This is a genomic window from Clostridium sp. NSJ-49 (genome assembly GCF_014287725.1).
In the GTDB taxonomy this organism is placed as follows: Bacteria; Bacillota; Clostridia; order Clostridiales; family Clostridiaceae; genus Clostridium; species Clostridium disporicum_B.
Genome location: NZ_JACOOP010000021.1, coordinates 1 through 57,671, shown reverse-complemented (window position 1 = coordinate 57,671; position 57,671 = coordinate 1). Strand labels below are relative to the sequence as shown.

The following is a 57,671-nucleotide window of genomic DNA, read 5'->3' as shown; positions in this document are numbered from 1 at the left end:
AGAGATTAGGAAATTAGGCTCTTTTTTAACACAAAAAAATAATAGATATAGAGCATGGAGTCTTAAGCCGTAAGCAGTAGCTGTATCTATTATTAAGTATTAAAGATGTGGATGATAGAGACACAAACCACATCTTCAGGTGTAGATGTAATTATAAATTACAATTAGTATAATGCACAAAAAAGTAAATATTATTCAAAAGCTAGATTTTTATAGTCTAGCTTATTTTAATACAAAAAAATAAAAGGAAGGTGTAAAAATGGAAAACATATTAAATTATTTTAAAGTAATTGTAGCAACAATAGGAACAGGATTAACGTGGTTATTTGGGAGTTGGGATACAGCTCTTATAGTTTTAATTGCATTTATGGTATTAGATTATATTACAGGGCTCTTAAGAGCTTGGATAAACAAAGAAGTTTCTAGTGATGTAGGACTTAAAGGAATAGCGAGGAAAACTGTAATATTTATAGTATTAATAGTTGCTGTGTTATTAGATAGATTATTAAATACAGGCACATGGGTATTTAGAACTTTAATTTGTTATTTCTACATAGCTAATGAGGGAATAAGTTTATTAGAGAATTGTGCTGGATTAGGATTACCTATACCAGATAAATTAAAAGATGCATTAGCACAGCTTAAAGATGGAGAAAAGAAGGAATTAAATAAAAATTAGTAATTAAGAGCCGAAAGGCTCTTTTAATATATCAAAAATTCCAAGCGTTTGGGAAAATTAAAAGAAAGAAGGAATGTAAAATGAGTAAAACATTAAGAATATTATTAATAGCAGGACATGGAGCTGGAGATCCAGGAGCTTGTAGCAATTATGGAACAGAAGCTATAGAAACAAGAAGAGTATTAAACGAAATAAAAGCTTTATTAGGTGGATATGATGCAGCTGTTGATATATATCCATTAGACAGAAATGCTTATGCTGATATAGGCGCTGGATGTTGCCAAGTTAATTTTGCTAACTATGATTATGTATTTGAAATACATTTTAATTCTGCAGCTAATCCTGAATCAACAGGAGTAGAAATTTGGGTAACTCCAGCAGAACAAGGAATTACAGTTGAGCAAGCTATAGTTAATAAAGTAGCTGCATTAGGTTATAGAAACAGGGGGGTAAAGAGAGAAGATTTTAGAGTAATAAGAACAGCTAAAAATAAGGGTACAAGTGCAGCATTAATAGAAACTTGCTTTATATCAAACAATGGAGATATGGCAAGATATAATAGTAATTTCTCAAAGGTGTGCAATGCAATGGTAGAAGGTATTGCGGAGGGATTCGGTATAAGTAAGAAAAATGGATATGTAAAACCAACTCCACAACCACCACAAGCTACAGAAAAGCCAAAGATAAATTACTATGTAAAAACATCAGCAGGTAAGCAATTAGGAGCATTTAATAATTTAGAATACGCTAAAGATATGGCAAGTAAGAATAAGGCTATTGTGTTTGATAAGAATGGGAAAATAGTTGTATCTTATGTACCTTCTAATAAGAAATATCTTAATTTGAATCCTCATATAGCAAGTTGGAGAGTATATCCTACTAATGTTGCTCCAGTTATAGCAAATGCTTGTGGAAGTTTAGCACCTAAACAATTTGGTGGTCTTTCTTACGAAATTTTAGGTAATCCACAAACTGATGTATATACTATTCAAACACAAAGCTTTGGAAGAGTTAATATATATGCTCCAAGAGATAATGACAGCAGTATAACAAGTAATCCATTATATTAATTTAAAGGCTAGAGTTCATAAGTGAACTCTAGCTATTTTATTTAAGAATAGAAGAAAGGAAGATTCATAATGAATAAATTAATTAACATAAATACAAAAGGTGAAAATATAACGTTAAGCGGAAGAGAGCTACACGAGTTTCTGGAAGTAAAAACAAGATATAATGATTGGTTTTCTAGAATGCTAGAGTATGGATTTGAAGAAAATATTGATTATGTAGCTATTACTCAAAAAAGAGTAACAGCTCAAAATAATGCAACTACATATATTGACCATGAAATAAAGCTCGATATGGCAAAAGAAATCGCAATGATCCAAAGAAATGAAAAAGGTAAACAAGCTAGAAAATATTTTTTAGAAGTTGAAAAAATGTGGAATAGTCCTGAAATGATAATGAAGAGGGCTTTAGAAATATCCAATAGAAAAGTAGAAGAACTGAAGCTTATAACTTCACAACAAAGTCAATTAATAGGAGAGCTTAAACCAAAGGCAGATTATACAGATACAATATTAAAGAATCCAGGATTAGTTACTATAACTCAAATAGCTAAAGACTATGGAATGAGTGGAAAGCAAATGAATAATATCCTACATGATTTACATATTCAATATAAACAAAGTGGACAATGGCTATTATATAGTGAACATCATGGAAAAGGATATACTCATTCAGAAACAGTAGATATTAAAAGAAGTAACGGAAGAGAAGATATAAAGATGAATACCAAGTGGACTCAAAAAGGTAGATTGTTCATATATGAATTATTAAAGAAAAATGAAATATTGCCACTTATAGAAAGATAGATTAATTAAAATCTATCTTTTTTATTTGAGAAAAGAAAAAAGCTTAGATACGGCTAATATCTAAGCTTTTAATATTACACCTTGAAAGGAGGTGCAAACCATGTTTGAATCAGTCGTAGAATTATTAAAACTGATTATACTATATAAAATCGTAACTAAACTATGTAAATAGTATAGCATATAAAATATATCAATACAATAATTAATTAAAATAAACCCTAGATAGTTATTACTTTAATTATCTAGGGTTATTTTTATGTAGAAATTAAAGTTTAATCACATACTCGTCTCTCCCAAGAGCTTTAACTTCTACATTATTAGATTTTAATAAGTCAATAAACTTATCAATAGTTTCTAAAGAGGAATAATCCACCTTTAAGATTAATTCATCTTTAGTACTTCCGTTCTCCCCCACAATATACCTCCCCCTAAAGATTAATTAAACAATAATAGTATACACAGATATAAGAAAAATATTCAAATGCAATTATTGGATATAAAAATTTAAAAGTATAAATTTTAGACTTTTAAAAGTATAAAAAACAACCATAATCTATATTTAGTTATCAAGACTTATTTATTATATTTATATATTAGCTAATAACCTTCGGTATTTGCTCAATGATAATTAAAAATAAATTAATTTTAGATAAAAGAAAAAAGCCTTAGATTTAACTAAGACTTTCTTTTTTCCCACTTGATATCATAACCAAGTATGTCGGCAATCTCTATAACATCACTATACTTTAAAGTTTCGTTAGATATTTTTTTACTTAAATTTTGAACACTATGATTAGTTTGATTTTTTTCATTAAGTATTTCTTGTAGTTTTGTTATAGTTAATCCTTCTTTTATGATATATGACTTTATATCATTTTTAATAGCCATTACATCACCTCAATTAAAGTGTAACACATTCATCTTTAAAGTTCAATATTTCAACTAAAAAGTTTAAAAATATATTGACAGTTGTATGGGGAAGTATTATAATTCAACTATAAAGTTAAAATGGAATACTTTAAAGTTGATAGGAGGTGAACTACAAATGCAATTCTTAAAATTATCACATGAAATAATAACAGATAAAAACATCACATCTAATGAATTTAGAATATATACATATCTATTAAGCCTATATAATGAAGAGAAGCAATGTAGTTTCCCTTCAATAGAAACAATATCAAAGAATATAAATATATCAGTTGCAACAGTTAAGAAAGGTATTAAAAGATTATCTGAATTAAAATACATATCAATAGAGAAGAGAAAGGGTGCATCTGGTAACTATAATATATACAAAAGATTAAAACATTTAATAGAAAATAAAGTAAAACAATCAAATAAAGAAGAAAATAAAAAGATAGGAGTTGATAGTAACGGAAATATGCCAGTAGCAGGTCAAATAGCAGTTGAAGATATACTTAAATATGAAGAGGAAAAGAGGGGAAGGAGTATAGAAGAAGAGAAGAAGCAAAGCAAAATAGATAATCATACAAATGTAAGATTAGCAAGAAGTGTTACCAATATAGATAATAGTAAGTTTGCTAAGAAAGTATTAAGTTTATCAGATGAATATTTAGTAAGAGAAGCTATTAAGAATTTCAGAAATAAGAAGGGAAAAAGTGCAACGTTTTTAATTCAATTATTAGTAGATGAATATTTTAGAAATGGGATAGAGCTATCAAAATGTTTAGTAAATTTATTAAGCAAAGGATTAAAAGGAAGTTTTATTGCTGATATATATTAGATAGCAATATACCTATAAAGTATATTGCTGTGTGTAATGATATAAGTTAATTACTATATATCATTATTTGATAGGAGATAGTCTAAACTTACATTATAAAACTTTGCTAACTTAATTAAAGTTTGCAAGTTAGGGTAGAGACTTCCCCTTTCATATTTGCTAATAAGAGATCTATCTATATGTAGTATAGCAGATACGTAAGATTGAGGGTAATTATTTCTCAGTCTTAATTTGGATAAATTTTTGCTTATATAGCACAAATTCATTTAAAAGTCAACTCCTCTTGGTATTAAATGGGAAAATGTGCAGAGTTTGCACATTTCGATACTTTTTAATTTAAATATGATATATTGAAATTGACCAACAAAAAGGAGTGAGAACATATGCTAAAACCACCGATTTGCAGAGTGGGGGGGAAATCTAAATTAAGAAATACGATAATAGAAATGATACCTAAACATACTTGTTATGTAGAACTATTTTTTGGTGCAGGTTGGGTATATTTCGGAAAGGAAGAAAGTAGGGTTGAGGTAATTAATGATATAGATAGAGAACTAGTAAATTTATTTAAAACAATAAAATATCACTCACCAGAGATTGAAAGACTACTAAAATATGAATTTTCGGGAAGAGATATTTTTGAAGAATATAAAAATTGCAGCATTGAATATTTAACTGAAATACATAGAGCTATAAGATTTTTATATTTAATAACTCAAAGTTTTGCAGGAAAAGGTAAGGTGTATGGATATGCGATAACTAAAAAGCCAAGTCAACATATATTTAAAGAAGTTCTAGGAGAAATAAGAGAAAGACTAAAAAATACATATGTAGAGAATTTAAGTTTTGAGAAGATAATAGATAAATATGATAAAGAACATAGTTTTTTCTTTTGTGATCCACCATATTTTGAAACGAGTGGATATGATAATAAGTTTGGAGAAGATGAACATATTATATTACTGGACAAGCTTAAGAATTTAAAAGGTAAGTTTTTATTAACTATAAATGACCATCCAAAGGTTAGGGAATGGTATAAAGATTTTAATATAAAAGAAGTAGAAGTTAACTACTCGGTTTCTAAAGATGAAAAGGGACGAGGAAAATACAAAGAACTTATAATAACTAATTATTAGATGAAAATATTTAAGGGGTAAAAAGTATGGATAATATTAAAGAAAAAAATATTTTAGATATAGTTGAACAATGTTCAGAATTGAGATTAGTGGGATGTATAAATGGTAAAGAAGAAATTGTTGAAGTTGATAGAATAGCTAAGGCTATGCTTATTGGATATCTAAGCAAGAAAAAATTACTACTTAAATAATATTTATATATAAAAGAGCTAATTGGCTCTTTTTTGTTTATGCTAAATTATGTAAAATTATAATTATATAATACATATGGAGGTTTGTTATTATGGGAATATTAAAAGAGATTGATGATAGAATCATATTATTAATGAAGTTTGGAGAATTAAAAAATTTAGAAATGTTACAAAAAGGACAAGTGTATTGCAAAAATTTGAAGTGGTATTCAGATAGAGAAAAAGAAACTGGTGATAAGGATATGGGAGATATATTAGAAGGTAAATATAAAATGACAGAAGTTACGGCTGAATTTTATAGTTATGAAACTAATGAATTGGTATGGAAATTAGATAATGTATCATCATTTTTGTCTGTCAAAAATATTGAACGTATGCCAGTATTTTGTATAACAGCACTTACTACTAATGATTTTGAATTTATTGATAAGGATGAGCAGACAGCTTTTACAGATATTAAACTATTAGATATATTAAGTGAAATGTGTGAAAAACCTTATTGGAATAATGCAATAATAATTACAAGCCCAAGAAAATTTATAGAGAGAGTGTTAAAATCATGTAATGATAATGGGATAGGTATAGATGGGAGAAAAGTTAAATATACAGATATGAATATAAATTATGTAGATAGAACTAGGGATATAGATAATGATTTTAGTAATATAGCATTTTGGAAAGATAATTATTTTGCTTATCAACATGAGTATAGATTAGCTTTTAAAGGTAAAGAAGTTGATGACAACTTTATTCTTAATATAGGAGATATTTCTGATATATCTAAGATTTACAATAGAGAAGAACTTCTTGAATTTATGAATCAGGAATTCAGATTAGAAATAAGAGGTAGAAAAAAATATATATAAAAATAATTATTTAATGTATAATATAAAATAATTTGCAATGAATGAGGTGGAATTATGGCTAAAGAAAAAATGATAAAAACAAATGCAATGAGAATACTAGATTCAAAGAAAGTAAATTATGAAGTGATTACTTATGAAAGTAATGATGGGAAAATAGATGGAGTATCTGTAGCATATAAAATTGGAATAGATGAGGATCATGTATTTAAAACTTTAGTAGCGCAAGGGACAAGTAAGGAATTATATGTTTTTGTTATCCCAGTAGCAGAGGAATTAAATCTAAAAGAAGCAGCTGTAATATCAGGAGAAAAGAAAGTTGAAATGATCCATGTTAATGACATAATGAAGTATACCGGATATATTCGTGGTGGATGTTCTCCAATCGGTCAAAAGAAGGAATATAAAACATTTATACATGAAAGTGCTAAGAAGTTAGATTTTATTATTGTTAGTGCTGGTAAGATTGGATATCAAATTAAAATAAATCCTAATGATCTAATAAATATAGTATCAGGAAATTATGAAAATTTAATAAAAAATTAGTATATAAATAGAGGGTGGTGGATGCTCACCAATTGGTATGAAGAAGTTATATAAAACATTTATTCATAAAGATGCTGAAAGTTTAGAGAGAGTATGTGTAAGTGGTGGTAAAAAGGGCTTACAAGTTAAGTTAGCACCACAAGATTTACAGAATGTTTCAAATGCAATATTTGAAGACTTACTTTAATTAATTATTTTCAAAGAGAAGTTAATAATTAATGTAGGTATAATTTATAAATATTTATTATCATTTAATATTAAGGAGAGAAAGAAATGGAACTAAATATGGATTTTTTACGTGAATATGAAAATTTAATGAATGAGGATGTGGAAAAGGCTTTAGAGTTTTGCATAAATACTTTAGAAGAAAGCAATAATCCTGAAATTTATATTTATATAGGTGAGTGCTATATGGCTTTAAATTTATTTGAAGAAGCTATAGAAGCTATAGATAAAGGATTAAAGGAAGGGTCAGTAAATATAAATTTTGCTAAGAGTTTAAAAGGAGAATCTTTATTCTATTTAGAGAAATATGAAGAAAGTAAAGAGATATTTTTAGAATTATTAAAAGAAAGACCAAATAGCTTTTTCTCAATAGCTTATCTTACTGATATAGATATTAAGCTAGGTAACTATAAAGAAGGAGTAGAAAGAGCAGAAGAAGCGTTAAAGAAAAATAAACTTGATAGCAAAGATTCTGCTTATATAGAAGTAAATATAGGTTGGATAAAACTTAAATATTTAAATAAAGAAGATGAAGCATTAAATCACTTTAATCATGCACTAGATTTAGATAATAATTTAGGAAATGCTTATATAGGATTTGCAGAATATTATTTAAGAAAAGAAGAGTATTTTAAAGCTATAGATAATTTTGAAAAGGCAATTGATCTTGGCGAAAATACTTTAGATGTATATTTTGGAATGGGATTAGCATATAAAGGGTTAGGACAATTAGAAGATGCTTTAGAATACTTTAAAGTTGTATATAATGCTGATGAAAGCTATGAAGAAGCTAAGAAAGAAATAGAACTAATTGAAAGTGTTCAATCTAACTAATAGTTAATTACTTTAAAAGTATATAGGAGAATTTATGAATAAAAGTATTAAGATAAAACATATTAGTGGAAGAATTATTGATGCAAAGATTAGAAGGTTGACAAATAGGGATTTAGATAAAATTTTATTACTTCAAGATTTCATATATGAGAGTATGGTAGATAAAAGCCTTTTTGCTAAGACAGAAAAAGAAGAGTTTGAAAACATGATAAACAATAACGGCGAGGTTATAGGAGTTGTTACTGAAGATGATGAACTTATAGCTTTTGGTGCTATGATAAAGCCAGAATTTGAAAAATTTAACTTAGGATATGATCTAAATTATGATGATAAAAAACTTATTTCAATAGCTCATATTGAATCCACAGTAGTACATTCAGATTATAGAGGAAATAGGTTACAAAGAACTTTGGTAGAAGAACTTGAAAAAGTTGCAAAAGGTAAAGGATGCTGTATTTTTTGTGCAACAGTAGCACCACAAAACGAATTTAGTTTAAATACATTCATTAAATTGGGATATAAAATAGCTATAGAAAAAGAGAAGTATGGTGGCTTAAAAAGATACATTGTTATTAAGGAATAAAAATATAAATAAGTTGATATTGCCTAAAATAATATTGTTGGAATTATATATATTATATGGTATAATTTTCATGAAACATATTTACATATTGGAGGGGCTAAGATGGAATTTAAAGACTATACATATGAAAGACCAAGTTATGAAGAATATAAAAGTGAATTTAATATTTTATTAGATAAATTCACAAATGCTTCAACATACGAAGAGTGTAAGAAAGCATTAGAAGATATAAATGCTTTAAGGGGTACACTTATGACTATGATGGAACTTGCTGGTATAAGATACACTATAAACACAAATGATGAGTTTTATAGTGAAGAAAAAGATTACTGGGATGAAAATTCTCCATTATATGAAGAACTAGATGATAGATACAACAAGGCAATGGTTGCTTCTAAGTTTAGAGAAGAGTTAGAAAGAGAATATGGTAAGCAATTATTTAAATTACTAGAATTAAAGCTTAAAGCTTTCTCTAAAGATATTATTGAAGATTTGCAACTTGAAAATAAATTAACTTCAGAGTATGTAAAACTTATTGCTTCAGCTAAGATACCATTTAACGGTGAAGTATTAAATCTACCAGGTTTAGGAAAATACAAAGAATCAACTGATAGAAAGATTAGAGAAGCAGCATGGGGAGCTTCATCAAAATTCTTTACAGAACATGAAGATGAGTTTGACTCAATTTATGATAAATTAGTAAAAGTAAGAACTAAGATAGCTAAAAAGTTAGGGTATAACAACTTTGTAGAGCTTGGTTATATAAGAATGAGTAGAACTGATTATAATGCAGAAATGGTTAGTGAGTTTAGAAAGCAAGTTAAAGAATATATAGTACCTGTTGCTTCTAAGCTATATGAAAGACAAAGAGAAAGATTGGGATTAGACGAATTAAAGTATTATGATATAGATATGGAATTCACTTCAGGAAATGCTACACCTAAAGGAGATAAAGATTGGATATTATCTAATGGAGAAAAAATGTACAGTGAACTTTCTCCTGAAACAAAAGAATTCTTTGACTTTATGGTAGAAAGAAAGTTACTTGATCTTGAAACTAAGGAAGGTAAAGCAGGTGGAGGATATTGTACTTATATAAATGATTATAAGTCACCTTTTATTTTCTCAAACTTTAATGGAACTTCAGGAGATATTGATGTATTAACACATGAAGCAGGACATGCATTCCAAGTTTATAATTCTACTTGGATTTCTGTACCTGAAATTGTTTGGCCTACTTATGAAAGTTGTGAAATACATTCTATGAGTATGGAATTCTTAACATGGCCTTGGATGAATAATTTCTTTTTAGAAGATACAGATAAGTATAAATTTACACATTTAGGGTCAGCTATTAAATTTATACCTTATGGTGTAACTGTAGATGAATTCCAACATTTTGTTTATGAGAATCCAGAAGCTACACCTATGGAAAGAAAAAATATGTGGAGACAATTAGAAAAGAAATATTTGCCACATAAAAATTATGAAGGTGATGATTTCTTAGAAAGAGGAGGATTCTGGTTTAAACAAAGTCATATTTTTGAAAATCCATTCTACTATATTGATTATACATTAGCTCAAATTTGTGCACTTCAATTCTGGAAGAAAGCTAATGAAAATAGAGAAGTTGCATGGAATGATTATTTAAGACTTTGTAAAGCTGGTGGAACTAAATCATTCTTAGAACTTGTTAAACTAGCAAATTTAAAATCTCCATTTAAAGATGGCTGTGTAAGCTCAATTATTGGTGATATCGAAAATTGGTTAGACAATGTAAATGATAAGAGCCTATAATAAATTAGTTCTATAAATAATTAAATATAGATAAAAGTACACCTCAACTATTATGAAGAAAATTAATTTTTAAGAAATAACTTATATATGAGTGTATGTATTGTTATTTAAATAAACGAAGTAGAGTTTTTTCTTTGCTTATAAATTTTAATTTACTTGTCAATAATAATGTTGAGGTGAATTTAATGTACGATAACATAGGAATTAATAAAGAAAAAAGATTAAATTATATGAAAAAAAGAATACGAATTCCCAAAATAACCAATAGAAATTATTATATTTATAGCTATGATTATGATAATAATTGTTGTGAAGACAATGATTTTGAAGATGCATACAAAGATTATTACGAAAATGAATATGATTATGAGAATGATGAATATAAAGAAAATTATCCATGTGATGCTTTCTGTGAAGATTATGAAGAGACTTGTAGGTGTACTATGAATACAGTGAAAAAGTTAGCTTTAGTTTCAGCAGGAGTTTTAGTTGGTGTATCTGCAATTTCATTATTATTATCTAAAAGAAGGTAAGCGTAATATAAAATAAAAGTAGTGGAATTTATAATATATAAGAAGTATAATATGAATAAAAATAAAAGACTCTTTTAAGAGTCTTTTTTAGTTTAGGTGATTAAATTGAATTATAAACGTTTAGAAGAAAATATTTTAAGAAGTTGTAGTGGATTAACTAGAAAAAAAGGAAACGAATTAATATTAAATAAAGCTGTTAAAAGTATTCAAGGGAAAAAAGTAGATGGTGTTTATCATATATACGGTAAACTAGAAAATGATAATAAAGTTATTAATACACACCTTAAATATGACTTAAATAAAGAGAGATTATGTGGCTATAAATGTACATGCAGTAAGTATAAAGATTACTTAGAGCAAGGGTACTCATATTATTGTGAACATATAGCAGCTACATCTTTAAGATTTTTAGAGTCGCTAAAGAGTAAGATTAAAGATAGTAAGGAAAACTCGCAAAGTTCACCAAATAAAGATGTGAGAGAGATACTACATATAGAAAGTAAGATTTACTATCATAAGATAAATAATTTAAATCAATTTTTTTTAGAACTAAAAGTAGGAAATAAATCAAAATATTTAATTAGTAATATAAAAGAGTTTATTTATTCAGTTTTTAATGATAAAGAGATAAAGCTGACTGATACTTTCAAGTATTCACCTTTAAAGCATAAAATCAATGAAAGTGATTTAAAATACTTAGATTATATTAAAGTAAATATTCTAAATAATAGTACTAGTAGTGCTAAAATTAAAATCGAGCAAAAGCAATTGCCACTACTATTAGGTAAAATACCTAATGAAGAAATACTATTTAAAGATATATACCTAGAGTATAAAACTAAAATTAATAAAGGTACTATTGATATAGCTTTTAATTTGAAAGAAGAAAATGGGCAATTTGTATTATGGTCTGAAAAAAATTTGCCTGTTCCTTTAGATAATGAGAAAAGAGTTTTTTTATTTAATAGAGAGATTTATTTATTGGAAAAAGAAATTTCTAAGGCTTTTATACCTATATATAATGAATTGAAGAAAAATAACTTCAAATATTTTCCAGGAAATAATCAGAATTTTATTAATATAATTTCCACACTTTCTAGTATTACTAAGAAGGTAAATGTAAGTGATGATCTAAGAAATTATATGAGAAAGTTTTTGAAGGGGAAATATTTTATATATAAAGAAAAAGACAATATATTTTGTGATATCAAGGTTATCTATGGTGATAAAGTAATAAACGTATTAAAGGATAATAAGGTTAAACTAGGATGGATTAGAGACTTAAAATATGAAGAAAGAGTAATAATGACCTTTGAAAGATATGGATTCATAAAAAATAATGCAAGAATGAAATTTGTTGGTGATGATGAAAAGCTCTATTCATTTTTACATTCTAGAGAAAATGAACTTTTAACTTCAGGGGAAATAATCATACCTAAGGACTTGAATGAATTTAATGTTTATACTTCTAAAGATTTATATGGAACAGTATATGAAGAGGATTGGGCAATAAAATTATCATATGGAATTAAGGATATCACGCAAGAGGAATTTAAAGAGGCTTATTTAGCATTTAAAAATAATAAGAGTTTTTATAAAACTAAGAAAAATAATTTTATTGATTTATTAGATGATAAGATTAAAGAACTATTTAATATGATAAACCTTTTGAATTTAGAGAAAGATTTAGATAAAGGTATATCATATATTAATAAATCTAAATCATCTTTAGTTCAAGGTATTATAAATAAATGTGATTTATCCTTTATATATAACAATGGAAGTTTAAAATCTGTAGAAGATAAGCTTGAAGCTTTAAAATCTAAAGAAATAAAAATTAGTAAAATGCTAATGTCAACTTTAAGGCCATATCAATATGAAGGTGTTAAGTGGATAGATAATTTATATGAATTAGATTTTGGTGGAATTTTAGCAGATGATATGGGGTTGGGTAAGACCTTACAAACAATAGCATTCTTATCAATGAAGAAGAAGGAGAAGTTTCTTATTATAGTACCAACTTCACTTATCTTTAATTGGAGAGATGAGTTTTTAAAGTTTGCTCCTAGTTTAAAAGTAGGAATTGTATATGGAGATAAGAGAGATGATGTACTAAAAGATTATAAAAAATTTAATGGTCTGATTACTACTTATGGAATATTAAAAAATGATTTAGATAAATTTATTGATAAAGAATTTGATATTTGCATTATTGATGAAGCTCAGAATATTAAAAATTATAAATCACAAAATGCAGAAGCTGTAAAAAAGATTAAATCAAGGTTTAAATTAGCTTTAACTGGTACTCCTATTGAAAACAGCTTAAAAGAACTTTGGAGTATATTTGATTTTGTAATGCCAGGATTTTTATATTCTACAAAAGAATTTGAAAGTAAATTTAGTAAGGATGATGAAAAGAGCATGATGTTGCTTAAGACCTTAATAAATCCTTTTATTTTGAGGAGAACAAAGGAAGAAGTAGCTAAAGATTTACCAGGTAAAAGTGAAAAGAGAATTATAGTAGAATTAGACGAAAATCAAAGATTTATGTATAAAAACTATCTTAATAACGTACGTGAGAAAATTAAAACAGATTCTAATATTCAAGTATTATCTCATTTAACTAGATTGAGACAGATTTGTCTCCATCCTGCATTGGTATTTCCAGAGTATATTGGGAATAGTGGCAAATTTATAATCGCTCATAAGTTAATTAAAAGTGCAATAAAAAATGATAGAAAGATTTTAATTTTTTCTCAATTTACATCTGTTTTAGATATGTTCGGAGCTGAATTAGAAGAGGATAATATTAAATTTTTCAAATTAAGTGGTGATACTTTATCTAAAGAGAGAATGAAATTGGTTAATGATTTTAACAATAGTGATGATGTGAAAGTGTTTTTAATATCTTTAAAAGCTGGAGGAACTGGATTGAATTTAACTTCAGCAAATTTAGTTATACATTTTGACCCTTGGTGGAATCCTGCTGTAGAATCTCAAGCAAGTGATAGAGCTCATAGGATAGGACAAGAAAAAGATGTAGAAGTAATTAAATTAATTGCTAAAGAAACTATAGAAGAAAGTATAGTTACTTTACAAGAAGATAAAAAAGAGTTGATTCAAGATATTTTATCAGGAAGTAATATTAAAAGTTCATCTATAAATAAAAAAATGATACAAGAATTAATTGAAACTTATATAGAAAAGTAATATATAAATGTATTGGTTAAGAAGTAATGGAAATTTAATATGGATATTATATTAATATTTTGTAAAATTATCCTATATCATTTGAATAATATATATGAAAGTGGTAATGTTAATTAAAAGATTAAGGAGGAGTAAAAATGGTTAAGGAAAACTATTTATCCATATTAAAAACTTTTTTTATAGCTCTTATATTTTTAGTTATCGGTGGTATAATAGGCGTGAAATTTATACCTGCTACATTTAGATATATGTTAAATATAGCTTTTTTTGTAGTAGTATTATTTTCAGCATTTTCTAAAAGAGGTGGACTTATAAGAAATAAAGCTAGCATGTACACATATGCATTTATTTTAGGAATTCTTACTGGTTCTACGTATGTTTATTATTTTGCAAGATTAGGGCCAGAGATTTTTATTTCATGTATTGTAGGAGTATTATTAGTATTTGCTTTTGCTTATTTTTTGGCATTAAGAACATCAGAAGAAAAGATTATGAAACTTTCACCAATAATTTGGGGTGGAATTCTTGCATTGATTATACTAGAGTTTATTAATATTTTCTTTTTTAGATTTGGGATATTTGATTTACTTTTATCTACTGCTGGAATTTTAATATACTCGCTTTACGCTATTTATATAATGAAGTCTATACAAAGTAGGTGTAGATACGGAAGACTATCTGAAGGTGAGGTAGTACAACTATCATACTCTATATTTATTAGTTTTCTAAATTTATTACTTGATTTATTAAGATTTATGTCTATCATTAGTGATGACAATTAGCATTTAAATTATTTACAAATAATGGATAAAGATATAAAATTAAAATATAGTGACAGTAAAAAGAGAGGCAAATCCTCTCTTTTTATTATATATAATTATCAGAATTTTCTATAAATACTATAAGATAATAAGGAGAGGTATATGGAAGAAATAATAATTAATGGGAAAGAACTTACTTTACAGAAACTTATTAATATATCTAGATTTAATCGAAAGGTGAAGATTGATGATGCTGCTAAAGATAAGGTTAAAAAATCACGAGCTATAGTAGAGAAAATTGAAAATGAGAAAAAAGTAGTCTATGGGATTACGACTGGATTTGGAAAGTTTGCTAATGTGACTATATCAACAGAGGATTGCAAAAAGCTACAACGTAATTTAATACTTTCACATGCATGCGGAGCAGGGAGGCCTCTTCCTACAGATGTTGTAAGAGCTATTATGGTTTTAAGAGCTAATGCTCTATCAATTGGTTATTCAGGTATAAGACTTAGTACATTAGAAACTTTAATAAAGATGGTAAATGAGAATATTAATCCAATAATATTTGAAAAAGGTTCTTTAGGTGCTTCAGGAGATTTAGCTCCACTATCACATATGGTTTTACCAATGATAGGTGAAGGTGAAGCAGAGTATAAAGGGGAGATTATGTCAGGAAGAGAAGCTATGATAAAAGCAGATGTTAATATCGTAGAATTAACTTCCAAAGAAGGGTTAGCCATTAATTAATGGTACTCAAGTAATGACAGCAATAGGGGCATTAACAGTTTATGACGCCATTAATTTAATAAAGGTAAGTGATATTGCAGCAGCATTAACTTTAGAAGCTTTAAGAGGCATAAAGGATGCTTTTGATATAAGAGCTCATAAAGTAAAACCTCATAAGGGACAATTAAAAACTGCCGAAAATATTTTGAATTTAACTGAAGGAAGTACTTATATTACTAGACAGGGAGAACTAAGAGTACAAGATGCTTATTCTTTAAGGTGCATACCACAGGTGCATGGAGCAAGTAAAGATGCAATATCTTATGTAGAAGAAAAAGTTTTAATAGAGATGAATTCTGTAACAGATAATCCAACTATATTAGAAGATAGTGATGTAATATCAGGTGGTAACTTTCATGGACAACCTATGGCATTAAGTTTTGATTTTTTAGGAATAGCTTTAGCTGAATTAGCTAATATATCTGAAAGACGTCTTGAAAGATTAATTAATAATCAATTGAATGATTTACCATCATTTTTAATAGAAAATGGAGGATTGAATTCAGGATTTATGATAACTCAATATGCAGCAGCTTCATTAGTTTCAGAGAATAAGGTTTTAGCTCATCCAGCCTCAGTTGATTCAATTCCCTCTTCAGGTAATCAAGAAGACCATGTAAGTATGGGAACAATTGCTGCTAGAAAGAGTAGAGAAATATTAGAAAATGTAAAGAGGGTAATTGCCACAGAAATTATGGCGGCATGTCAAGCTATTGACTTTAGAGAAGGATTAATATTAGGAAAAGGAACAAAGGTTGCTTATGATATTGTAAGGCGACATGTAGACTTTGTAAAAGAAGATAAGATTATGTATAAAGATTTAGAAAAAATTACTGAGTTAATAACATCAGAGGAACTATTAAGAGAGGTTGAAAAAGTGGTAGAGTTAAAATATTAGTAAGGAGATATACTAAATATGGCAGATAAGGTATATGAATATATAGATATGAGAAAACATAATGGTGAGCATCCGAGGATGGGAGCTTTAGATGTTGTTCCCTTTGTGCCTGTTAATGATGTAACTATGGAAGAATGTATAAGCTTAGCTAATAAAGTTGCTAAAGAGATAGGGGATAAATATAAAGTACCTATATATTTATATGAAGATGCTGCTACTAAAGAGGAAAGAAGAAATTTAGCAACAGTTAGAAAAGGGCAATATGAAGGGTTTTTTGAAAAAATAAATAATCCAGAATGGAAACCAGATTATGGACCTAGTGTAATGAATGCCAAGTTAGGATGTGCTGCTATTGGAGCAAGAGTACCTTTGGTTGCCTTTAATGTTAATTTAGATACAAATAATATAGAGATAGCTCAAAATATAGCAAAGGTTGTTAGACACATAGGTGGTGGATTAAGGTATGTTAAAGCTATGCCAGTAGAGCTAAAGGAGAGAAATATAGTTCAAGTATCTATGAATTTAGTTAATTATGAGAAAACTGCAATATATAGAGCTTTTGAGATGATAAAGATGGAAGCTAAAAGATATGGAGTTAATGTAATAGGTAGTGAAGTTATTGGATTAGTGCCAATGGCTGCATTAATACAATGTGCAGAATACTATCTCCAAATTGAAAATTTTTCTAAAGAACAAATATTAGAAACGAGGCTATAGTATGTCTTTAATATTAAAAAATATAAGCTCTCTTGTTATCTGTAGAGGAAGTCATGGAAAAACTAAAGATGAGATGAAAGATGCAGGAATAATTGCTAATGGATATATAGTAATAGAAAATGAATATATCAAAGAAATTGGTGAGGGAGATGGATATTTAAAATATCTTAATAATGAGGCTGTATCTATAGACTGTAATGGTAAAACTGTAACTCCAGGTCTAATAGATTGTCATACTCATATAGTATATAGTGGGTCACGAGAAAAGGAGCTTAAGTTAAAGTTAAATAATAAAAGCTATATAGATATTCTTAAAGCTGGTGGAGGTATATTAAGTACAGTAAGAAGTACAAGAAATGCATCATTAGAACAATTAATAAAAGAAAGTGAAATTAGATTAAATAATATGCTTTTGCATGGTACAACAACTATTGAAAGTAAATCAGGCTATGGATTGAATCTTAAAGATGAAGTTAAAATACTAAAAGTTAATAAAAAATTAAATGATACTCACCCAATAGATATAATATCAACTTATCTTGGAGCTCATGCTATTCCAGAAGAGTATAAATACAATAGAGAAAAATATATTGAGGAAATAATTAATAATCATATTCCATATATAGTAGATAATAACTTAGCAGAATATATAGATGTATTTTGTGAGAGAGGAGTATTTACTGTAGAAGAATCAAAAAGGATTTTAGAAGCTGGGATAAGTAAAGGATTGAAAGCTAAGATTCATGGTGATGAAATAGAAAGTATAGGGGGAAGTGAATTAGCTGGTGAGTTAAAAGCAACTTCTGCTGAACACTTAGTAGCTATATCAGACAAAGGAATAGTATCTTTATGCGAAAATAATGTGATTGCAGTTTTATTACCATCTACATCATTTTATTTAATGCTGAATCACTATGCTGACGCTAGGAAGATGATAGATAATGGAGTGAAGATAGCATTATCTACAGATTGTAATCCAGGAACATCACCTAATGAATCATTACAATTTACTATGACTTTAGCATGCTATGGAATGAGATTATTACCAGAAGAGATTATAAATGCAGTTACTATAAACGCTGCTTGTGCAATAAATAGAGAAAAAGAAATAGGAAGTATAGAAGTAGGTAAAAGGGCTGATATAACAGTTTTTAATAGTAATAGTTTAGAATATTTAATATATCATATTGGAAGTAATGCAGTAGATAAAGTTATAAAAAATGGAAAAATATTAGTTGAAAGTGGAAAGTTAAAATTTTAGGGGGTATGAACAAATGTTTGCAAATAGTAAAATAGAAGACTTTTTAGAAAATGTATCTTCCTCAGAACCAACACCAGGAGGGGGAACTGTAGCGGCATTATTAGCAGCACTATCATCATCTTTAGTAAGTATGGTTTATGATATTACAAGTAATAAAAGCATGTTTTTAAATTTAGATAAAAGTGTAAAGAGTGAAATATTATTAGCACAAGATAGGATAGGTAATATAACAAGATTATTTTTAAAACTTATGGAGGACGATGCTGTTGCCTTCAATAAAGTTATGAAAGCTTATAAACTACCTAAGTCTAATGGAGATGAGATTAGCTTTAGAAATAATAAAATTCAAGATAGCTATAAAGAGGCTCTATATATACCTCTTCAAACTCTTAGAGAAAGCTATAAGCTATATGATTATATATATTTGGCATGTTTATATGGAAATAAAAATGCTATAACTGATGTTGGGGTAGCTGCATTATCATTACAGTCAGCTATAGAAGGAGCTGCACTAAATGTAAAGATAAATGCAAAATATATAGAAGACAGAGAATATGTATCTTTAATTATTTATGAATGTAATGAAACTATAAAAAATGGTAGAGATAAAAGAGATGATATATTGAAGAAGGTGCAAATGGAATTAGAATGTTAATGGAAGGTTGAGATTTATGAATAATAAAGATATATATAATTCAATGAATATAAAATTAGATAATGTATTGCCAGATAAGACTATATTTAAAGAAGGTATAAGAAGAGCCCCTGATAGAGGATTTAATTTGACAAAAGAAGAAACAGAGTTAGCTCTTAGAAATGCTTTGAGATATATTCCTGAAGAATTGCATGAAGAAATAGCACCAGAATTTTTAGAAGAGCTTACTACTAGAGGAAGGATATATGGATATAGATTTAGGCCGAAGGAAAGGATTTATGGTAAGCCTATAGATCAATATAAAGGTAAATGTATAGAGGGAAAAGCATTTCAAGTTATGATAGATAATAATTTAAGTTTTGACATAGCTTTATATCCATATGAACTTGTTACTTACGGAGAAACTGGACAAGTGTTTCAGAATTGGATGCAGTATTGTTTAGTTAAAAAATATCTAGAAGAACTTACAAACGAGCAAACTTTAGTTATTGAATCAGGTCATCCTGTAGGTCTCTTTAAATCAAGAAAAGAAGCACCAAGAGTAATAATTACTAATGCTATTATGATAGGACAATTCGATAATTTAAAAGATTGGCATAGAGCTATGCAATTAGGTGTAGCAAACTATGGACAAATGACAGCAGGTGGATGGATGTATATTGGTCCTCAAGGAATAGTGCATGGAACCTTTAATACCATATTAAATGCAGGAAGATTAAAGCTTGGAATTAAAGAGGATGAAGATTTAAGTGGTTATATTTTTGTATCATCTGGTTTAGGTGGAATGAGTGGAGCTCAAGGTAAAGCCGCAGAAATAGCTGGAGCAGTTGGTATAATTGCAGAAGTTGATTATTCAAGAATTGAAACAAGATACAACCAGGGGTGGATTAAGATTGTATCTAATAATCTAGATGAAGTATTTAAGATTGCAGAAGAATATAAATTTAGAAAAGAACCTATTTCAATAGCTTATCATGGAAATATAGTAAACTTACTAGAATATGTCGTGAAAAATAATAAAAACATAGACCTTTTATCTGACCAAACATCTTGTCATGCTGTATATGATGGTGGATACTGCCCAAGAGGAATTGATTTTGCAGAGAGAACTAGACTTTTAAAAGAAGAAAGAGCAGAGTTTGAAAGATTAGTTGATTGTACACTAAAAGACCATTTCAAATTAATAAAAGAATTATGTAACAGAGGGGTATATTTCTTTGATTATGGAAATTCATTTATGAAAGCTATATTTGATGCAGGTGTTAAAGAAATATCTAAAAATGGAATAGATGAAAAGGATGGCTTTATTTTTCCCTCTTATGTAGAAGATATAATGGGACCTGAACTTTTTGATTATGGTTATGGCCCTTTTAGATGGGTATGTTTAAGTGGAAAAGAAGAGGATTTAATAAAAACTGATAAGGCAGCAATGGAATGTATTAATCCTAATAGGAGAGCACAAGATAGAGATAATTATGTTTGGATAAAAAATGCTCAGAAAAATAATTTGGTAGTTGGAACAAAAGCAAGAATTCTATATCAAGATGCTTATGGTCGTAGAGACATAGCCTTAAAGTTTAATGAAATGATAAGGAATGGTGAAATAGGTCCAATAATGATAGGCCGTGATCATCATGATGTTAGTGGAACAGATTCACCTTTTAGAGAAACGTCTAATATTAAAGATGGTAGTAACATTATGGCTGATATGGCTGTTCAATGCTATGTAGGAAATGCTTCGAGAGGTATGAGTTTAGTAGCTCTTCATAATGGTGGTGGAGTTGGTATAGGCAAAGCTATAAATGGTGGATTTGGATTAGTTTTAGATGGTAGTTTCTATGTGGATGAAGTAATAAATTCAGCTATCCTTTGGGATGTTATGGGAGGTGTAGCTAGAAGAGCTTGGGCTAGAAATGAAAACTCTATAACTACTAGCATTGATTATAATATTAATAATAAAAATAAAGATCATATAACCTTACCTATTTTATCATCAAATGAACTTATTGAAAGTGTTGTAACAAAACATTTTAATTATTAAAATTTGTCAAAATTATTATCGTAAAAATTTTGATATCTATACTATGAATAAAAAATAGACTTCTGATAAAGATAATAGTAAATAATTTTAATGAAAACGTTAATTAATTAGATATTTGCTAATGTATCAGATGGAATATAATGATTAAGTTTGCTATTATTAAATTTAAAGTATAATTCTGTGGAATTACACTTTAATAAACAAAAGAGGAGATAAGATATGGGAAGTAAAAAAAGTACATCTAAATTAACTTTAATGGCTCTTATACTTATGATTTTTACATCAGTATTTGGTTTTAACAATATTCCAAGAGCATTTTACCTTATGGGATATTCAGCTATTCCATGGTATATTTTTGGGGCAATTGCCTTCTTTATTCCTTATGCATTTATGATGGCAGAGTTTGGTGCTGCTTACAAAGATGAAAAAGGTGGAATATATTCATGGATGGAAAGCTCTGTAGGACGTAAATTTGCATTTATTGGGACATTTATGTGGTTTTCTTCTTATATAGTATGGATGGTAAGTGTATCATCTTCTATATGGGTACCTTTATCAAACCTAATATTTGGTGCAGATAAAACATCTACTTGGTCATTATTTGGCCTAAACTCAGCACAAACACTTGGAATTCTAGGAATATGTTTTATTATAGTAATAACATTCCTATCATCAAAGGGAATGAACAGTATTTCAAAAGTAGCTTCAGTTGGAGGAGCTTTTGTAACAAGTGCTAATGTTGTACTGATTGTTGGTTCAATTATTGTTCTTTGTGCAAACAAATTTAAATTTGCACAACCTATAACTTTAGAACAATTTACACATTCACCAAATCCAGCATATGGATCAATTCTTGGTGTGTTAGGATTCTTAGTTTTCGCTATTTTTGCTTATGGCGGATTAGAAGCAGTTGGGGGATTAGTTGACCAAACTGAAAACTCTCAAGTAACATTTCCGAAAGGGATTAAGATTTCAGCAATAGTTATTGGAGTTGGATATTCTTTAGCAATACTTACAGTTGGATTCTTTACAAATTGGGATGCAGTATTAAATAATCCTAATGTTACAATGGCAAATGTTTCTTATGTTGTTATTAAAAACTTAGGAGTAGAATTAGGTAAGGTTTTCGGCTTGTCACCGAATGGAATAGAAATAATGGGTACATGGTTTGCTAGATATATAGGGCTTGCAATGTTCCTAGCATTACTTGGAGCATTCTTTACATTAATTTATGCACCGTTAAAGCAATTAATTGAAGGAGCTCCAAAGGGAATTTGGCCAAAAAGCTGGACTGAATTAGATAAGAATGGAATGCCAGTTAAAGCTATGTATGTTCAAGGTATAGCAGTTATAGCTATAATACTAATTGCATCATTTGGAGGACGTAATTCAGATAAATTCTTAGATTACTTAATACTTATGGGTAACGTGTCTATGACAATCCCAACTATGTTCTTAGCTATAGCTTTTATTTACTTTAAGAAAAATGATAATATTAAAAAACCATTTGTTATATTCAAGAGTAAAACAATGGCTACAGTTTGGGCGATAATAGTTACAATAACAGTTGGATTTGCAAACTTCTTCACAATAATTCAACCAGCTATTGAAACTAAAGACTACGTTTCAACAATATTCCAATTAGCAGGTCCTATAGTATTTGGATTGATAGCATTTATATTAATTTCGAATTTTGAAAGAAAAGAAAAAAATAAAGACAAAAAAAGAGTTGCTTAATAGCAGCTCTTTTTTATATACTACGAAAGTTTAAATTATCTAATTATATTAGCTATTACAAGTAGCTGAATTACTAGAATTATTGGAATTCCTACTTTGAATTTTAGGTGCTTAGTTTTGTGTCTAAAAGTATACATTCCTATAAGAGAGCCAATTGAAACTCCTAATAAAGATATCAATATAAGTGTATGTTCACTTATTCTCCATTCTTTTTTTATAGCGCGTCTCTTATCTATGTACATTAATATAAAAGATACGAAATTTATTATAATAAAATATATAGTAAAATACTTAATCAAATTATTCACCTCTTCTAATAATTATATATAACTGGTTATAAAGAAAAATTCTTAAGTATAAAGTAACTTAAGAATTTTTAAAAGTATTATTATTTTTCAGTTCCATCTATTAATCTTTTTATATTAGCTCTATGTCTCCAAAAACAAAGTGCAGCAGCTATAAATGTTGATATAATCAAGTATTTATCATAACCAAAAAGCCATGTAGAAGTACATAAAACTACTGCAGCAGTTAATGATCTAATAGAAACTATTTTTGTAAAAAGTTTTAAGCCAAAGAAAACTATCGCTGTAACTATGAAAGCTTTAGGAACTATAAACATAAATGCTGCAGCTGAAGTTGCAACTCCCTTACCACCTTTAAATTTTAAGAAAATAGTGTAGTTATGTCCAAGTATTGCTGCTAATGCAACTAATCCTAAGCTTAAACTTTTATTAGTTGTTAATATATTATTAGCTAAAAGTATTTGTGTTAAAACGACAGGGACAATAGCTTTTAACATATCTAGTATAGCTGTTATTTTACCTATTTTTTTACCAGCAACTCTTCCAACGTTAGTAGCGCCAATATTTCCACTTCCATAATCTCTTACATCTTTATTTAACTTTTTCTTAACTATAATGTATCCACTAGGTATAGATCCCATAAGATAACTAAAAATAATTAATAATGCTAGCATGTTAAACTCCTTTGTTAATTCTAAATATTAATAAAAATAAAATAATATGATATCTTTATAAATATAATATTATTTTAGATATTGAAAATATGCAAGAGAAACATAATATTATAACTTTAAAATCTACTCGATATTATAAATAATATAAGAATTTATAGTAAAAATTAAATTAAGACTATATTTTAACAAGATAAAAAGATTAGATTTGTTAGTTAAAGAAAGGATAAGTTTATGATAGATATTTATACAATAGGACATTCTAATTATTCTATAGAGAGATTTGTTGAAATGTTAAAAAAGTTTAAAATAGATGTAGTAGTTGATATTAGAGGAACTCCTTATTCAAAATATAATACTCAATATAATAAAGAAGCGTTAGGCATTACATTGAAAGAGCTAGGATTTAAATATATTTATATGGGGAGAGAGTTTGCTGCACAAAGAGATAATAAAATAATTTATACGTGGGAAGGATATTCAGATTTTGAAAAGGTTATTAATGAACCAAGTTTTATAGAAGGGATTGAAAGACTAAAGAACGGTTTAGCAAAGGGATATACTATAGCATTATTAGGTGCTAAACAAGATCCTGTTAATTGTCATAGATTTGCTCTTGTTGGAAGAGATTTATATAAAAGAGGTTTTAATGTTAAACATATAGAAGATGATTTAACTATTTCATCCCAATTAGATTTAGAAGAAAGGTTGTTAGAACGATATTATCCTAATGAAGAACAAATTACTATGGATTTATTATTAAACGGTGAAAAAAGTAGAGAAGAGAAACTTATAGACAGTTATAGAAAGATAAATAGAGAAATTGGGTTTAGAGTTGAAAATTTAAATGTAACAAAGAAAATTTAACTTTCATAATATAGTATAATGAATATACTATGGGAGTGAAAATATGAATAAATGGGATGACTTGGCTATGGTAACTTTTATTGCATGTGATGTAATAATTGAGAATACAGAGAATTTCAAGTTGTTTTCTAATTACTTTTATAAAAATTTAAAATATGAAGCAAAAGATATACTTAAAAGACTATTCAAATAAAATAAAGGAGGTGGTTTTTTATGAATTATAAAAGTGTTTTAAATAATGTAGTGTATCTAGATATAGAAACCACCGGATTAGATCCTCTTAGTTCTGAAATTATTGAGATTGGAGCTATAAAGATTAAGGATTTTATACAAAGTGAAATAAGTATTTTGATTAAACCCCTAAAAGATGTTCCTAAAGGTATATATCATCTATGTGAAGGACTTAGAAAAGAAGAGTTGGATAATGGGTATGAACTACAAGAAGCCAAGAGTATATTGAAAGAGTTTATTGAGGAGTTGCCTTTAATTTGTCATAATAAATCTTTTGAAAAATCTTTTTTCTCATATTACTTTCCAGATATAAACAATAACATGTTAGATTCAATGGAACTAGCATGTATATTAGAACCAAATCGAAAGTCTTACAATATTCAAGATCTTCTAAGTGAGATTACTACAATAAGAGAAAAGGAAAGACATCGAGGACTTAGTGATTCAATTCATACTATGTTAATTGTTAATTCGTTATTGTGCAGATTGTGGCAAAAAGAAGAAGAGAATAATAAAGTTAATGCTTTATATAATGACATAAAGAAATTGTTTAATAACAGGCCTTCGTGGGAATGGGAAGAGTACTTATTAAAACCAATTATGTTTGATTTTATTGATTATCCTTATGTTTTATTTAAGGAGCGTTTATTTAAACCTTTAAGAATGAACAAAATTGATATAGATTATGAAAGATATGAAAAACTTTTAAGAGATAATGAAATATGGAATAACGGTAGAGATTTTAAATATCAGTATAGAGCAGATCAAGAGTCTATTTCTTTACAGATAAGAAATAACTATGAGAAAAGTAAAAGAATATTTATTGAAGCACCAACAGGGAGTGGAAAGACATTTGCATATCTTTTAATTGCTATTATTACAGCTTATTTAAATAAGCAAAATAAAAATTATGAAGATAGTAATTTTGTAATTTCAACAGATACAAAAGAATTGCAGAATCAATTAATTGACAAAGATATCCCTAATATGCTTAGAAAATTAAATTTATATAATAAAATAAACTTTGGAGCTATGAAAGGCAAAGGAAACTACATTTGTATGGAAAGACTTAAAAAATCTAAAGAATTTGACAATGATGATATGAGTTTGCTTGCTTTTATATTCTTAAAGAGATATGGAGAAGAGGGAATTAGTGGTGATTTAGAAAATATTAATTTCTGGGCCTTAAATCATTTTAAAATTGATAAATATAAAATACATATTAATTGTGATAGTGAAAATTGTAATTTAGATAGATGTAAAACTACATGCTATTTGAAGAATAGATATAATGAATTGCAAAAAGAGAACATTACAGTTGTTAATCACTCCCTATTAGCTAGTTGGCCATATTCAGAAAAAAGAAAAATTAATCATTTAATTATAGATGAGGCTCATAATTTAATGGAAAAAGCATATGATTTCTTTTCGGAAGAATTTAATTCATTTGAGTTTTTAGAGTTATTAAAGCAAATAAATGAAACAACTCCATCTATTATATTTTTATTAAAAAGGTTGAATGGATTATATAACTATAAGAATCATATTGATACAGATGACATAATTAATAAATCAAAAGATGTAGAAATTAATTTAGCTTTTATACTAAATGAGTTTAGAAGACTAGGCCTAAAAAATGGACAGTACAACTTTAGTGATGAATTTTTTAATTCTGAAGAAATATTGAAAAAATCGTTATCTAGTATTAAAGAACTATTAAGTAATATCAAATTAAGTATCTATAGACTTTATAAAGTTTTAGATGACTACATAAAAAGTATACTAGATGAAGATGAAAAAGATTCTGGAAACGAATATAGAGTGCTGAGTAATTATGTTATGAAACTTAGAGATTCTTTTGAGATAATTGATAACTTTTTAGAGTTTTCAAAAGATTATGCAAAAGTGTTAGAAATAGATAAGGAATATAGATATTTTATAATAAAGAATATACCGTTAAACATAGCTAAGTTAATTAATGAAAATATGTTAAACGAAGTTAAAAGCACAGTTTTTATTTCGGCTACTTTAAGAATTAATAATTCATTTAATGAAGTTAAAAAAATATTAGGTCAACAAGAAGCGAATACCTTTTTCATAAAGCCAGTATTTAATTTAAAAGATAGAACTAAAATTTTTACAGTAAAAGACATAGGTTCTTATAAGAATGAGGAGATATTTGCTAATAATACTGCAAAATTCATTTATGAATTAGCTGTAAAAATAAAAGGGCATATGCTAGTTTTATTTAGTAATAACTTAAGAAGACAAAGTGTAATGAATAGATTAATTCAATATGCTAAAGGTACTGCTTTAGAGGTATACGATAATAAAAAGGCTATACAATATTTAAAAGATAAAAATAGACAGGTTGTAATCTTAGGTAGTAAAGGGTTCTTTGAAGGAATAGACATTCCAGGTGATTCTTTAAATTGTGTAATAATAGATAAAATTCCTAATATAAATCCTACTGATCCTTTATATAAAGCTTTAAAAGCATATACGAATATTTATTATAGTGGATACAATTACCCTAAAGTGTGTATCAAAGTTAAACAGGGATATGGACGATTAGTAAGGAGCATATATGATTATGGATATTTTATAATTCTTGATGGAGGCACCAATAGTGAGACTTTAAGAAAATTAGAAGGAGATTTAAATGGTCCTCGTATCAATGAAAAATGGAGCAAAGAAATAGTAAATAATATATCTCTTGATTTTAATAGGTGGGATGAGGAAAATTTTAATAGCATTATTAAAGAAATAGATATTAGTAAAATTAAGGATAGTTTTAATGATATTTCTTTTAAGATGAATTTGTATTGGGAATGTATAGAAAATGATGCCATGAAAGAGATATCAAAGTTTAAAAATAATGAAAAGATAATTGAATTAAAATTACAAGACATTAAAAATAAAAAGTTGTGAACTATAAAATGCTCACAACTTTTTTGTAATTTATGACAAAATATTAAAGCTTAAAAGGATAATAGTGGGATAATAATACTTATATTGGAAAATAAAAATATATTAAAAATACAATATCTTGTATTTGCTTAAAAAGCGTTGACAAAAGGTCGAAATTTATCGTATTCTGTTAGATGTGCGAAAGCTTTTTTGCATTTAGTAATTAATATTTGTATAAAATTAGGCATGAGGTGAATTACAAATGGGTATAAAACTAGAAAATCTAGTTGTAAAGTTTGGAGATTTTAAGGCAATTAATGATGTAACATTACAAATACCAAAAGGTAAGCTTGTTTCATTATTAGGACCTTCAGGATCTGGTAAGTCAACAACATTATTTACTATTTCAGGAATACATAAGCCACACAGTGGTAAGATATTCTTTGGAGACAGAGATGTTACTGGATTAGATCCAGAAAAATTAGGAATAGGTTTAGTTTTCCAAAACTATGCACTATATCCTCATATGACTGTAAGAGAAAACATAATGTTCCCTTTAAAGAACTTAAAATGGGACAAGGCTAAGGCTGAAGCAAGAGTTCTTGAAGTTGCTAAGATAGTAAAAATTCAAGATCAATTAGATAAGAAGCCAGCACAACTTTCTGGAGGACAACAGCAAAGAGTTGCTATAGCAAGAGCTATTGCAAAGAATCCAGATATCTTATTACTAGATGAACCACTTTCAAACTTAGATACTAAGTTAAGAGTTGAAACTAGACAAGAAATAAGAAGAATTCAAAAAGAAACAGGGGTTACTGCTATATTCGTTACTCACGACCAAGAAGAGGCTATGAGTATTTCAGACGAAATAGTTTTAATGAAAGATGGAGCAATACAACAAATATCTTCTCCAAGTGATATTTATATGAACCCTTGTAACAAGTTTGTTGCGTCATTCATAGGAAGTCCTGAAATGAACTTCATTGACCTAACAATAAACAACGGAGAATGCACTATTGATACTTTAAAAATAGACAATCTACCAAAAGATATGTCTAAAGGTACTTTAGGTGTTAGAGCAGAAGATTTTGAAGTTGCTACAGAAGGTCTTAAAACAAAAGTTATGACAGTAGAAATACTTGGTAGAGAAAGATTATTAACTTTAGAACATAATGATAGAACTTATAAGATGTTAGTTGATAAAGAGTTCTATATCAATGAAGGTGAAGAATTAATAGTTAGACCTAAAACTGGTAAGAGTTATGTGTTTGACGCTGAAAGTGAGGCGTTCGTAACAAAATGCTAAAAAAAGGGCGTAAAGGATATATATATTTATTACCAGCATTAATTATATTAGGTGTATTTGTTTTCTATCCAATTATAACTACTATAGTAGGAAGTTTTGATGAAACTAAAGCTCCGGGATTTGTATTTGGATTTGATAGTTACAGATACTTATTCCAAGATAAGAGATTTATACAATCACTTATTAATACATGTATTTATGCAGCAGTAGTTCCAGCATTATCTGTTGGTATTTCACTATTACTTGCAAATTCATTAGTAAATATAAAAAATGAAAAAGTAAGAGGGGTTTTCCAAAGTATTTACTTCTTACCATACGTAACTTCTTTAGTTGCAATTGGTGTAGTATGGTCTTGGTTATTTAATAGTGAGTATGGTATTATAAACTACCTGTTAGGGTTAGTAGGAATTAATCCAGTAAACTGGCTTAATGATCCTAAATATGCAATGCTTGCATTAATAATCTTTGCAGTATGGAAGAGTTTAGCGTTTAATACACTAATTTTAACTACAGGAATAGCTTCAATTAATCCGCAATACTATCAAGCAGCTAAAATAGACCAAGCTACTGATGGAACTATATTTAGAAAGATAACAATTAAATTAGTTTCTCCTATGATAGTATATACATATATAATCAGCTTAATAGCAGCATTTAAGGTTTATACAGAAGTTTATGTTCTATTTGGAGGACGTACACTAGATGGTGCAGTATCTACAGTAGTTAGATATATTATTGATAGATTCTATGGGGACCAAGATTTCCCATTAGCATTTGCTGCAGCAGTAGTATTATTAATAATAATTTTAACTGTTACGTTTGTTCAAAGAACAATTTCACGTAATAAAGTTCATTATTAAGGAGTGCGGACATGAAGAATAAATTAAATATAAAAGTAGCTTTAAAGTATTTTATATTAGTTGCTTTTGCTATAATTACTTTATTCCCATTTTACTGGATGATAGCATCATCTTTTAAGGATAGTTTTGAGGTTATCCAAACACCTCCAACAATGGTTCCTAATAAAATATTATGGGAAAATTACAGCACAGCATTATCAATGGCTCCATTTGGAAGATATTTTATAAATACTATTATAGTTACGATTTTAAGTATAATTAGTACAGTTATAATAGCAATATTATCAGCTTTCGCTTTCTCTCATCTAGAATTTAAGGGAAGAGATTTAATATTCTCAATTTTCTTAGCTTCAATGATGATACCAGGTGAAGTTTTAATAGTTACAAACTTTAAGACAATATCTCAATTAGGTCTTATGGATACTTATACAGCACTATTTGTTCCTTACATGGCAAACGTTCTGTACATCTATATGCTTAGAGAGTTCTTCTTAAAGATACCAAAACAATTATATTATGCAGCTAAAGTTGATGGTTCAAGTGATTGGAAATTCTTATGGAGAATCGTTGTTCCAATGGCCAAGCCTTCAATAATTACAATTTGTATACTAGTAGGAATAAATTCATGGAATGCATTCTTATGGCCATTATTAGTTACTAATAAAGAAAACATGAGACTGTTAGCAACAGGATTAACAGCATTCCAATCTGATGCAGGAAATCAATATGAGTTAATTATGGCAGCTTCAACTATAATTACAATGCCAATAATTGCAGTTTATATTTTCCTTCATAAGAAGATAATGAGTGGTATTTCTATCGGGGGAATTAAAGGATAGTTTATTAGGAATAACATAATTTTATTTAATGATTTAAAAAAGTTTTAGAGCATGAAGGAACCTTGATTTAATCAAGGTGACTTCTTAGCTCAAAAAATTTTAATCTTTTTTTATTCATTAAAATGGGATAAATGGAATTCTTGATATATAAATTAAAATTTTTACAAGAGGTGGTACTAATGAAAAAAAGACTATTAGCAGTATTAATGACTGCAGCAGTTGCTACTTCAGCTTTCGTTGGATGTTCTAAAGGAGCTTCTTCAAATGCTGATATAGTAACAGAACTACAAGAGCCTGTAACTATAGAAATGTGGCACTACATGACTGGTAAACAAGCTGAAACATTACAAGAAATCGTTGAAGAGTTCAATACTACAAACGATAAGGGGATAACTGTAAATGCTGTTGCTCAAGGAAGTGTTGCAGATCTTAACAAGAAGGTTATAGCAGCTTCTCAATCTAATACATTACCAGCAATCATAAATGTTTATCCTGATTTAGCTACAGGATTAATAAATGAAGGTAAAATAGTAGATTTAGCTACATACATAAACGACGAAAACGTTGGTATGGCTGATGATATGAAAAATGATTTCGTAGACGCATTCATTGCAGAGCTATCTCAATGGGAAGAAGGAAAAGTTTATGGTTTACCAATGACTAAATCAACTGAAGTATTATACGTAAACAAAACTTTACTTGAAAAGTTAGGTTATACTATGGCTGACATGGAAAACTTAACTATGGAAAAATTAGCTGAAATTTCAAAGAAAGCTTATGATGAATTAGGAATAGCTGGATTTGGATTTGACTCTTCTTCAAATGCTTACATTTCAACTTTAAAAATGGGTGGAATGAACTTTGTTGAATTAGATGGTACAATCAATGTTGATAATGAATGGGTAAGAGAATTTATGCCATTCTTACAAGAACAAACTACTAAAGGATACTTTAGAATTGCTGGAGAGGACAAGTTCCTTTCAGTTCCATTCTCTAACCAAAAGATGTTAACTTACCAAGGTTCTTCAGCAGGATTTGCTCATATCAATACAAATGGTGCTTTCGAAATAGGTGTAGTTGAAGTTCCAGTATTTGAAGGTAAAGACAAAGCTGTTATCCAACAAGGTGCTTCTTTATTTGCTACATCTACTGTTTCAGCTGAACAACAATACGCTTCATATGAATTTATGAAATTCTTAACTAGCGCTGAAAATACAGCTAAATTTGCAACTTCAACAGGTTACTTACCAGTTAGAAAGTCTGCTCAAGATTTAGATTCAGTTAAAGCATTAATTGAAGATGAAACTAACCTTTATGGTCAAATTTACAACGTAGCTCAAAAAGCTTTAGAATATGCTTACTACACTCCAGCTGTTAACAATGCTCAATCAGCAAGAACATCAGTTGAAGAAAAGTATGCAGCATTCGTTACAGGAAACATTACTGATTTAGATACTTTTGTTAAAGATTTATTATCAGAAGTTGAAACTTCAATAAGCAGACAATAGTTTGAAATAAAACATTTAATTTAATAATTTGAAGTTATTAGAGTATAGGCGTATTAACGAAAGTTAATATTGAGGATACTAACAATTAATTGATTTAAAGTCCCTACTTAGTTATAATATATAGCTATGTAGGGATTTTTTTTACAGATATATATTATCGTAAATTATAGGAGGAAAATAATGATATACGCACCAATGAAAGAAATTATAGAAAAAATAGAAGAATTTGATAAGATAGTATTATTTAGACACGTGTTTCCGGATCCAGATTCATATGGAGCACAAAATGCTCTTAAAAATATAATTGAATGTACATATCCAGATAAAAAAGTATTATTATTTGGGGAACATTCTAAAAATCTTGAATACATAGGAAAGATGGATGAATCAGAAGAACTTGATAAAGATACACTTGCAATTATTTTAGATGTTGCAAATGCACCTAGAGTAGATAACCAAGAATTTAATAACTGTGGATATATTTTAAAGATTGACCACCACAAGCCTTTTGATGCACCTTTTGAAAATCTTACATGGGTAGATACAAATTATACATCTACTTGTGAAATGATTTTAGATTTATATTTAAGCAATAAAGATAAACTTAAGATTGAAAAGCAAGGAAGAAAAGCTTTATTTACAGGAATTATAGGGGATACAGGAAGATTCCTTTATGTTGAAAATCCTACAGATATCTTTAAAAAGTTATCGGAAATAACATTTGACTTAGAAACAAAAGAGATTTATGCAAATATGTATAGAAGAGAAGAAGAAGAATTGAAATTCTTAGGATATATATATTCAAACTATAAAAAGACTGAAAATGGAGTTGCGTATTTAAAGGTTCCAAAAGAAGATGTAGCTAACTTTGGGCTTGAAACAATGAAAGCTGTAAGAATGGTTAATGCTCTTCAAGATACAGCAGGAATTATAAACTGGATGTTCTTTGTTGAAAAGCCAGATGGTGGAGTGTTCTGTGAATTTAGATCAAATGGACCTAGAGTAAATGATATAGCTGCAAAATTTGGCGGTGGCGGACATATGCTAGCTGCTGGTGCTTCTATAGCAAATTTTGATATTGCAGATAAAATGATTAAAGAGTTTGATGATAATTGCAAAGAATATTTAAATAAATAAAATACATTAAAGCTATTTATTAATATAATTAATAAATTTTGGTTGACAATTCAGTAATGGATTAATAAAATTATAATGTAGACTCCAAAGTAGTTTTCTTTGGAGTTTTTATCATATACATATTGTCAGTAGGTGGATTTATGAAGTTAACTAAAGGTCAAAATAGATTTATAAATAATAAGTCTATGGGAGTATCATTTTTAAAAGGTAAAAATAATAGTGGTAAAACAACTGCTTCATTATATAGAACAATAAATCTTGAAAATAATTATTGTATATATAATGAAGATAGAATATTGTATTTAGCTTTAAATAATGATAGTGCTAATAATATCAAGTCTAAATATAATGAGATAAAAGATAAAAATTATTTTTATTCATTATTTTCTTCAATAGATGAGAAGGTGACAATTCTTTCGTTGCCAGAACTTATACTAGAATATTCTAATAAATATAAAATGTATAATGATATGAAGTTAGTGTATAAGAATAAGGAGTCTTTAATTCAATTGATTAAAGATGAAGATTTTAATGATATTATCACTGCCTACGGAAAGAAATCTAAGTTGATTAAAAATCTCCCTTTGGAATCTTTATTAGAGGAAATTCTTTGGATTAAATCATGTGACTTTACATTTGAAGAGTATATGAATTGTAGCAGAACAGGAGCTATAAAAAGATTACGAAAAAACTCTATATCAAGAAAATTATTATATAACCTTATGGAAATGTATAATAAAAAGATGCTTCAAAATAAATTTATGGACAAGTATGATCGTGTTAAATTTGCTAAAGAATTTAGCAAGAATGTAAATGAAAAGTTTAAGCATATAATAATTGATGGTGGAGAGAAGATTACTAGATGTGAGCTTCAATTTATTTCATCATTATATAACATATCTAGTACTTCTTCATTAACATTTACAATAAATACAGAAGAAACTACAGAGATAGATTCTTGGTTTGTTAAAGGAAAAAAGACAACTTATTTAGAAGAAGAGTACAAAAATAAAACTTATATATTAAAGGGATTACCAATTAATAATGAAGCTAAAAAGGTAGACTATATGGAGAGGTTTAAATATATTAATTTAAAGCATAAAAATGAATTTGATTTTAATATAGATAGTTTAGGTGGAACTAAAGAAATTTATTTAGAGGATAATTTAGTATTTAAAGAAAATGAGTTAAAGGAGATACCTGTATTTAATCAGATTGCTGCTGGTAATCCAATTGAAATAAATGATGAGATGAGAGAAACCTTCTATTTGCCAGCTGGTTGGCTTGAACGTGGTAAAGATACATTTATCCTTGAAGTTAAGGGTGATAGTATGATAGATAAAAATATCTTTAGTGGTGATTTAGTTGTTATAAAGAAACAACATACAGCTTACAATAATGATATTGTAGCTGCTTCATTAGATGGTGAAGCAACATTAAAAATATTAAATACTAATGGTAAATATCCTAAACTTATACCAGCGAACAATAGATATAGTGAGATAAGTTTAGTAGATAAAGAGGTAAGTATTTTAGGTGTAGCAATAGGTATAATAAAACACCATCATTAAAAGGGGGCATTTAATATGGTATCAAAGAGTATGGAAACCTTAATGAAAAATAACTCTGTCATTAGAGAGATGTTTGATGAAGGTAAGAGATTAGAACAATTATACGGAGAAGAGAATGTTTTTGATTTTAGTATAGGTAATCCAAATGTAACTCCTCCAAACGAAATTAAAGAAAATATAATTAAAATTTTAAATGAAGAAAATCCGTTAGAGGTACATGGATACATGAATAATTCAGGTTATTTTTCTGTAAGAGAAAATATAGCGGAGCATTTAACTAAAACTAAAGGAATACAATTAGAAGATAAAAATATTATTATGACCTGTGGGGCTGCAGGTGGACTTAATATTATTATGAAGACCTTAGTAAATCCAGATGATGAAGTTATAATCTTTGCTCCATATTTTGGAGAGTATATAAATTATATCAATAACTATAATGGTAAAACTGTAATTGTTTCTTGTGATAAAAATAATTTTGAACCAAACTTAGATGAGCTAAAAGAAAAAATTACTGCTAAAACTAAAGCTGTAATTATTAATTCTCCAAATAATCCTTCAGGGGTTATTTATTCTGAGGAGATTATTAAAGCTATTAGTAATATATTAAGAGAAAGTTCGGAGAAATTAGGTACTGAAATTTGTTTAATATCAGATGAACCATATAGAGAAATTGTATATGATGGAGTCGAGGTGCCTTTTATTCTTAAGTATTATCATAACTCTTTAATTGTATATTCGTACAGTAAGTCTTTATCATTACCAGGAGAAAGAATTGGTTATATTGTAGTTAATCCTAAGATGAATAATATATCAAAAATTTTAGCTGCATTAAATATTGCAAATAGAGTATTAGGTTTTGTTAATGCACCATCGCTTTTTCAAAAAGTTGTAGGAAGATCTTTAGATTTAGAAGTTGATGTTAATATATATAAGAAAAATAGGGATTTATTATATAATCACCTTGTTAGCTTAGGATTTAAATGCTTAAAACCTAATGGAGCTTTTTATTTATTTCCTAAGTCTCCAATAGAAGATGACAATAAATTTTGTAATGAATTAAAGAAATTTAATATATTAGCAGTACCAGGATCGGTATTTGGTTGTAATGGCCATTTTAGACTTTCCTATTGTATTAAGTATGAAAAGATAGAAAATTCTTTAAAAGCCTTTGATAAGGTAGCAAAATTGTATAGTGATTATTTATAAGAAAGTTTTTGTTTAGTTGCAGAATATGTATAGGTGGTGTTGTAGTGTCAAAAGTGGTAAAAAAAGTTGCGACAGTTCAAGATATAGCAGGGATAGGTAGATGTTCATTAACTGCAGCGATTCCTATATTATCTGTGTTAGGAGTGCAACCGTGCCCTCTTCCAACAGCTATTTTATCTTGTCAAACAGAATATCCTAATTTTCATTTTTATGATTTTACTAATGAAATGAGAGATTATATAGATTCATGGACTAGTATGAATTTAAGTTTTGATGGTATATATAGTGGTTTCTTAGGTTCAGAGGATCAAATTAATATTGTTATAGAATTAATAGAGAGATATCGAGAAGCTTTAATTGTAGTTGATCCAGTTATGGGAGATAACGGTGAAAAATATAAAACTTATACAATAGAAATGTGTAATAAAGTAAAAGATTTAGTTAAACATGCTAATATTGTAACTCCTAATTTAACTGAATGTTGTATTTTAACAGATAGAAAATATGAAGATGTTGTTGATGTTATTAATGAAGAGACTCTTTTTGAAATAGCAAGAGAAATTTCTGAACTTGGCCCTGAGAAGGTAGTTATAACTGGTGTTATAAAAGATGATGAAGTAATAACATTTGCATATGATAAAGAGCGAGATGAAAGTTTCAGTTTTTCTAATCCGTATAATAATAAATCCTACAGTGGAACAGGGGATATATTTGCATCTATAATTTGTGGTATGTTAGTTAGAGGGTTTGATTTTAAAATAGCTGTAAATAAAGCATGTAACTTTATTAAAAATGCTGTATATATGACGAGTTTAGAAAATGCCGATGAAAGAAATGGTATATTCTTTGAGCCATTATTAAAAGATTTAATCATATAGTATTTAAAATGTGTTTTACTTTGAATAAAATGAGTTAAATTGGGCAAATTTAAAATAGGGGGGATAAATGTAATATATACCCCTTGTATTTTATAGTGAAGTATGTTAACATTTAAAAAGAAGTAATTTACTAATAGCTTAAAAACAAAGTGGGGTATGAATTCCCGCTTTTTCTATTTGAACGCAACTACTTTACCTAGTTGCGTTTTTACGTACATTTTTAAATTACTTAAAAACTGAATATTGTAAAGGAGGGTTAATATGAAAGTTGAGTCTTTAATTAAAGAGATTTACGGAATTGTTGAGCCTATGGCTAAGGAACTTAATTTAGAAATCTATCATATTGAATATGTTAAGGAAAATGGAGAGTATTATTTAAGAATATATATAGATAAGGATGGGGGAATCTTCCTATCTGACTGTGAAGCTCTTTCAAGAAGAGTTAGTGATGTGCTTGATGAAGTAGATCCTATAAAAGAAGCTTATTTCTTAGAAGTTTCTTCACCAGGATTAAACAGAAGATTATTTACTAATGATCACTATGTAAAATTTGTTGGTAGAGAAGTTTTAGTTAGATTAACTAAAGCATTAGATGGAAATAAGAACTTTAAAGGTACGTTAAAAGAAGTAAATGAAGATAACATTGTTATTCAACTAGAAGATGAAAAATTACAAACTATTCCTAAAGATAAGATAAAATCTACAAACTTAGAAGGGGAAATATAGCAAGGAGGGCAATTAAAATGAATGAGGAGTTTATAGGAGCTCTTAGAGAAATTGTTAAAGAAAAAGGTATAAGTGAGGATTTATTATTTGAAACTATAGAAGATGCATTAGAGGCAGCATACAAAAAGAATTATGCAGGACCTAATTCAGCAGCTGCAAATGTAAAAGTTACAATTAATAGAGATAACGGAGAAATTCATGTCTACTCTCAAAAAATTGTTGTTGAAGAGATTTTTGACAACGTAACTGAAATAAGTATAGAAGAGGCAAAAGAATTAAATCCTAAATATGATTTAAACGATGTAGTTGATTTCGAGGTTACACCTAAAAACTTTGGTAGAGTTGCGGCACAACTTGCAAAAGGTGTTGTTACACAAAGAATTAGAGAAGCTGAAAGAAGCATTATATATAACGAGTATAAAGAAAAAGAATATGATATCATCACTGGTACAATATTAAGAAAAGATAAAGGTAATGTATTCGTTAATATAGGAAAACTTGAAACAGCAATAGGACCAAATGAGCAAATGCCTGGAGAAATCTATAAATTCCCAGAAAAAGTTAAGTTATATGTTGTAGAAGTTAAAAATACACCAAAAGGAGCTCAAGTTGTTGTATCAAGAACTCATCCAGGATTAGTTAAAAGATTATTTGAACTAGAGGTTCCAGAAATTCATGAAGGTGTAGTAGAGATCAAGAGTATATCAAGAGAAGCAGGATCAAGAAGTAAAGTTGCTGTAGTTTCTCACGATGAAAATGTTGATCCAATGGGAGCTTGCGTTGGACCTAAGGGTGCTCGTGTTCAAAATATAGTAAATGAACTTAAAGGTGAGAAATTAGATATAATTAAATGGAGTAAAGATCCAGAAGAATTTATAGCTAGTGCTTTAAGTCCTGCAAAAGTATTAAGTGTAGATGTAGATGAAGAAAACAAGTCAGCTAAGGTTGTTGTAGAAGATAACCAACTTTCGTTAGCTATAGGTAAAGAAGGTCAAAATGTTAGATTGGCTGCGAAATTAACAGGATGGAAGATAGACATAAAGAGCAAATCTCAAGCGGAAGCATCAGCAGAATAGAGGTGATTTTTTATGAAAGTAAAAAAAATACCTTTACGAATGTGTACTGGTTGCATGGAGATGAAACCCAAAAAAGAGCTTATAAGAGTCGTTAAGAGCCCAGATGGAGAAGTTTCAGTAGATTTAACTGGTAAAAAATCTGGAAGAGGCGCTTATGTATGCAAAAATTCTGAATGTCTTGAAAAAGCTTTTAAAGCAAAGAGATTAAGTAGAAATCTAGATGTTGTTATAGATGAAGAGATATACAACAGACTAAGGAATGAGATAGAAAATGAATAGATTTTTTAACTTTCTAGGTTTAGCAAAAAGATCTGGAAATTTAATTGAAGGTTATAGCAAGTGTGATGAACAAAGAAATAAAGTTAATTTATATCTTGTAATACTATCTAATGATGCATCAGATAGTACAAAAAGAAAGTTTAGAAATCATTGTGCAGAAAAACAAATACCTTTAATTGAAGATTTTTCAAAAGAAGAGCTTGGAATTGCTATTGGAAGAGCTGAAATTAAAATTTTAGCTTTAAAAGATAAAAATATGGCAGAAAAGCTATTAGCATTGTACCAAACAGAAAAAGTAACAAATTAACCGGGGGTGATTTTATTGTCAAAGATTAGAGTATATGAATTGGCAAAAGAGCTTAATGTTAGCTCTAAAGATTTAATAAATTTATTAATGGACGAATTTAGCATAGAAGTAAAAAACCATATGAGCGTTATTGAAGATGAAGATGCAGAGCTTATAAAAGAATTATTAGGTGGATCTTCAGATAGTAATTCAGAAGATGGAGAAAAGAAAACTATCGTTGACGAATATGAAGAGCAATTAGCTGAAGAATTAAACAAAGGTGTAAGAAAAAAGAAAAAAACTAAGAAGCAATTAGAGCAAGAAGAAATTGAAAGAAATGCTGAAGCTGCTTCAGGAGTTATTGAAATAGGTGACACTATAACAGTTAAAGAATTAGCTGAAAAACTTGGTAAGCCTAGTAACGACGTAATTAGAACTTTAATATTTACAGGAGTTATGGCTGCATTAAATCAAGAAATAGATTTCAATACAGCTGAAAAAGTATGTGAAAAATATGAAGTTTTAGTTGCAAGAAAAGAAGAAACTAATGAACTAGAAAAGTTTGAAGATGATTCAGAAGTTTCAGAAGAAAACTTAGAAAAGAGACCTCCAATAGTTACTGTAATGGGACACGTTGACCATGGTAAGACATCATTATTAGATGCTATAAGACATGCAAAGGTTACAGCATCAGAAGCAGGTGGAATCACTCAACATATAGGTGCTTATACTGTAACTTTAAATGGTGAAAAAATTACATTCTTAGATACTCCAGGTCACGAAGCTTTTACAGCAATGAGAGCAAGAGGTGCACAAGTTACTGATATAGTAATATTAGTTGTTGCTGCAGATGATGGAATAATGCCTCAAACTAAAGAAGCTATAAACCACTGTAAAGCTGCTGGAGTTCCAATGATAGTAGCTATAAATAAGATAGATAGACCAGGTGCTAACATTGACAGAGTTAAGCAAGAATTAACAGAGCATGGATTAGTATCAGAAGACTGGGGTGGAGATACTATATGTGTTCCTGTTTCTGCAAAGACAGGTGAAAATCTTGAAAGTCTTCTAGAAATGGTTATCTTAACTGCTGAAATGCAAGAATTACAAGCTGATCCTAATAGAAAAGGAAAAGGAACTGTTATAGAAGCTAAGTTAGATAAAGGTAGAGGAGCTGTAGCATCTTTACTTATTCAAAATGGTACTTTAAATGTTGGTGATTCAATTTTAGTTGGTTCTACTTATGGTAGAATAAGAGCTATGTTTGATGATAGAGGAAAGAAGATAAAATCAGCTGGTCCATCAATTCCAGTAGAGGTATTAGGTTTATCTGAAGTTCCAGCAGCAGGTGATAGATTTGTAGTTGTTAAAGATGAAAAGACTGCTAGAAATATGGCTGAAGCTAGAAAAGAAAAGATAAGAACTGCTAGTCATCAATCATCTAATAGAGTATCTCTAGAAGATTTATATAGCCAAATTCAAGAAGGAAAAGTAAAAGAATTATCAATAGTTGTTAAGGCTGACGTTCAAGGTTCAGTAGAAGCTATTAAGCAATCATTAGAAAAACTATCAACTGATGATGTTAAAGTAAGAGTTATTCATGGAGCTGTTGGTGCAATAACAGAGACAGACGTAACTTTAGGAGCTGCTTCTAATGCAATAGTTATAGGATTCAATGTAAGACCTGATAACAATGCAATCGCTCAAGCTGATAGAGATGGCGTTGAAATTAAAACTTATAGAATTATCTACGATGCTATAGAAGATGTTAAATCAGCTATGATAGGTATGCTTGATCCAGAATATAAAGAAGTTGTTAATGGTAAAGCAGAAGTAAGAATGACATATAAGATTTCTAATGTAGGAACTATAGCTGGATGTTATGTAACAGATGGTAAAATAGTTAGAAATTCTGAAATAAGAGTTATTAGAGATGGAATAGTTATATTTGAATCAAAGCTTGCTTCTTTAAAGAGATTTAAAGATGACGCTAAAGAAGTTGCAAGAGGATATGAATGTGGATTAAGCGTTGAAAAATTCAATGATCTTAAAGAAGGTGACGTAATCGAGTCATATTCAATGGAAGCTATTAAAAGAAAAGAGCTTTAAGAGGTGATTTAAATGGCTAACTATAGAGGCGGAAGAATAAACGAAGAAGTAAAAAGAGAAATAAGTAATATTATAAGAAATGAAATTAAAGATCCAAGACTTACTGCAATGGTTTCTGTTACTGATGTAAAAGTTACTAAAGACCTAAGATACGCAAAAGTTTATGTAAGTATATTTGGAAAAGATGAAGAAGAAAAAAATAATACGTTTTTAGCCTTAAAGAATGCAAGTGGATATATTAGAAGAGAAATTGGTCAAAGAATTAATTTAAGATATAATCCACAAATATTATTTGAATTAGACGATTCAATTAATTATGGAATGCATATTGAAGAACTAATTGCAAAGGTTAAGGATAAATAAAAATGGACTTAAAGTCTATTAGTGAAATATTATTAGGTGCAAAAAAGATAGGCATTACCTACCATGTATCACCAGACGGTGATGCTGTAGGTAGTGTCCTTGCACTTCTACAAGGATTACGTATTATTAATAAAGATGCTTACATCATATCAAAAGATAAGTTAAGTGAAAATCTTAATTATCTTCCTACATCAAATGAAGTAACAGGAAATATAACAGAACCAACTGAAGACACAGATGTTGTAATAGTTTTAGATTGTGGAAACTTAGAAAGAGTTTGTGCTAATTTAAATAATTTTAATGGTGTTTTATTAAATGTAGATCATCACCTTTCTAATGATTTTTACGGAGATAGTAATTATGTAGATACATCAGCATCTGCTACAGCTGAAATAGTATATGAGCTTCTAGGGTTATTAGGAGTAGATTTATCTATAAGTAATGAAAAAACATTAAATGTTGCTACATGCTTGTATACGTCTTTAGTTACAGATACAGGTTGTTTTAGACATTCAAATGTAACAGATAGAACTTTACTAATTGCTAGTAATTTAAAAAAGATTGGTGTAAATAATACTTATATTTATCAAAGTCTTTTCGATAATAAGGAATTTGATAGAGTAAGGTTCATTGGTAAAGTAATAAGTAATATGAAATTAGTGTTAGATGGGAAAGTAGCTTTAATTGAATTACCAAATAGCTTTGCTGATGAATTTAGTATAGAAATTGGTGATACGTCTGACATTATATCTTATGGGTTACAAATTAAAGGTGTAGAAGTTACACTTTTAATTAAAGAAGTTGAGAATGGCGTAAAATGTAGTTTACGTTCAAAAAATAATGTAGATGTAAGAAAGATTGCTGAGATTTTCGGTGGTGGAGGTCATACTAAAGCTGCTGGGATAGCTATTAAAGAGAAATCTATAAATGAAGCAAAAGAAATTCTTTTAAAAGAAATAGAGAAAGAGTTGTAGAATATGAATGGTGTTTTAAATATTTTTAAACCAAAGGGAATGACCTCTTTTGATGTAGTTAGAGAAGTCAAAAAGGTATGCAAAATCAAAAAGGTTGGACATACTGGTACTCTTGATCCTGAGGCTACAGGGGTTCTACCTGTATGTATCGGTAAGGCCACAAAAATTATTGATTACATAATGGATTCAGAAAAAATTTATGAAGTTACCTTTAAACTAGGATTAAAAACAACTACTTATGATTTAGAAGGTGAAATTCTTGAAGAAAGAGATAGCTCTTTCTTAAAATATGAGGAAATATTAAATGCAATAAACTCTTTTAAAGGAGAATATTGTCAGGTTCCACCAATGTATTCAGCGTTAAAGCAAAATGGAGTAAGATTATACGAATTAGCTAGAAAAGGAATAGAAGTTGAAAGACCAGGGAGAAATATAACTATATATAATATAGAAGATATTAAAATTGACAATCCATATATATCTATGAAAGTAACTTGTTCAAAGGGAACATATATAAGGAGCTTATGTTACGATATTGGAGAAAAACTTGGAGTTTATGCAGCTATGACAGAGTTGTGTAGAGTAAAAACTTCTAGATTTTTAATAGAAAATTCAGTTAATATAAATGAACTAACTAAAGATAACTTAACTCAAAATTTAATTTCGATAGAAGAAGCTTTAAATGAATTTGACAAGATAGTTGTGAATAATAAATTTGCTAAGCTTTTAGTTAATGGAGTTAATGTATTTGATTCGAGAGTTGCAAATGAAAAATTAATTGCTAATAAATTATATAGAGTATATGATGAAAATAATAATTTATTAGGAATTGGAAGTAAGAACAATAATGGATTTAAGATAGAGAAGTTATTAATTACTTAGGAGAAGATAATGTTAGTATTAGATAATGTTAATTTATTAGAACCAAAAAGAAGCAATTATGTTGCTTTAGGCAGCTTCGATGGTCTTCATATTGGACATCTATCTTTAATTAATAAGGTTAAAGAATTAGCTAAGGATAATGAAGGTAAATCGATGGTATTTACTTTTAAGAATCATCCTAGAACAGTAATAATGGCTGAAAATAATCTAGATTTGCTAATGACTAATAGAGAGAAAATCGATATATTACTAAATGAAAATGTTGATATTCTAGCGTTAAAAACTTTTGATAAAGAAGTAATGAAAATGGATCCAGAAGAATTTATAAAATGGCTATGTAATGACTATTCTATACGAGGAATTGTTGTTGGATTCAATTTTAGGTTTGGTTATAAAAATCTAGGGGATATTGATCTTTTAAATGAACTTAAAGAAAAATATAATTATGAACTTTATGTAATGGAGCCATATATATATGAAGGTGATGTTGTTAGCTCTACACGAATAAGAAAAGAAATATTAAACGGAAATGTAGCTATAGCTAATAAGATGTTATCAAGACCATATACAATTAACGGTAATGTAGTTCATGGTAAAAAACTTGGAAGACAAATAGGGTTTCCAACAGCTAATATTAATTTAACAGCAGATAAATTAATACCTAAAGTAGGGGTATATTATACAAATGTTGAAGTAAATGGTAAAATTTATAAAGGAATTACATCAATTGGGAATAATCCTACAGTAAATGGGAAAGAATTAACTATAGAAACCTATATTCTAGATTTTGATAAGTATATATATGATGAAGAAATAAAATTATATTTTATTGATAGAATAAGAGATGAAATGAAATTCAGTGGAATTGATGAATTAGTATGTCAATTAAAAAAAGATAAAATCTTGGCTGAAGGTAAAGAAACAATAAGACAAAAATAGACTTATAAATTTATTGTAATTATAAATATAACAAAATTGTAGGAAATAATTAATTTGTATTTACAAGACATAATTAGTTTGCTATAATTCTTTATGGAAAACCTATTTCTAAGATTTGAGGGTGATTTCTCATTTCATGGAGCTAGGGGATATATTTACGGAGGTAAGAAAAATGGATAAAATCAGAAAGCAAGAAATAATCAACGAATTCGGAAGACATGAAGGTGATACAGGTTCACCAGAAGTTCAAATCGCATTATTAACAGAAAGAATCAACTCTTTAACAGCTCACTTAAAGATGCACAAGAAAGACCACCACTCAAGAAGAGGTCTTTTAATGATGGTTGGACAAAGAAGAGGATTCTTAAACTACTTAGCTGCTCAAGATATCGAAAGATACAGAGCTATCGTTTCAAAATTAGGCTTAAGAAGATAATCTTTAGAGCGGGTTTTTCCGCTCTATTATTTTAAAAAATTATATTTGTATGATAGACCTGAAAGGAGGTTATTAAATGATTAATGTGCTTGAAAAAAATATAGCTGGTAGAAATATGAAAGTTGAATTTGGTAGAGTTGGAATGTTATCAAATGCAGCTATTTTTATGAGCTATGGAGATACAGTAATACTAACTAATGTTAATGCTTCAGAAAAACCAAGAGAAGGTATAGATTTTTTCCCATTAAGCGTTGAGTATGAAGAAAGATTATATGCTGTTGGGAAAATTCCAGGTGGATTTATTAAAAGAGAGGGAAGACCTTCTGAAAATGCAATACTTTTTGGTAGAGCAGTAGATAGACCTCTTAGACCTTTATTCCCAAAGGGATATAGAAATGATGTTCAAGTGGTTTGTACAGTAGTATCTGTAGAACAAGATAACTTACCAGAAATTCTAGCAATAAATGCTGCTTCTATGGCATTATGCGTATCAAGTATACCTTTCACAACTCCTGTTGCTGCGGTGCAAGTGGGACTTATCGATGGAAACTTTGTTTTAAATCCAACTTCAACTGAGAGAGAAGAAAGTATTCTTCAATTAACTGTTTGTGCTACAAAAGATAGAGTTATGATGATTGAAGCAGGTGGAGATGAAATACCTGAAGATGTAATGATAAAAGCAATTGAATATGGATTTGATAAGTGTCAAGATATAATTCAATTCCAAGAAGAAGCTATGAGTAAGTTTGGTAAAACAAAGGATGAACCTGTACTTTATAAACCAAATAGTGAATTAAAATCTGAAATAGCTACATTTGCTGGTGAAATGATAAAAGAAGCAATGTGGATTACAGATAAAGATGAAAGAAATGCTGCAATGGATTTAGTAAACGATAAGATTAATGAGGAGTTTGCTGAAAAATATCCTGATAATGTAGCTGATATAAAAGAAATCGTATATAACATGCAAAAAGAAGTTGTTAGAGATATGCTTTTAAATCATAAGAGAAGACCAGATGGAAGAGACTTCGACCAAATAAGAAAAATAAGTTGTGAAGTTGGATTACTTCCAAGAACACACGGAACTGGATTATTTACAAGAGGATTAACTCAAGTAATGACTGTTGCTACTTTAGGAGCAGTTGGTGATATCCAGATAATTGATGGTATAGGTGAAACAGAATCTAAGAGATACATGCATCACTACAACTTCCCTGCATATTCAGTTGGAGAAGTAAAACCATTAAGAGGTCCAGGTAGAAGAGAAATTGGGCATGGTGCTTTAGCTGAAAGAGCATTAGAGCCACTAATACCATCTGAAGAAGAATTCCCATATACTATTAGATTAGTATCAGAAGTATTAAGTTCTAATGGATCAACTTCACAAGCATCAGTTTGTGGTTCAACATTAGCATTATTAGATGCAGGGGTTCCAATAAAAAGACCAGCTGCTGGTATAGCTATGGGATTAATAACTTCAGAAGATTTAACTGAAGAAGAAGTATTAACTGATATCCAAGGAATTGAAGATTTCTTTGGAGATATGGACTTTAAAGTTGCTGGTACTACTGAAGGAATTACATCAATTCAAGTAGATACAAAGATTGCAGGATTAAGCTTTAATGTAATAACTAAGGCTATAAATGATGCAAGAAAAGCTAGACTATTTATTTTAGATAAAATAAATGAATGCTTACCAGAAGCAAGAAAAGAAGTTTCTAAATTTGCTCCTAAGACTTCTACTATTACAATCGATCCAGAAAAGATCAGAGATGTAATCGGTGCTGGTGGAAAGGTAATTAATAAAATAATTGCAGATACTGGTGTTAAGATTGATATCAAAGAAGATGGAACTGTATTTGTATCTTCTCCTGATCATGATGGTGTTAATGCAGCTATTAAGATTATAGAAGGATTAACAAAAGAAGTGCAACCAGGTGAAGTTTACTTAGGAAAGGTAACTAAAATAGCTACATTCGGTGCATTTATTGAAATATTACCAAATAAAGAAGGACTTTGTCACATTTCAAAATTAGATAAGGCTAGAGTAAATAAAGTTGAAGATGTTGTTTCTGTAGGAGACGAAATTTTAGTTAAGGTAACTGAAATAGATCAACAAGGCAGAATTAATCTATCAAGAAAAGATGCTTTACCTGATGAAGAAGAAAAAAGTGAATAATATACTAATGAAAGAGAATTATTAAATTCTCTTTTTTTAATATAGAGAATAATTATTACTATATTAAAATAAACTAAAAGCAAAGCAACAAAGTGAGGGAGGAAATTATGTTTACTTTATATACATTAGATAATGGACTAAGAGTAGTAACAGAGTATATTGAACATGTTAATTCAATAAGTATTGGTGTAATGGTCCAAAATGGATCAAGAAATGAGACTAAAGATGAGAATGGAATATCTCATTTTATTGAGCATATGTTCTTTAAAGGAACAGAAAAAAGAACATCTAAAGATATAGTGCAGGAAATAGAAAATATTGGTGGACAAATAAATGCATTTACAAGTAAAGAAACTACTTGTTATTATTTAAAATCTCTAAATACCCAAATGGATTTGTGTTTAGATGTTTTATCTGATATGTTATTAAATTCTAAATTCGATGCAGAAGAAATAGAGAAAGAAAAAGGTGTAGTCATTGAAGAGATAAATATGAGTGAAGATAATCCAGAAGATGTTTTAGATGATATACATTCTAAAGCTATATTTGGAGATAGTACTTTAGCATATCCAATATTAGGAACAATAGATAGAATTAAATCATTTGATAGAGAGAAAATAAAAAACTATATAGATAGACATTATACACCTTCTAACTCTGTAATAAGTATTTGTGGAAAATTTGATATAGATGAACTTAAAAAGAAAATCGAGCATTATTTTGGTGGCTGGAAAACAACTGATAAATATACACCTCAATATACAATTCCAACACTTCATAATGATAGTGCTTTTACAGAGAAGCAAATAGAACAACTTCATATTAATCTTGGATTACAAGGGCTACCTTATGCTGATGATAAATCTTATTCGTTATTATTATTAAATAACGTATTTGGTGGAGGAGCGTCTTCAATACTTTTTCAAAAGGTTAGAGAAGAACTAGGGTTATGCTATACAGTATATTCATACCCTCAAACATATTTAGGTGTTGGTACTTTAAATATATATACTGGATTAAGCAAACAATTTGCTGATAATGCTTTAGAAGTAATAGATAGAGAATTAAAAATGTTTAGTAAGAATGGTATATGTGAAGAAACACTTAAAATTAATAAGGAAAAAATAAAGGCATCTTATATTTTGGGATTAGAAAGCACTTCGTCTAGAATGTTTGCAAATGCAAAATCAGTTTTATTACAAAACAAAATAAAGACTCAAGAAGATGTTATAAATAAAATTAACAAAATTAGTAATGAAGACATAAACTGTGTATTGGAGAGATGCTTTAAACCAGGAATTATTAGCTCCGCATATGTTGGGCAAAGTGTAGATATTACTAAATTAAACTCAATAATAAAATAATTTTATAATATAACAATAATTGAATTATGAAGTGTACTAAACTACCTCCTAAACGCATAAACTTATGTATAGATAAGGGGGTAGTTCTTATGAAAGATTATGAATATTATGAAAAAAAAGCAGATAATAGCTTAAAAATGCTTAGTGAATTAGAAAGATTTGAAATATTTAATTTAGAATCAGCTGAGAAATATGACAATGCTCAGAACATTGATTTTATTATAGATGAAAATGGTTATATAAAATATATGATCGTAGGAGTAAATGGTAGTAAATTTAGTTTTTTATCTAGCCGTGAATATGTAGAAATTCCATGGGACTGTGTTACAAAGGTTGGAGCTAATGTAATAGTAATCTCTGCAGATGAAACAAAAATTAGGCGTGCACGAGCTTAAAAACAGTTATGCACTGCTTAAATTTTAAGGGGGAACAATCCTTGGAAATTATAGTGCAAAAATTTGGGGGAACATCTGTATCTACAGAGGAAAGAAGAAAACAATTAGCTACTAAAGTTAAAGCTGCTATTGATAACGGAATGAGTCCTGTTGTTGTAGTATCTGCCATGGGGAGAAAAGGTGATCCATATTCAACTGATACACTATTATCACTTGTAGGAAAAAAGTTTATGAGTGATAATAAAAATGCTCAAGATTTATTAATGAGTTGTGGGGAAATAATTAGTTCGGTTGTTGTATGTAATACTCTTTATAATTACGGAATAAAAGCTGCTCCATTGACAGGTGGCCAAGCTGGTATATTAACTGACGATAATTTTACTAATGCTAGCTTTATTAATACAGATCCAAGTAAAGTTTTAGAACTTGTGAAAAATGGAATAGTTCCAGTAGTAACAGGATTCCAAGGTATTACTAAAGATGGCTTAATCACAACGTTAGGCCGTGGAGGAAGTGATACTTCAGCGTGTATTCTAGGGGTAGCTTTAAAGGCAAAAGAGATTGAAATTTATACAGATGTTGACGGAATTATGACAGCAGATCCAAGATTAGTAGATGATGTGTCGTTAATAGACGAAGTAACTTATAATGAAGTTTATCAATTGGCCGATCAAGGTGCTAAAGTTATTCATCCTAAAGCTGTAGACTTAGCTAAAAAAGCTAATATACCACTTATAATAAAAAACACTATGTCAGATAGTAAAGGAACCTTAATTATTAGAGACGTTTCAGAGGAAAATAAGCGCTTTATAACTGGAATTACTCATTTAGATAATAGAATTCAGGTAAGAGTAAGATTATCAGAAAATCCAAATCATGCAGCATATAGAAGTTTATTAGATAGTCTAGCAAAAAATAATATTAGTTTAGATTTAATCAATATTTTTCCAGCTCATCAAATTTTCACAATAAATGCAGATGAAAAAGAAAAATTAAATCAAGTATTAACTAAAGCTAATATAAACTTTACTACAGTTGAAGGCTGCAGTACTATTGCAATAGTTGGAAGCGGAATGACTGGAGTACCTGGAGTGATGGCTAAAATAATTAATACTTTAACAGAAAATAATATTGAAGTACTTCAAACTACAGATTCTAATATAACTATCTGGTGTTTAATTTATACAAGCAAATTAGCACAAGCTATGAATTTATTGCATGAAAAATTTGGTTTATAATAAATTAAGTATTAATAAAAGATTCATTAAAATTAATGAATCTTTTATTAATTTTAGAAAAAAATATTTATAATGGTAGGAAATTGATTTATAATAAGTAAGAATAATAAAACATATTTTACAAAGGAGAATGAAAATGTTTAAAGGTAAAAGGTTTTTAAAAATATTATTGGTAGCAGGATTAGTCAGCTTATCTTTAGTAGGGTGTGGTGCTAAAGCTGAAGTAGAACCTGTTAGATTAGGAACTCCAGAAGAATTAGTAGAAACATTTATTAAAGATAATCAAGAAAAAAATGTAAGTGAAATGGTGAAATTATATTCAGATGTATATGTAGATTCAACAGGATATGATTTATCTACAATTGAAAAAATATTAGAGAAATCTAAAAAAGAATATGAAATAGTAAATTCTGAGTTAGTTAGTATGGAAGATTATAGTGACACAATAAAAAGAGCTACTATAAAAATAACTTCAAAAGCTAATGATGAAGAGACTACTACTGACTATGAGTATGCGCTAATAAAAGAAGAAGATGGATGGGCTATATCTCCAGACGGGATTATAGCATGTGAAAATTTTGATATTCCTATGTACAATAAAGGTGAATTAACTCTAAATTTAGCTAAAAATATTAAATTGTTTGAAGGCGGTATATTAAGAGTTAAAGTTTATAATGATTCTAAAAATAAATTTATGTTTGGATCAGAAGCTAATAAATGTGAAATAATTGTTGAAACATCAACAGGGAAATATGTAACAACTATGGATGAACCAACAATGTTAGATAAAAAAGTAAATAGTTATTTCTTAGCTAGAATCACAGAATTAGATGGTGAAATAAATAAAGTTACAGTTACTAATATATATGAATTAGATAAAGATGAAAATATCATAGAAGATAGTAAAAAAGATATAATTGCCTATCAAAAATAAGAAAAATACCTCCTATTATTTAGGAGGTATTTTTTTGTACATTTCATTGCATATTTTGTAAAACTCATTAGGCATTCCTAAGGTAACAATGTTCTCTAATATTTCTTTATGCTTTATAAGAGGAATTGAATCAAGAATATCCTTGCAATATGATATACAACTTAAAATCAAAAAATCCATTTCAGCTATTATATTTTCAAGATTATCCTTATAGTTTTCTTTATTTAATTTATGAATTACTATAAGTGGATTAAATTGATTAGATAAAATATCGTCCTCTAAGTCATCAAAAGCATCCATAAGATAAATATATTTACCGATATAATATCCTAATTTATATAACATCTCCCTTAAGGTAGAAGAATCGTTATAAAGGGTATGAGGATAATTTTTAAGAATAGAAGCCATTATATCACTAAAAGGATGACAAACTTCGTCAAAGGTATCAAAATTTTTATTTATTTCCATACTTGATAAAGTAACTAGATTAGTTTTTATAATTTTATTAATATCAGCATAATTTAACTCTGCCTTTTTACTATATGGAGATAGAAAGATATTAAAAACTTTGCTTTTCTTATTATTATCATCATTAATATTATCTTTTAGCTTATAATCAAAAAAAGTAACACTTAAATTTGCAGCATATTTTAATGCATTTGTATCTTTTATTACTTGAATATCATAAGTAGGATGCTTAATACATCGTTTATTCTCAATAATAATGGATTCATTACTCAACCCTTCTAATATAAAACCAATAAAAGTCATATCGTAGTTCAAAGTTAATCTTGGTATATTCCCAAAGTTATTTTTTATTGAATAACATAAACCATGGTAGTAGCTACGAAAGTATTCAAATTCTTTTACCTTAAGCTCAATTTTTAATGGTGTAATATATCCAAACATTAAGATGCTCCTTTAGTTAGAAATTAGCACATACCGCCACCGCCATTGCCACACATATTCATATTATTTGGTGACATTAAGTTTTGCATTAACATACTTTGAAGTGGATTTCCGTTTTGCATATTACCACCTCCAGCTAAAGGATTTCCACCACCTGCTAGAGGATTTGCGCCACCTGCCATATTATTTAGTATATTAGCGGCATTAGCTTGATTACCTCCACACATGTCTCCACCATTACCCATTCCTTGTCCAGCTCCACCACCGCAGAGATCCATATCATTTTGAGAATTATTTTGTGCAGCTACTCTAGCGTAATTGGCTCTAATTTGAGATATTTTTCTTGTTAATAGGCGCATAGTTTCTTGATATTCATCATTATCTGGATTTAATTCTACAGCAGTTTTTAAATGATTAACACCAGCACTGAACCAACCTTTTTTTAATAAAACAAAGCCTTTTAAATAATTCCATTCTGCATTTTTTTTATCAGTAATTAAATTTAACTCTGTTTCAGCAGCAAGGAATTGTTCAGATTCTATTAAATCTCTTATTTCTTTTAATTTTATATCATTTGTTAATGTATGAAAGGCCTCATTAACTTTTGAAAGCTTTTCTTCGGTTAAAAATTCTACCGGATTATCTGAATTAGCATTAAGGTTATTAGATTCTATTATATTTTTGTAAGCAACTTCAATTTCATCTTTAGATGCATTAGGTCTAATACCTAAAACCTTATAAGGATTCATATATATATAGCTCCTTTATTAACTATTGAATTATTATAATATATTCTTAAGTTAAAGAAAGAGTGATTGAATGAATGAATCAAATTTTTATATAAATATTTAATATTTGAAATAATAAAATGTGTAAAATAGGAAGATATAAGTTTAAAAAAGTGTATATAATAAGCGAATTTTTTAAACTGGTAAATAAGAGTTAATAGTAATTTAAAAGTGACAAATAGCGATTAAAGATTAATAAATCTTCGCCTTTTGTCACTTTTAAAAAATTACCTATCTTTTATGATATATATTTTTAAATACAGTCTATTAAATCACCGCCCATACATTCACAACATGTATCTAAACAAATTAAATCGCAGCAACTAAAATTACAATCACAACAGCAATCATCACAACAACAGCAAGAACAGCCTCTATTATGGTGTCTGTATCCGGATCTATTGTAATCATCGCTATAACGTTTTCCTCTTCCAAAGAAATTAACTAAATCATCTTTATATATTGAATTATTTGGAGATAAATCATTAGCAATTTTAAGATGATTTAACGCTTCATCAAACCATTGTTTTGAAAGCAGTACTTTGCTATACAAATAATGCCAAATTGAATCGTTACATGGATTACTTTTTAATAAAAGTTCTGCAGTAGTATAATCATTTATGTTTATTAGATTTTGAATTAAAGCATAATTCATAATATCCCTCCACATAGTTTATAGTATTAATTATACACAAAGTTAGATGAAAATATTAAAAAAGTACGAAGATAAATTAAATTTTACTTATCATAAATAGACAAGTATGATAAAATTATTAAAAAACTAAAGATTGGAGATTGAAATTATGACATTATTTATATCTTATCCTAAATGCACAACTTGTATAAAAGCTAAAAAAAATTTACAAAACAATAATATTGACTTTGTCGAAAGACATATAGTTGAAGAGAATCCAACTAAAGAAGAATTAACAAGGTGGATAAAGCAAAGTAATTTAGAAGTAAAAAAATTCTTTAATACATCAGGTAAACTATATAAAGAGATGGCATTAAAAGATAAGCTTAAATCTATGACAGATGAAGAAAAAATAGAATTACTAGCAACAAATGGGATGCTTGTTAAAAGACCAATATTAATTAAAGATGATACGGTTTTAGTTGGCTTTAAAGAAGATGAATATAATAATATATAAAATAAATTAGATAAGTTAGGGAGTTTTATATAATGACAGATAGAGTACCAAAAGACTATATTGCAAAAATAGCAAAGGCATCAACATATTTTGCTTTTAAGAATGGTCCAATAAAAGAAATGTTAAAAGATAATAAATTGTCAGAAGAAGATTTAAAAGTAATCCAAAAATATATGGATGATCATTTAGCATATTTATATACAGTTTTACTTGAAGAGAATAACTTAAAAAAATTTGATCTAATAGTAAATACTATGAGTAAGTTTTATGTGAATGATAGTGAAGAAGTAATGATTAATGATGATGGGTTTGACAAATTTTACGATAGTCTATTCCCAAAAAGTAATAATATAACAATAAAATAATAATACTTAGGAGGAATTAAAATGTATATTGCATTTGGAAATAGAGTTGTTGATAGTAAAGATTTTATAAATGTAATAGAAGAAAATACGGAGTTTAAAGTAATAAAGGACATGAGCAAAGGTTCAAAAAGAGAAGATATAGTTGCTTTAAATTTAAGTATAGATATATCAGAATTAAATGAAGTTATATCAGAAAATTATAAAATAGAAGACCTAGATGAAGATACATTATTTGAAGAGTATATGACTATATCTGAAGAAATAGGATATGAAATAGAAGAATATTTACCTGAAGATGCAATAGTAAAATTTCAAGCTTATAAATGGGATCCATCAGATAATGATGTGAAAGCTATAATAGTTATAGTTCATGAAGAATTAGGTGAAAGAAAAGCAATGGATCTAATAAAGAGATTATTAAAACAAGTTGAATAATTATAGAAACAACCTTATGTTGAATAAATAAGCATTAAACTACAGAAAATATCATAAGAACTATGTAGGAAGGAAGATTTCTATGACTTATGATGTTAAGCCAATATTAGTTGTTAGTAAATGTTTAGGCTTTGATGCTTGTAGATATAATGGTGGAATTGAAAATAATAGTTTTATAGAAAATTTAAAAAAATATGTAAAATTTATAACAGTGTGCCCAGAGTCAGATTCAGGGTTATCTACTCCAAGGGATATTTTAAGAATAGTTCAAAAAAATGATAAATTAGAGATAGTTGTATCAAAAACAGGAGAAGACGTTACAGGGAAATTATGTGATTTTATAGAAAAGTTTTTGACTGATTTAGGAGATGTTGATGGATTTATTTTAAAAAATAAATCTCCAACATGTGGATTAAAAGATGCTAAGATATATACGTCAGTAGATAAAGGGGCTGCTATTAGAAAAGGAAAAGGAATTTTTGTTCAAAAAGTAAGTAATAAATATCCTAATATAATAATTGAAGATGAAGGAAGACTAACAAACTTTAAAATTAGAGAACATTTTTTAACTAGAATATTTGTATTAGCTAATTTTAGGAATGCTAAAAAAAGTAATGATAAAGATATGTTAAGAAACTTTCATTTGCAAAATACACTATTATTTTTAGCTTATAGTCAAAAGTACTCAAAATTATTAGATTCGTTAATCTATAATGATGAATCTTTTAATAGTAACACTGTATTTATTGAATATGAAAAATATCTTAATAAATTATTAGAGAGAGCTCCAAGATATACATCAAATATAAATGTATTATTAAAATCTGTTGATAGTTTTAAAGATAATATTACGCAGGACGAAATGCAGTTTATTTGGAATACAATAGATAAATATAAGAAGGGCTTAGTTCCTTTTTCAGTGCCTTTATATTTAGTAAAGGGATACATAGTAAGATTTGATTTAGAGTATTTACTAAACCAAAGTTTTTTTATGCCTTATCCAGAAGAGTTGATTCATGTTAGTGATTCAGGAAAACTTATACATTAGAATTTTAAATTAAATGCAATTCTAAACTGAATAGTATTTTTTATAAGGATAATACTAAACTTATAAAGTTTTAGGAGGGTAACACATGGATAATTCAAATGAATGGAATAACTGGAAAGAGGCTCTAGGGAAAGCTGTGGATTTAGGAGAAAATATTGGACTATCAAATAATAGTATAAATAATATAGCTGAAAAAGTTGGAGGTTTTCTAGCTAATCATGTTGAACCTGCAAATGATGAAGAAAGATTACTGAAAGAACTTTGGGATGTAGGAAATCAACATGATAAGCATGTGTTAGCAAAACTAGTAGTTAAAATGACACAAAAATAATTATATTACGCCAGAAATACAATTAAAGTATTTCTGGCGTTTATGTATTTAAAATAATAATATTATGTTGTAGATATATATTTAACTCAAATCACATATAAATAACTTGTAGTAATTTATAAGGAGAGTTATGTTGTATACTAGAAGTGCTTTAAGAAATTTTTTGTTTTGGGTTAGTCTTGCTATAGCAGTAAATATTATTATTTATTATCTATATGGAGCAGGTGATGCATTAGAATTTTTAGGTGGGTATGTTATCGAATTAAGTTTAAGTGTAGATAACTTATTTTTATTCCTTGTTATATTTTCAAGCTTCGGAATTCCAATTAATTATCAACATAGAGTTTTAGCTTACGGTATATTTGGGGCAATGATATTAAGATTTATATTCATATTTTTAGGAATTGCTGTAGTAAATAGATTTCACTGGTTACTATATATTTTTGGATTTATTCTTGTAATAAGCAGCATTAAGCTATTTACCAATCATAATGAAACAGAAGAATTTAAAAGTAATCTTTTTATGAGATTTATTCAAAAAATAATACCAGTAACTAATAAAATATACGGTCAAAAGTTTTTTGTAAGAATAAATGGGCATCTTTTGGCAACACCATTAATGCTAATTTTGATTTTAATAGAGAGTTCTGACATTATATTTGCTCTAGATTCCATTCCAGCAATTTTTTCTATAACTACCAATCCATTAATAGTTTATAGTTCAAATATTTTAGCGATTTTAGGTTTAAGAAGTTTATATTTTTTACTTGTAAAACTTGATTCGATGTTTAAATGTATGAGATATGGAGTAGGATTTATTTTAATGTTTACTGGTATTAAGTTAATTATTTTATATTTTAATATAGTTATACCAACGCTTATATCTCTATTGATAATATTTATTATTTTGCTTTTTAGTATATTATTTTCGTTGATTATTGATTAGGGGTATATTACAATAAATAAAAGTAACTTAAGAATCTGTTAAGTTGATATGAAAAAATAGCTTGATTTTTCATAGAATTGCTCGCTCTTTGAAAATTATATAAGTTTGAATTTTTTATTGTATGGTAAACAAACCTACAATAAAATTGA

The 57,671-nt window shown here is 28.1% G+C and carries 60 protein-coding genes and 1 pseudogene (1 of these 61 running past the window's edge); 54 read left to right on the top strand and 7 right to left on the bottom strand.

The window, feature by feature from the left end; all coding sequences use genetic code 11:
- The 4 genes from H8S10_RS09275 to H8S10_RS09260 form a co-directional block, all read left to right on the top strand.
- Positions 1-9 carry the final stretch of a hypothetical protein gene (locus H8S10_RS09275; RefSeq protein WP_186838665.1) on the top strand. Its footprint begins 180 nt before the window's first position, so only the last 9 of its 189 coding nucleotides appear in the window; its start codon lies beyond the left edge, outside the window; the stop codon is at positions 7-9.
- 250 nt (positions 10-259) lie between these two features.
- Positions 260-679 (top strand): phage holin family protein, encoded by a 420-nt coding sequence (locus H8S10_RS09270; protein WP_186838664.1) that lies wholly within the window; start codon positions 260-262, stop codon positions 677-679.
- Positions 680-759: 80 nt separating this feature from the next.
- Complete coding sequence (locus H8S10_RS09265; RefSeq protein ID WP_186838663.1) at positions 760-1,749, top strand: N-acetylmuramoyl-L-alanine amidase; 990 nt, start codon at positions 760-762, stop codon at positions 1,747-1,749.
- A gap of 69 nt (positions 1,750-1,818) precedes the next feature.
- A complete protein-coding gene (locus H8S10_RS09260) occupies positions 1,819-2,553 on the top strand; it encodes a phage antirepressor KilAC domain-containing protein (protein ID WP_186838662.1) in 735 nt (244 codons plus the stop codon).
- A 265-nt stretch (positions 2,554-2,818) separates the two neighbouring features.
- On the opposite strand, the gene H8S10_RS09255 is transcribed toward H8S10_RS09260, so the two are convergent.
- Positions 2,819-2,968 carry a hypothetical protein gene (locus H8S10_RS09255; RefSeq protein WP_186838661.1) on the bottom strand — a complete coding sequence of 50 codons (150 nt, stop codon included), beginning with the start codon at positions 2,966-2,968 and terminating at the stop codon, positions 2,819-2,821.
- A gap of 260 nt (positions 2,969-3,228) precedes the next feature.
- Positions 3,229-3,441 carry a hypothetical protein gene (locus tag H8S10_RS09250; RefSeq protein ID WP_186838660.1) on the bottom strand — a complete coding sequence of 71 codons (213 nt, stop codon included), beginning with the start codon at positions 3,439-3,441 and terminating at the stop codon, positions 3,229-3,231.
- Positions 3,442-3,598: 157 nt separating this feature from the next.
- Between H8S10_RS09250 and H8S10_RS09245 the strand changes: the two genes are divergently transcribed.
- The 18 genes and pseudogenes from H8S10_RS09245 to yjeM all read left to right on the top strand — a co-directional run bounded on the left by H8S10_RS09245 (position 3,599) and on the right by yjeM (position 23,077).
- On the top strand, positions 3,599-4,300 hold the full coding sequence (locus tag H8S10_RS09245) for a helix-turn-helix domain-containing protein (RefSeq protein WP_186838659.1): 702 nt from the start codon (positions 3,599-3,601) through the stop codon (positions 4,298-4,300).
- A gap of 383 nt (positions 4,301-4,683) precedes the next feature.
- Positions 4,684-5,436: a DNA adenine methylase gene (locus H8S10_RS09235; RefSeq protein WP_186838657.1), complete on the top strand. Its 753-nt coding sequence runs from the start codon at positions 4,684-4,686 to the stop codon at positions 5,434-5,436.
- Positions 5,437-5,462: 26 nt separating this feature from the next.
- Positions 5,463-5,627, top strand: coding sequence for a hypothetical protein (locus H8S10_RS09230; protein ID WP_186838656.1), 165 nt, complete (start codon positions 5,463-5,465; stop codon positions 5,625-5,627).
- A gap of 92 nt (positions 5,628-5,719) precedes the next feature.
- Positions 5,720-6,493, top strand: coding sequence for a hypothetical protein (locus H8S10_RS09225; protein WP_186838655.1), 774 nt, complete (start codon positions 5,720-5,722; stop codon positions 6,491-6,493).
- A gap of 54 nt (positions 6,494-6,547) precedes the next feature.
- Complete coding sequence (gene ybaK / locus H8S10_RS09220) at positions 6,548-7,036, top strand: Cys-tRNA(Pro) deacylase (RefSeq protein ID WP_186838654.1); 489 nt, start codon at positions 6,548-6,550, stop codon at positions 7,034-7,036.
- A 37-nt stretch (positions 7,037-7,073) separates the two neighbouring features.
- The gene (locus tag H8S10_RS09215) at positions 7,074-7,223 is read left to right on the top strand and encodes a hypothetical protein (protein ID WP_207731864.1); all 150 of its coding nucleotides are present in this window, start codon (positions 7,074-7,076) and stop codon (positions 7,221-7,223) included.
- Positions 7,224-7,309: 86 nt separating this feature from the next.
- Positions 7,310-8,095, top strand: a complete 786-nt coding sequence (locus H8S10_RS09210) for a tetratricopeptide repeat protein (RefSeq protein WP_055262885.1) — start codon at positions 7,310-7,312, stop codon at positions 8,093-8,095.
- A 34-nt stretch (positions 8,096-8,129) separates the two neighbouring features.
- Positions 8,130-8,678, top strand: coding sequence for a GNAT family N-acetyltransferase (locus tag H8S10_RS09205; RefSeq protein WP_186838653.1), 549 nt, complete (start codon positions 8,130-8,132; stop codon positions 8,676-8,678).
- A 102-nt stretch (positions 8,679-8,780) separates the two neighbouring features.
- Positions 8,781-10,475, top strand: coding sequence for a M3 family oligoendopeptidase (locus tag H8S10_RS09200; RefSeq protein WP_186838652.1), 1,695 nt, complete (start codon positions 8,781-8,783; stop codon positions 10,473-10,475).
- Positions 10,476-10,660: 185 nt separating this feature from the next.
- On the top strand, positions 10,661-11,008 hold the full coding sequence (locus tag H8S10_RS09195; protein ID WP_186838651.1) for a hypothetical protein: 348 nt from the start codon (positions 10,661-10,663) through the stop codon (positions 11,006-11,008).
- Between the two features lie 105 nt (positions 11,009-11,113).
- Positions 11,114-14,218: a DEAD/DEAH box helicase gene (locus H8S10_RS09190; protein WP_186838650.1), complete on the top strand. Its 3,105-nt coding sequence runs from the start codon at positions 11,114-11,116 to the stop codon at positions 14,216-14,218.
- 137 nt (positions 14,219-14,355) lie between these two features.
- On the top strand, positions 14,356-15,000 hold the full coding sequence (locus tag H8S10_RS09185; protein WP_055262895.1) for a Bax inhibitor-1 family protein: 645 nt from the start codon (positions 14,356-14,358) through the stop codon (positions 14,998-15,000).
- Positions 15,001-15,141: 141 nt separating this feature from the next.
- A pseudogene (gene hutH / locus H8S10_RS09180) lies at positions 15,142-16,666 on the top strand (histidine ammonia-lyase).
- An 18-nt stretch (positions 16,667-16,684) separates the two neighbouring features.
- Positions 16,685-17,383: a glutamate formimidoyltransferase gene (ftcD, locus tag H8S10_RS09175; RefSeq protein ID WP_186838649.1), complete on the top strand. Its 699-nt coding sequence runs from the start codon at positions 16,685-16,687 to the stop codon at positions 17,381-17,383.
- Position 17,384: 1 nt separating this feature from the next.
- Complete coding sequence (hutI, locus tag H8S10_RS09170; RefSeq protein ID WP_186838648.1) at positions 17,385-18,644, top strand: imidazolonepropionase; 1,260 nt, start codon at positions 17,385-17,387, stop codon at positions 18,642-18,644.
- A 13-nt stretch (positions 18,645-18,657) separates the two neighbouring features.
- Entirely contained in the window at positions 18,658-19,299 is a 642-nt protein-coding gene (locus H8S10_RS09165; RefSeq protein WP_186838647.1) for a cyclodeaminase/cyclohydrolase family protein, read from the top strand.
- Between the two features lie 16 nt (positions 19,300-19,315).
- Positions 19,316-21,340, top strand: coding sequence for a urocanate hydratase (locus H8S10_RS09160; protein ID WP_186838646.1), 2,025 nt, complete (start codon positions 19,316-19,318; stop codon positions 21,338-21,340).
- Positions 21,341-21,559: 219 nt separating this feature from the next.
- Complete coding sequence (gene yjeM / locus H8S10_RS09155; protein WP_055262907.1) at positions 21,560-23,077, top strand: glutamate/gamma-aminobutyrate family transporter YjeM; 1,518 nt, start codon at positions 21,560-21,562, stop codon at positions 23,075-23,077.
- A 35-nt stretch (positions 23,078-23,112) separates the two neighbouring features.
- Here yjeM and H8S10_RS09150 read toward each other — a convergent pair whose 3' ends face one another.
- On the bottom strand, positions 23,113-23,376 hold the full coding sequence (locus tag H8S10_RS09150; protein WP_186838645.1) for a DUF1294 domain-containing protein: 264 nt from the start codon (positions 23,374-23,376) through the stop codon (positions 23,113-23,115).
- A gap of 89 nt (positions 23,377-23,465) precedes the next feature.
- A complete protein-coding gene (gene plsY / locus H8S10_RS09145) occupies positions 23,466-24,056 on the bottom strand; it encodes a glycerol-3-phosphate 1-O-acyltransferase PlsY (protein WP_055262910.1) in 591 nt (196 codons plus the stop codon).
- Between the two features lie 234 nt (positions 24,057-24,290).
- Between plsY and H8S10_RS09140 the strand changes: the two genes are divergently transcribed.
- From H8S10_RS09140 to H8S10_RS09015, 26 genes are all read left to right on the top strand, one after another.
- Positions 24,291-24,920, top strand: a complete 630-nt coding sequence (locus H8S10_RS09140) for a DUF488 domain-containing protein (RefSeq protein ID WP_186838669.1) — start codon at positions 24,291-24,293, stop codon at positions 24,918-24,920.
- Positions 24,921-24,963: 43 nt separating this feature from the next.
- Positions 24,964-25,113 carry a hypothetical protein gene (locus tag H8S10_RS09135; protein WP_186838644.1) on the top strand — a complete coding sequence of 50 codons (150 nt, stop codon included), beginning with the start codon at positions 24,964-24,966 and terminating at the stop codon, positions 25,111-25,113.
- A gap of 20 nt (positions 25,114-25,133) precedes the next feature.
- Positions 25,134-28,082: a helicase C-terminal domain-containing protein gene (locus H8S10_RS09130; RefSeq protein ID WP_186838643.1), complete on the top strand. Its 2,949-nt coding sequence runs from the start codon at positions 25,134-25,136 to the stop codon at positions 28,080-28,082.
- Between the two features lie 241 nt (positions 28,083-28,323).
- A complete protein-coding gene (locus tag H8S10_RS09125; protein WP_055262914.1) occupies positions 28,324-29,367 on the top strand; it encodes an ABC transporter ATP-binding protein in 1,044 nt (347 codons plus the stop codon).
- Entirely contained in the window at positions 29,361-30,227 is an 867-nt protein-coding gene (locus H8S10_RS09120) for a sugar ABC transporter permease (protein ID WP_055262916.1), read from the top strand. Before H8S10_RS09125 ends, H8S10_RS09120 begins: the two co-directional genes overlap by 7 nt.
- Positions 30,228-30,238: 11 nt before the next feature.
- Positions 30,239-31,066: a carbohydrate ABC transporter permease gene (locus H8S10_RS09115; protein ID WP_055262918.1), complete on the top strand. Its 828-nt coding sequence runs from the start codon at positions 30,239-30,241 to the stop codon at positions 31,064-31,066.
- 179 nt (positions 31,067-31,245) lie between these two features.
- Entirely contained in the window at positions 31,246-32,574 is a 1,329-nt protein-coding gene (locus tag H8S10_RS09110) for an extracellular solute-binding protein (RefSeq protein ID WP_186838642.1), read from the top strand.
- Between the two features lie 180 nt (positions 32,575-32,754).
- Positions 32,755-33,711, top strand: a complete 957-nt coding sequence (locus H8S10_RS09105) for a bifunctional oligoribonuclease/PAP phosphatase NrnA (RefSeq protein WP_055262922.1) — start codon at positions 32,755-32,757, stop codon at positions 33,709-33,711.
- Between the two features lie 140 nt (positions 33,712-33,851).
- The gene (locus tag H8S10_RS09100; RefSeq protein ID WP_186838641.1) at positions 33,852-35,282 is read left to right on the top strand and encodes a LexA family transcriptional regulator; all 1,431 of its coding nucleotides are present in this window, start codon (positions 33,852-33,854) and stop codon (positions 35,280-35,282) included.
- 15 nt (positions 35,283-35,297) lie between these two features.
- Positions 35,298-36,491, top strand: coding sequence for a pyridoxal phosphate-dependent aminotransferase (locus tag H8S10_RS09095; RefSeq protein ID WP_055262926.1), 1,194 nt, complete (start codon positions 35,298-35,300; stop codon positions 36,489-36,491).
- A gap of 44 nt (positions 36,492-36,535) precedes the next feature.
- The gene (locus tag H8S10_RS09090; protein ID WP_347707674.1) at positions 36,536-37,369 is read left to right on the top strand and encodes a pyridoxamine kinase; all 834 of its coding nucleotides are present in this window, start codon (positions 36,536-36,538) and stop codon (positions 37,367-37,369) included.
- 261 nt (positions 37,370-37,630) lie between these two features.
- Positions 37,631-38,095, top strand: coding sequence for a ribosome maturation factor RimP (gene rimP / locus H8S10_RS09085; RefSeq protein WP_055262928.1), 465 nt, complete (start codon positions 37,631-37,633; stop codon positions 38,093-38,095).
- A 17-nt stretch (positions 38,096-38,112) separates the two neighbouring features.
- Entirely contained in the window at positions 38,113-39,171 is a 1,059-nt protein-coding gene (gene nusA / locus H8S10_RS09080; protein ID WP_055262930.1) for a transcription termination factor NusA, read from the top strand.
- 12 nt (positions 39,172-39,183) lie between these two features.
- Positions 39,184-39,450, top strand: coding sequence for a YlxR family protein (locus tag H8S10_RS09075; RefSeq protein WP_055262932.1), 267 nt, complete (start codon positions 39,184-39,186; stop codon positions 39,448-39,450).
- Entirely contained in the window at positions 39,443-39,757 is a 315-nt protein-coding gene (locus H8S10_RS09070; protein WP_055262934.1) for a 50S ribosomal protein L7ae-like protein, read from the top strand. Before H8S10_RS09075 ends, H8S10_RS09070 begins: the two co-directional genes overlap by 8 nt.
- 15 nt (positions 39,758-39,772) lie before the next feature.
- Positions 39,773-41,845 carry a translation initiation factor IF-2 gene (gene infB, locus H8S10_RS09065; RefSeq protein ID WP_055262936.1) on the top strand — a complete coding sequence of 691 codons (2,073 nt, stop codon included), beginning with the start codon at positions 39,773-39,775 and terminating at the stop codon, positions 41,843-41,845.
- A gap of 12 nt (positions 41,846-41,857) precedes the next feature.
- The gene (gene rbfA, locus H8S10_RS09060; protein ID WP_055262938.1) at positions 41,858-42,208 is read left to right on the top strand and encodes a 30S ribosome-binding factor RbfA; all 351 of its coding nucleotides are present in this window, start codon (positions 41,858-41,860) and stop codon (positions 42,206-42,208) included.
- A gap of 2 nt (positions 42,209-42,210) precedes the next feature.
- Positions 42,211-43,182: a bifunctional oligoribonuclease/PAP phosphatase NrnA gene (locus H8S10_RS09055; protein WP_186838640.1), complete on the top strand. Its 972-nt coding sequence runs from the start codon at positions 42,211-42,213 to the stop codon at positions 43,180-43,182.
- Positions 43,183-43,185: 3 nt separating this feature from the next.
- A complete protein-coding gene (gene truB, locus H8S10_RS09050) occupies positions 43,186-44,064 on the top strand; it encodes a tRNA pseudouridine(55) synthase TruB (protein WP_055262942.1) in 879 nt (292 codons plus the stop codon).
- Between the two features lie 9 nt (positions 44,065-44,073).
- The gene (locus tag H8S10_RS09045) at positions 44,074-45,003 is read left to right on the top strand and encodes a bifunctional riboflavin kinase/FAD synthetase (protein ID WP_055262945.1); all 930 of its coding nucleotides are present in this window, start codon (positions 44,074-44,076) and stop codon (positions 45,001-45,003) included.
- A 172-nt stretch (positions 45,004-45,175) separates the two neighbouring features.
- Positions 45,176-45,439, top strand: a complete 264-nt coding sequence (gene rpsO, locus H8S10_RS09040) for a 30S ribosomal protein S15 (protein WP_055262947.1) — start codon at positions 45,176-45,178, stop codon at positions 45,437-45,439.
- A gap of 76 nt (positions 45,440-45,515) precedes the next feature.
- Positions 45,516-47,618 (top strand): polyribonucleotide nucleotidyltransferase, encoded by a 2,103-nt coding sequence (locus tag H8S10_RS09035; RefSeq protein ID WP_186838639.1) that lies wholly within the window; start codon positions 45,516-45,518, stop codon positions 47,616-47,618.
- 107 nt (positions 47,619-47,725) lie between these two features.
- Positions 47,726-48,982 (top strand): pitrilysin family protein, encoded by a 1,257-nt coding sequence (locus tag H8S10_RS09030; protein ID WP_055262951.1) that lies wholly within the window; start codon positions 47,726-47,728, stop codon positions 48,980-48,982.
- 89 nt (positions 48,983-49,071) lie between these two features.
- On the top strand, positions 49,072-49,377 hold the full coding sequence (locus tag H8S10_RS09025; protein WP_055262953.1) for a YlmC/YmxH family sporulation protein: 306 nt from the start codon (positions 49,072-49,074) through the stop codon (positions 49,375-49,377).
- A gap of 41 nt (positions 49,378-49,418) precedes the next feature.
- A complete protein-coding gene (gene dapG / locus H8S10_RS09020; RefSeq protein WP_186838638.1) occupies positions 49,419-50,615 on the top strand; it encodes an aspartate kinase in 1,197 nt (398 codons plus the stop codon).
- A 136-nt stretch (positions 50,616-50,751) separates the two neighbouring features.
- Positions 50,752-51,549: a hypothetical protein gene (locus tag H8S10_RS09015; RefSeq protein WP_186838637.1), complete on the top strand. Its 798-nt coding sequence runs from the start codon at positions 50,752-50,754 to the stop codon at positions 51,547-51,549.
- A gap of 15 nt (positions 51,550-51,564) precedes the next feature.
- On the opposite strand, the gene H8S10_RS09010 is transcribed toward H8S10_RS09015, so the two are convergent.
- The 3 genes from H8S10_RS09010 to H8S10_RS09000 form a co-directional block, all read right to left on the bottom strand.
- Positions 51,565-52,458, bottom strand: coding sequence for a DUF5685 family protein (locus tag H8S10_RS09010; protein ID WP_186838636.1), 894 nt, complete (start codon positions 52,456-52,458; stop codon positions 51,565-51,567).
- A 23-nt stretch (positions 52,459-52,481) separates the two neighbouring features.
- Entirely contained in the window at positions 52,482-53,207 is a 726-nt protein-coding gene (locus H8S10_RS09005) for a DnaJ domain-containing protein (RefSeq protein WP_186838635.1), read from the bottom strand.
- Positions 53,208-53,499: 292 nt separating this feature from the next.
- Positions 53,500-53,901 carry a hypothetical protein gene (locus tag H8S10_RS09000; protein ID WP_055262962.1) on the bottom strand — a complete coding sequence of 134 codons (402 nt, stop codon included), beginning with the start codon at positions 53,899-53,901 and terminating at the stop codon, positions 53,500-53,502.
- Between the two features lie 145 nt (positions 53,902-54,046).
- Here H8S10_RS09000 and H8S10_RS08995 point away from each other — a divergent pair, with 145 nt between their 5' ends.
- From H8S10_RS08995 to H8S10_RS08970, 6 genes are all read left to right on the top strand, one after another.
- Positions 54,047-54,397, top strand: coding sequence for an arsenate reductase family protein (locus H8S10_RS08995; protein ID WP_186838667.1), 351 nt, complete (start codon positions 54,047-54,049; stop codon positions 54,395-54,397).
- A 32-nt stretch (positions 54,398-54,429) separates the two neighbouring features.
- Positions 54,430-54,762, top strand: coding sequence for a hypothetical protein (locus H8S10_RS08990; RefSeq protein ID WP_186838634.1), 333 nt, complete (start codon positions 54,430-54,432; stop codon positions 54,760-54,762).
- Between the two features lie 21 nt (positions 54,763-54,783).
- Entirely contained in the window at positions 54,784-55,197 is a 414-nt protein-coding gene (locus tag H8S10_RS08985; RefSeq protein WP_186838633.1) for a hypothetical protein, read from the top strand.
- An 82-nt stretch (positions 55,198-55,279) separates the two neighbouring features.
- Positions 55,280-56,245, top strand: coding sequence for a DUF523 and DUF1722 domain-containing protein (locus H8S10_RS08980; RefSeq protein WP_186838632.1), 966 nt, complete (start codon positions 55,280-55,282; stop codon positions 56,243-56,245).
- 85 nt (positions 56,246-56,330) lie between these two features.
- A complete protein-coding gene (locus H8S10_RS08975; protein WP_186838631.1) occupies positions 56,331-56,576 on the top strand; it encodes a DUF3243 domain-containing protein in 246 nt (81 codons plus the stop codon).
- A gap of 133 nt (positions 56,577-56,709) precedes the next feature.
- The gene (locus H8S10_RS08970; protein WP_055262974.1) at positions 56,710-57,522 is read left to right on the top strand and encodes a TerC/Alx family metal homeostasis membrane protein; all 813 of its coding nucleotides are present in this window, start codon (positions 56,710-56,712) and stop codon (positions 57,520-57,522) included.
- The last annotated feature ends 149 nt before the right edge of the window (positions 57,523-57,671 follow it).

What these genes read in the sequence shown, in the direction of transcription:
- H8S10_RS09270 (WP_186838664.1), top strand. Translation starts at nt 260, where the DNA reads ATGGAAAACATATTAAATTATTTTAAAGTAATTGTAGCAACAATAGGA.
- H8S10_RS09265 (WP_186838663.1), top strand. Translation starts at nt 760, where the DNA reads ATGAGTAAAACATTAAGAATATTATTAATAGCAGGACATGGAGCTGGA.
- H8S10_RS09260 (WP_186838662.1), top strand. Translation starts at nt 1,819, where the DNA reads ATGAATAAATTAATTAACATAAATACAAAAGGTGAAAATATAACGTTA.
- H8S10_RS09250 (WP_186838660.1), bottom strand. Translation starts at nt 3,441, where the DNA reads ATGGCTATTAAAAATGATATAAAGTCATATATCATAAAAGAAGGATTA.
- H8S10_RS09245 (WP_186838659.1), top strand. Translation starts at nt 3,599, where the DNA reads ATGCAATTCTTAAAATTATCACATGAAATAATAACAGATAAAAACATC.
- H8S10_RS09235 (WP_186838657.1), top strand. Translation starts at nt 4,684, where the DNA reads ATGCTAAAACCACCGATTTGCAGAGTGGGGGGGAAATCTAAATTAAGA.
- H8S10_RS09230 (WP_186838656.1), top strand. Translation starts at nt 5,463, where the DNA reads ATGGATAATATTAAAGAAAAAAATATTTTAGATATAGTTGAACAATGT.
- H8S10_RS09225 (WP_186838655.1), top strand. Translation starts at nt 5,720, where the DNA reads ATGGGAATATTAAAAGAGATTGATGATAGAATCATATTATTAATGAAG.
- ybaK (WP_186838654.1), top strand. Translation starts at nt 6,548, where the DNA reads ATGGCTAAAGAAAAAATGATAAAAACAAATGCAATGAGAATACTAGAT.
- H8S10_RS09215 (WP_207731864.1), top strand. Translation starts at nt 7,074, where the DNA reads ATGAAGAAGTTATATAAAACATTTATTCATAAAGATGCTGAAAGTTTA.
- H8S10_RS09210 (WP_055262885.1), top strand. Translation starts at nt 7,310, where the DNA reads ATGGAACTAAATATGGATTTTTTACGTGAATATGAAAATTTAATGAAT.
- H8S10_RS09205 (WP_186838653.1), top strand. Translation starts at nt 8,130, where the DNA reads ATGAATAAAAGTATTAAGATAAAACATATTAGTGGAAGAATTATTGAT.
- H8S10_RS09200 (WP_186838652.1), top strand. Translation starts at nt 8,781, where the DNA reads ATGGAATTTAAAGACTATACATATGAAAGACCAAGTTATGAAGAATAT.
- H8S10_RS09195 (WP_186838651.1), top strand. Translation starts at nt 10,661, where the DNA reads ATGTACGATAACATAGGAATTAATAAAGAAAAAAGATTAAATTATATG.
- H8S10_RS09185 (WP_055262895.1), top strand. Translation starts at nt 14,356, where the DNA reads ATGGTTAAGGAAAACTATTTATCCATATTAAAAACTTTTTTTATAGCT.
- ftcD (WP_186838649.1), top strand. Translation starts at nt 16,685, where the DNA reads ATGGCAGATAAGGTATATGAATATATAGATATGAGAAAACATAATGGT.
- hutI (WP_186838648.1), top strand. Translation starts at nt 17,385, where the DNA reads ATGTCTTTAATATTAAAAAATATAAGCTCTCTTGTTATCTGTAGAGGA.
- H8S10_RS09165 (WP_186838647.1), top strand. Translation starts at nt 18,658, where the DNA reads ATGTTTGCAAATAGTAAAATAGAAGACTTTTTAGAAAATGTATCTTCC.
- H8S10_RS09160 (WP_186838646.1), top strand. Translation starts at nt 19,316, where the DNA reads ATGAATAATAAAGATATATATAATTCAATGAATATAAAATTAGATAAT.
- yjeM (WP_055262907.1), top strand. Translation starts at nt 21,560, where the DNA reads ATGGGAAGTAAAAAAAGTACATCTAAATTAACTTTAATGGCTCTTATA.
- plsY (WP_055262910.1), bottom strand. Translation starts at nt 24,056, where the DNA reads ATGCTAGCATTATTAATTATTTTTAGTTATCTTATGGGATCTATACCT.
- H8S10_RS09135 (WP_186838644.1), top strand. Translation starts at nt 24,964, where the DNA reads ATGAATAAATGGGATGACTTGGCTATGGTAACTTTTATTGCATGTGAT.
- H8S10_RS09130 (WP_186838643.1), top strand. Translation starts at nt 25,134, where the DNA reads ATGAATTATAAAAGTGTTTTAAATAATGTAGTGTATCTAGATATAGAA.
- H8S10_RS09125 (WP_055262914.1), top strand. Translation starts at nt 28,324, where the DNA reads ATGGGTATAAAACTAGAAAATCTAGTTGTAAAGTTTGGAGATTTTAAG.
- H8S10_RS09120 (WP_055262916.1), top strand. Translation starts at nt 29,361, where the DNA reads ATGCTAAAAAAAGGGCGTAAAGGATATATATATTTATTACCAGCATTA.
- H8S10_RS09115 (WP_055262918.1), top strand. Translation starts at nt 30,239, where the DNA reads ATGAAGAATAAATTAAATATAAAAGTAGCTTTAAAGTATTTTATATTA.
- H8S10_RS09110 (WP_186838642.1), top strand. Translation starts at nt 31,246, where the DNA reads ATGAAAAAAAGACTATTAGCAGTATTAATGACTGCAGCAGTTGCTACT.
- H8S10_RS09105 (WP_055262922.1), top strand. Translation starts at nt 32,755, where the DNA reads ATGATATACGCACCAATGAAAGAAATTATAGAAAAAATAGAAGAATTT.
- H8S10_RS09100 (WP_186838641.1), top strand. Translation starts at nt 33,852, where the DNA reads ATGAAGTTAACTAAAGGTCAAAATAGATTTATAAATAATAAGTCTATG.
- H8S10_RS09095 (WP_055262926.1), top strand. Translation starts at nt 35,298, where the DNA reads ATGGTATCAAAGAGTATGGAAACCTTAATGAAAAATAACTCTGTCATT.
- rimP (WP_055262928.1), top strand. Translation starts at nt 37,631, where the DNA reads ATGAAAGTTGAGTCTTTAATTAAAGAGATTTACGGAATTGTTGAGCCT.
- nusA (WP_055262930.1), top strand. Translation starts at nt 38,113, where the DNA reads ATGAATGAGGAGTTTATAGGAGCTCTTAGAGAAATTGTTAAAGAAAAA.
- H8S10_RS09075 (WP_055262932.1), top strand. Translation starts at nt 39,184, where the DNA reads ATGAAAGTAAAAAAAATACCTTTACGAATGTGTACTGGTTGCATGGAG.
- H8S10_RS09070 (WP_055262934.1), top strand. Translation starts at nt 39,443, where the DNA reads ATGAATAGATTTTTTAACTTTCTAGGTTTAGCAAAAAGATCTGGAAAT.
- rbfA (WP_055262938.1), top strand. Translation starts at nt 41,858, where the DNA reads ATGGCTAACTATAGAGGCGGAAGAATAAACGAAGAAGTAAAAAGAGAA.
- H8S10_RS09055 (WP_186838640.1), top strand. Translation starts at nt 42,211, where the DNA reads ATGGACTTAAAGTCTATTAGTGAAATATTATTAGGTGCAAAAAAGATA.
- truB (WP_055262942.1), top strand. Translation starts at nt 43,186, where the DNA reads ATGAATGGTGTTTTAAATATTTTTAAACCAAAGGGAATGACCTCTTTT.
- H8S10_RS09045 (WP_055262945.1), top strand. Translation starts at nt 44,074, where the DNA reads ATGTTAGTATTAGATAATGTTAATTTATTAGAACCAAAAAGAAGCAAT.
- rpsO (WP_055262947.1), top strand. Translation starts at nt 45,176, where the DNA reads ATGGATAAAATCAGAAAGCAAGAAATAATCAACGAATTCGGAAGACAT.
- H8S10_RS09035 (WP_186838639.1), top strand. Translation starts at nt 45,516, where the DNA reads ATGATTAATGTGCTTGAAAAAAATATAGCTGGTAGAAATATGAAAGTT.
- H8S10_RS09030 (WP_055262951.1), top strand. Translation starts at nt 47,726, where the DNA reads ATGTTTACTTTATATACATTAGATAATGGACTAAGAGTAGTAACAGAG.
- H8S10_RS09025 (WP_055262953.1), top strand. Translation starts at nt 49,072, where the DNA reads ATGAAAGATTATGAATATTATGAAAAAAAAGCAGATAATAGCTTAAAA.
- H8S10_RS09015 (WP_186838637.1), top strand. Translation starts at nt 50,752, where the DNA reads ATGTTTAAAGGTAAAAGGTTTTTAAAAATATTATTGGTAGCAGGATTA.
- H8S10_RS09010 (WP_186838636.1), bottom strand. Translation starts at nt 52,458, where the DNA reads ATGTTTGGATATATTACACCATTAAAAATTGAGCTTAAGGTAAAAGAA.
- H8S10_RS09005 (WP_186838635.1), bottom strand. Translation starts at nt 53,207, where the DNA reads ATGAATCCTTATAAGGTTTTAGGTATTAGACCTAATGCATCTAAAGAT.
- H8S10_RS09000 (WP_055262962.1), bottom strand. Translation starts at nt 53,901, where the DNA reads ATGAATTATGCTTTAATTCAAAATCTAATAAACATAAATGATTATACT.
- H8S10_RS08990 (WP_186838634.1), top strand. Translation starts at nt 54,430, where the DNA reads ATGACAGATAGAGTACCAAAAGACTATATTGCAAAAATAGCAAAGGCA.
- H8S10_RS08985 (WP_186838633.1), top strand. Translation starts at nt 54,784, where the DNA reads ATGTATATTGCATTTGGAAATAGAGTTGTTGATAGTAAAGATTTTATA.
- H8S10_RS08980 (WP_186838632.1), top strand. Translation starts at nt 55,280, where the DNA reads ATGACTTATGATGTTAAGCCAATATTAGTTGTTAGTAAATGTTTAGGC.
- H8S10_RS08975 (WP_186838631.1), top strand. Translation starts at nt 56,331, where the DNA reads ATGGATAATTCAAATGAATGGAATAACTGGAAAGAGGCTCTAGGGAAA.